Source organism: Paucibacter sp. M5-1 (assembly GCF_027498415.2).
GTDB lineage: Bacteria > Pseudomonadota > Gammaproteobacteria > Burkholderiales > Burkholderiaceae_C > Roseateles_E.
On the sequence record NZ_JAPZLM020000001.1, the window covers coordinates 5,705,237 to 5,760,347 of the forward strand.

Here is a 55,111-nt window from a genome sequence, read left to right on the forward strand (position 1 = left end):
TATCTGGTGGCCGTGGGGGGCGATATCGGCAGCCTGCTGCGCAGCGAGGGGCGGCTGCTGGGCTTTCTGTGGATCGCCGGCTCGGGTCTGCTGATCGGGCCGCTGCTGGCCATGGGGGCGCTGTACCGGCAACGCGATGCCGAGGCGCGCAGCCAGGCGCTGCGCTTCGAGCTGGAGCGCAGCGAACTGGAGCGGCGCGCGCTGGACGCCCGGCTGCGCCTGCTGCAGGCTCAGGTGGAGCCGCACTTTCTGTTCAACACGCTGGCCAATGTGCGCGCCCTGGTCGAGACCGGCTCGGCCCAGGCCGCGCCGGTGCTGGGCAGCCTGATCGCCTATCTGCGCGCCGCGATGCCGCGCCTGCATGACGAGGCGGCCAGTCTGGGCGATGAGCTGGCCCTGGTGCGGGCCTATCTGGAGCTGATGCATCTGCGCATGCCCGATCGGCTCAACTACCGTATCCAGGTGCCGGCCGAGCTGCTGGGCCTGCGCTTTCCGCCGATGGCCTTGCTGACCCTGGTGGAGAACGCGGTGCGGCACGGCATCGATCCGAGCGAGGAGGGCGGCAGCATCGAGGTCTCGGGCCACCGGCTGGATCCCGACGGGCCGGTGTGCCTGTGGGTCAGCGATTCCGGCGTCGGCCTGCTTCAGCCGATGGGGGCGGGCACCGGCCTGCGCAATCTGCGCGAGCGCCTGCAGGTGGTGTACGGGGCCTCGGCCCGCCTGGATCTGACCGAGAATCTGCCCCGGGGCCTGCGGGCCGAGATCCAGTTCAAGCCATGACCCTGAGTGCACCGACCGCCCTGATTGCCGACGATGAACCGCTGCTGCGCGACAGCCTGGCGCGCGGCCTGGCCCAGGCCTGGCCCGAGTTGCAGGTGCTCGGGCAGGCGCGCAACGGGCGCGAGGCGGTGGCGCTGTTCGAGCGCCTGCAGCCCGATATCGTGTTTCTCGATGTCCATATGCCGGGCTTGAACGGGGTCGAAGCGGCTCGGGCGATGGCGCGGCGGGCCCATCTGGTCTTTGTCACCGCCTATGAGCAGTACGCGGTCCAGGCCTTCGAGCAGGGCGCGCTGGACTATCTGGTCAAGCCGGTCGAATCAGCCCGCCTGGCCGATACGGTGGGTCGGCTGCAGGAGCGGCTGCGCGGCGCGGCGCCGGCCGCCGGCGTCGATGCGGCGCTGGAGGCCGCCATTGCGCAGCTGACCGAGCGGCTGCGAACGCCGGCGGCGGCGGCACCGGCGCCGGCCTATCTGCAGTGGCTGCGGGCCTCGGTGGGCGCCAGCCTGAAACTGATCCCGGTCGAGCACATCATCTTCATGCGCTCCGATGAGAAGTACACCTTGGTGGTCTGGAACGAGGGCGAGGCCTTGATACGCACGCCGATCCGCGAGCTGATCGAGCAACTGGACCCGCAGGTTTTTGTGCAGGTGCACCGCTCGGTGGTGGTGAGCCTGCGTGCGATCAGCCATGTGACGCGCGGCCCGAATGAAACCGCCGATCTGCATCTGCGCGGCCGCGCCGAAGTGCTGCCGGTCAGCCGCAGCTATCTGCACCTGTTCCGGCAGATGTAAGACCTGCTCAGCGCTTGACGGGTGGCTGGACCTGCGACTGGCCCTGCACGACAACCGGTTCGAGCTGCCAGACCGCGACGCCGAGGCTGGCGGCCTGGAACAGGGCCAGCACCGTCAGCAGCAGCACGGCCAGCATCAGCACCGTGTGCAAGGCGCTGTCGGAGAAACGGTGCAAGAAGCGCATCGAGCCATGCTGGCGGAGGGACTGAAGGCTGCCGAGCCAGTGCTTGCTGTCCATGATGGTCTCCTGCTGGGGCGTGATCGATCCGCCCTCGTTCCAAGTCTAGTGGGCCGGGGCCGTCGCTTCCAGCGCGCCGCCGGCAAGCAGCGACGCCCGGTTCTCGGGCAGCACATAGACGATGCCGCGCTGCCGGCCCAGCACCGGGCCGACCACGGTCTCGTAGAAGTCCACCGCGACCACCACGCAGCCCAGCGAGATCCGGTTGTCCTCGGGCGTGTCCGAGCGCAGCCGCTGCGGGCGACGCTCGCTGGCCGCAGCCGGGCGCAGGCGATGGATGGCCAGACCGGCCGCGTAGTCAAACCAGACCACCGCTTCGCCCTGCAGATTGCGGCCGGGCTCGGACGCAAAACGGCCCGCCGGCGTGGTGCGCTCGAAGGGGAGGATTTCGGACGGCGCGCGCTGGCCCACGCCGGGCACCGCATGGTCACCCGGCGCCGAACCCAGCAGCGCCGCTGCGGCGCCCAGCAATCGGCCGCTGCCGGCGAAGACATACAGCCGGGCGTCTCGCTTGTCGACGATCGCGAAAGGGCGGCCCTGGTGGTCGTGCTGGCTCAGCACCCAGTCGGCCTGGCTGCGGGCCGCCGGCGAGGCGGGCTCGCCGGAAAAGTCAGCGCCGGCATGGCAGGCGCCAGCGAGCACAGCGATGCAAAAAACGCCCATCCAGGCTCTGAACCCCATTTCCGCCCCCGTCGTCTGCTGCGTTGCCGCAAACCGGGCTCGGCCCGGTATCGATAGCGGCAATGGTATGCAGGCGGCGGGCTGATCAAGACGGGATCAAGCAGGCCAAGGCCGCTTATCTCCGGCTCAGCTGGGCCGTCGTGACAGGGGCGCGCTGGCTGGGAAGCTGGTCGAACACGGCGTCCAGCGCCTTGAGCTCGGGCAGCACATAGACAACGCCGCGCTGGCTGCGGAAGGTCTTGCGCAGCACGGCCTCGTAAAAGCGCTGCGGCACATTGATGCAGCCGTAGGAGATGCGGTTGTCGGCCGGGCTCGGCGAGGCCAGCCGCTCCAGCCGGCGCTCGCTGGGCTCGAGCGCGCGCACCCGGTGCATGGACACCGCCGCGTCATAGTCCACCCAGATCACATCCTCGCCCATCGTATTGCGACCCGGTTCGGCGATGAAGCGCCCGGCCGGGGTGGTGCGTTCCTCGGGCCGGACCTCGGCAATCGGGCGCTTGCCGATGCCGGCCACGCTGTCGTCACCGACCGCCGCGCCGAGCAGCACCGGACTGGCGCCGAGCAGACGGCCCTGGGCGTCGAACACGAAGACGCGGGCCTCCAGCTTGTCCAGGATGACGAAGGGCATCGTGCCGTGGTCACCCGAGGCGACGGCCCAGTTGGCGACTCGGCGGGCGGGCTCGGAGGCCGGCTGAGCCCTGAAGTCGGCCTGGCGTGGCGCGCCGGTGGCAGCCTGCGTCGGCCGGGCGAGCGGCGTGCCGACAAAGGCATTGCTCTTGCGCAGCCCCGAGCCGTCCGGTGGCAGTATCAAGGCCAGGACGGCGGTGCCCAGCAGCAGGCCCTGTCGCAGGCTACCCAGCAATTCGGCACGCGGCGGCAACTCGAAGCGAGGGGGAGGGCGGTAAGGTTTGTACACGGTGCGCAGAGGGGCAGAGCGTGGGTCGCGAAGAAAACAAGGTCCCGAAGCGCAGCGGAATCGGATCCGGGAGGCTTGGGGACCTTGTTCAACCGACGCTGCTTAGAGCGGCCGGCCGAAACTCATGAAGACAGGGCTCAGTTGCGGTCGGCGCGCGGGGCACGCTCGGTCAGCGTCGCGTTGTCATTGCTGTTGCTGTTGCTGTTGCTGTTGCTGTTGCTGTCCGCCGGGCTGGTGCTCATCGGCGCCGGCGTGCTGTTGTCGACCGGCGGGGTTTGCATCGACGGTTGCTGGGTGCCCGCAGCCGGCTGCGTCATGCCGGTTCCTTGCGTTGGCTGATCGGCCGGCAGCGTCGACGGGGTCTGGCTGTTGGTGGTGGACGGGGTCTGTTCGGAGGTCTGCGCATAGGCCAGGCCGATGGCACCGACCAGGGCCGCTGCAGCAGAAATCGTCGTCAGGGTTTTCGAGACTTTCATGTCATTACTCCTTGATTGAGGTTCTGAGGGCTTCGTCAACAGAAGGCCGTGGGGCCTGACTCAAATCTAGGCTTCTGACCGGGGCAGAAGAATCGGAAGGTGGCGCTTGTGCCTGTAGGACTGTGGCTGTCAGCAATTGCTACCGCTGTAGGCGGCTGAAACGAAGAAGGGGCCGTGAGGCCCCTTGCTGGTGGTGTCGGCGGTCCTCAGATCGCCTGGGTGCGCTGCTGCAGCCAGGCCAGCGCCTGCGCACCGAGTAGCGGGCTCAGGCGCTGGCGGACTTCGGCGTGATAGCGGTTGAGCCAGTCGATCTCATCGCTGCGCATCAGGCTCAGGTCGATGCAGCGCGTGTCGATCGGGCACAGCGTCAGTGTCTCGAAGCGCAACATCTCGCCGAACTGGCCCTGCTCGGGCGTGTCGTGAGGGACGTTCAGGATCAGGTTCTCGATGCGCACGCCCCATTGGCCGGGACGGTACACGCCGGGCTCGTTGGAGGTGATCATGCCGGGTTCCATCGCCATGTTCGCATCGGGCACGGCCTTGGAGATGCTTTGCGGGCCTTCATGGACGTTCATGAAGTAGCCGACGCCATGGCCGGTGCCATGGCCGAAGTCCAGGCCCTGCTCCCACATCGGCACGCGGGCCAGCGCATCCAGCATCGGGCTCAGCGTGCCGCGCGGGAACACCGCGCGGCTGAGGTTGATCATGCCCTTGAGCACTAGCGTGTAGTCGCGCTTCTGCGCGGCGTTGACCTGGCCGATCGGCCAGACCCGGGTGATGTCGGTCGTGCCGCCCAGGTACTGGGCGCCGGAGTCGATCAGCAGCAGGCCGTCGCCCCGGATCTCGGCATGGGATTCGGGCGTGGCACGGTAGTGCGGCATCGCGCCATTGCTGTTGAAGCCGGCGATGGTCGGGAAGCTCAGGCCCACGAAGCCGGGACGCTTGACCCGCTCGGCCGTCAGCTTCTCGTCGATGGTGATCTCGGTGATGCGCTCGCCGCGCGCCTGCGCCGCCTCGAACCAGGCGTAGAACTCGCACATCGCGGCGCCGTCCTGTGCCATGGCCTCGCGCACGAAGCCGGCCTCGGCGGCGGTCTTGCGGCTCTTGGCCAGGGTGCTGGGGTTGATGGCCTCGACCACGCGCACCTGGTCCGGGGCCGCCTCGCGCAGGCCCAGCGTCACTCGCTTGGGGTCCAGCAGCAGCACGGCCTCGGCGGGCAGGGCGGCCAGGGCCTGCGGCGCCTGGGCATAGTCGGCCACGCGCACGCCATCGGCCGCCAGCCGGGCCTGCAGCTCGGCCGGCAGCTTGCCGGCGCCAACGAACAGCGTGGCGCTGTGGGCATCGAGCAGCAGATGGGCCAGGAAGACCGGGTTGTAGTCGACATCGGCGCCGCGCAGGTTCAGCAGCCAGGCGACATCGTCGACCGTGGAGATGAAGTGGTGGCTGGCGCCCTTGGCCAGCATCCCGGCGCGCACCTGGGCCAGCTTGTCGGCACGGCTGACGGCCGCGTGCGGCGGCAGGTGTTCATAGATGGCCGCAGCGGGCAGGCCGGCGCGACCCTCCCAGGCGGCCTCGACCACATCGACGTCGGTGCGCAGCTTGATGCCGGCGCGCAGCATCGCGGCGCGCAGCTGCTGGGCCAGCGCCAGGCCCAGCACCTGGCCGTCCACCGCCAGGGCCTGGCCGGCTTGCAGCTGCTCGGCAATCCACTCGATGTAATGGGTGGCCGCACCGGTCGGTATCTTGACCAGTTCGACCCCGGTGCCGGCCAGCTCGCGCTCGGCCTGCGACCAGTAGCGGCTGTCGGCGAACACCGCGGCGCGCTCCAGCGTCACGACCAGGGTGCCCATCGAGCCGCTGAAGCCCGACAGCCATTGCCGGCCCTGCCAGCGTTCGGGCAGGTACTCGGACAGATGGGGATCGGCCGAGGGCACGAGGGCGGCATGGGTGCCGCTGGCACGCAGGGCGTCGCGCACGCGCTCGATGCGCAGGGTGATGGGGGAGCTGCGGGTGTCCATGATGTCTCCGGCATGGCGCCTCGTGAGCGCCGTTGTGGGCTGAGCCGCGATTCTAGAGCTCGGTGCGCAGGGTCCAGAGTTCGGGGAACAGCACCACGTCCAGCATCTTGCGCAGATAGCTGACGCCACCGGTGCCGCCGGTGCCGCGCTTGAAGCCGATCACCCGCTCCACCGTCGTCACATGGCGGAAGCGCCAGAGCCGGAAGGCGTCCTCCAGATCGACCAGCTCCTCGCCCATCTGGTACAGATCCCAGTAAGCCTTGGGGTCGCGGTAGACCTGCAGCCAGGCGGCCTGCACGCCTTCGTCGGCCGCATAGGGCAGGGTCCAGTCGCGCGCGGTGTGGCTGGCGGGCAGGGCGATGCCGCGCCGGGCCATCAGGCGCAGGACCTCGTCGTACAGCGAAGGGGTCTCGTAGGCCTGCTGCACCGCGGCCAGCAGATCGGGCCGGTGCGCATGGGGCTTGAGCATGGCCGCGTTCTTGTTGCCCAGCATGAACTCGATCTGGCGGTATTGCGCGCTCTGGAAGCCGCTGCTATTGGACAGATAGGGCCGGATCGCGCTGTACTCGGGCGGCGTCATCGTGCCCAAGACATCCCAGGCATGGACCAGCTGTTCCATGATGCGCGAGACCCGGGCCAGCATCTTGAAGGCCTCGGGCAGCTGGTCGGCCGCGACATGGCGCACCGCGCCATGCAGCTCGTGCAGCATCAGCTTCATCCACAGCTCCGAGGTCTGGTGCTGGACGATGAAGAGCATCTCGTTGTGGTCGGGCGAGAGCGGGTGCTGGGCGCTCAGCACCTGGTCCAGGTGCAGATAGTCGCCGTAGCTCATGTCCTTGGAGAAGTCGAGCTGGGCGCCGTGAAAAGAGGCCCCCACGTCGCTACGCTCCTGCCCCCCGAGGGGGCAGCCGCTGCCTTGGGGCGGCCCGGCGTCAGCGGCGTCCTTGACGACGTTTTCGGTGTGATGCAGAGGGCAACTCATGTGACCGCCGATTTCTCATTGAAACGTGCTTCTTGCCATTCGCCGCTGGCCAGCACCTGGCGCAGATGCTCGATGGCGTCCCAGACCTCGGCGAAGCCGATGTACAGCGGCGTGAAGCCGAAGCGCAGGATGTGCGGCACCTGGTCCAGCCGGGCCGGATCGCCGGCGCGGAAATCGCCGATCACGCCGCGCGCGATCAGGGCCTGGACCACGGCATAGCCGGCCTGCTCCAGCGGTGTGTGCAGGGCCAGGCAGACCTGGCTGCCGCGCCGCGCGGCCTCGCGCGGCGACACCACATAAACGCCCAGTTCGCTGCAACGCTCCTCGGCCAATGCCGCGAAGGCCTCGGTCAGCGCCAGCGACTTCTCGCGCAGCGCCGCCATGCCGCCCAGCGGCTCGGCCGCCAGCACGGTGTCGACGCCGCATTCCAGCGCCGAGCTCGCGATCACCGAGGGCGTGCCGCAGACATAGCGGCGCACGCCGGGCGCGGGCTGGTAGCCAGGGGTGAACTGGAAGGGCGCGGCATGGCCCATCCAGCCGGACAAGGGCTGCCAGAAGCGGTCGGTGTGGCGCGGATGCACCCAGACAAAAGCCGGGGCGCCGGGGCCGCCGTTCAGGTATTTGTAGCCGCAGCCAATGGCGAAGTCGGCCTTGGCACCGTTCAGATCCACCGGCACCGCGCCGGCCGAATGGGCCAGGTCCCAGACGGTCAGCGCGCCGGCGGCCTGCGCGGCGGCGGTCAGCGCTGCCATGTCGTGCCGGTAGCCGGTGCGGTAGTTGACCTCGGTGAGCATCAGCACGGCGAGATCGGCGTTCAAGGTACTCGGAATCTCGTCCACGCTGTCCACCAGCTTCAGTGTCATGCCGTGCTGGGCGCACAGGCTTTCGGCGATATAGAGATCGGTCGGGAAGTTGCTGCGCTCGGAGACGATCAGCTTGCGCTGCGGGGCATCGGCCTGCGCGATGCGGATCGCGGCGGCCAGCACCTTGTAGAGGTTCAGCGAGGTCGAGTCCGCAACGATCAGCTCGCCCGGCGCCGCGCCCACCAGGCGGGCGATCTTGTCGCCGACCCGCTCGGGCAGGTGCATCCAGTCGGCCGTGTTCCAGCTCTTGATCAGGTCCTGGCCCCATTCGCGGGCGATCACGTCCTGCACGCGGGCGGCGGTGGCTTTGGGCAGCACGCCCAGCGAATTGCCGTCCAGATAGATCACGCCCGCAGGCAGATCGAACTGCGCCTTCAAGCCGCGCAGCGGATCGCTGGCATCGCGGGCCAGCGCTTCATCTCTTGTCTTCATCGTTTTCACTCCATCAAAGCGCGCGCAAGACGGCGCGCACGGGGGATGCACAGGCGCCAGCCAGCTTCAGCGGCAGCGCGATCAATTCATAGTCGCCCTCGGCGACCTCGTCGAGCACCAGGTTCTCCAGCACGCGCAGGTCCAGGCGCAAGAGCTGCTGGTGGCTGTCCAGGCTCTTGCTGCTGGCCGGATCGACCGAGGGCGTGTCCAGGCCGATCAGGCGCACGCCCTGGGCGGCCAGCCATTCGACGGTCTCGGGCGCATAGGCGGTGAAGTCCGGGTTCCAGACGGTGTCGGCCCTCTCGCAGCAGCGCACCAGCACGCGCTGTGGCAGGTCCGCCGTCGCGTGTTGCAGATGGGCGATGCGTATCAGCGGCCCGCAGCCGATCGCATGGATCACGCGGCAGGGGCCTAGATAGGCGTCCAGATCGACCTCGGCCGCGCTGGCCACACCGTCGGCATAGTGCAGCGGCGCATCGGCATGCGCGCCGACATGGGGCGACATCGTGATCGCGCTCAGATTGACCGGACATTGGGGCGACAGCCGCGCGGTCCAGCGCAGCGCATAGGGCTCGTCGCCCGGGAACAGGGGCGAATCGCTCGCCACGACGGGGGAGATATCCCAGAGGCGTCGTTTCATGGAGGACTCCTTTTCAACAGCGGCGGCACCTTAACAAGGCACAGCGGGCCGTGGTGTCGGTTAATTCCAACAGGACTTGAAAGCGGCGTTCGGTGCATGTTTCACCGCCTGGCATCGCGGGTAAGTCCCGAGTTTGGCACAGGCTGAAAGTAATTGACACCTAAACTATCGATGCCTAAAGTTGGCTCAACTCTGGAGATCCAGGAATGCGCATCACCTGCATAGGCGGCGGTCCCGCCGGTCTGTATTTCGCGCTGCTGATGAAGCAGCAGGACCCGGCCAACGAGGTCACCGTGCTGGAGCGCAACCGCGCCGGCGACACCTTCGGCTGGGGTGTCGTTTTCTCCGACCAGACCCTGGCGGCGCTGCGCGAGGCCGACCCCAAGACGGCCGGGCAGATCCTCGACGCCTTCAACCACTGGGACGATATCGCCGTCCACATCAAGGGCAGCACCCAGATCTCCGGCGGCCATGGCTTCTGCGGTATCGGCCGTATGAAATTGCTGAACATCCTGCAGGAGCGTTGCACCGAGCTGGGCGTGGAGATCCGTTACCAGAGCGATGTGCAGGACGATGCCGACATCGACGCCGACCTGATCATCGCGGCCGACGGTCTGAACAGCCGGCTGCGCACAAAATACGCCGCCACCTACCAGCCCGATATCGATCTGCGCCAGTGCCGCTTTGTCTGGCTGGGCACGACCAAGCTGTTCGACGCCTTCACCTTCGACTTCCAGCAGACCGAATGGGGCTGGTTTCAGGCCCATGCCTACCGCTTCGACGAGACGCACTCGACCTTCATCGTCGAGGCGCCCGAGTCGGTCTGGCAGGCCGCCGGCCTGGAAGCGATGAGCAAGGAGGAGGGCATTGCCTTCTGTGAAAAACTGTTCGCCAAGGTGCTGGACGGCCACAAGCTGATCTCCAACGCCTCGCATCTGCGCGGCTCGGCGCAGTGGATACGCTTCCCACGCGTGGTCTGCAAGCGCTGGGTGCATCACAACGGCCGCGCGCCGGTGGTTTTGATGGGTGATGCAGCCCACACCGCGCACTTCTCGATCGGCTCCGGCACCAAGCTGGCGCTGGAGGATGCGATCGGCCTGGCACGGGATATCGGCGCCCATGGCGGCGACCTGACAGCGGCGCTGCAGCACTATGAGGCGACCCGCAGCATCGAGGTCTTGCGCATCCAGAACGCCGCGCGCAACTCGACCGAGTGGTTCGAGAACGTGGCCCGCCACGCGAATCTGGAGCCCGAACAATTCGCCTACTCGCTGCTGACCCGCTCGCAGCGCATCTCGCACGAGAACCTGCGGCTGCGCGATGCCGGCTATGTGGAGCGCTTCGAGCACTGGCTGGGCCAGCGCAGCGGCATCAGCAAGGCCGTGCCGCCGATGTTCACGCCCTTCACGCTGAAGGGCCTGAGCTTGAAGAACCGTGTCGTCGTCTCGCCGATGGCGCAGTACTCCTGCGTCGACGGAATGCCCGGCGACTACCATCTGACGCATCTGGGCGCCCGCGCCATGGGTGGTGCCGGCCTGGTGTTCGCCGAAATGACCTGCCCCTCGGCCGATGGGCGCATCACGCCGGGCTGCCCGGGCCTCTACACCGACGAGCAGGGCGCCGCGTGGCAGCGCATCGTCGATTTCGTCCATGCCCACAGCACGGCCAAGATCGCGATCCAGATCGGCCATGCCGGCGCCAAGGGCTCGACCCGGGTCGCTTGGGAGGGCATCGACCAGCCGCTGCAGAGCGGCAACTGGCCGCTGATCTCGGCCTCGCCGCAGCAGTATCTGGACGGGGTCAGCCAGGTCTCGCGGGCGATGATGCGGGACGATATGGACCGTGTGCGGGACGACTTTGTCGCGGCTACGAAGCGCGCGCTGGCGGCCGGCTTTGACTGGCTGGAGCTGCATTGCGCCCACGGCTATCTGCTGTCCAGCTTCATCTCGCCGCTGACCAACCAGCGTAGCGACGAGTACGGCGGTGCGTTGGAGAACCGGCTGCGCTATCCGCTCGAAGTGTTTGCCGCGATGCGCGCGATCTGGCCGCAAGACAGGCCGATGTCGGTACGGATCTCGGCGCATGACTGGGTCGAGGGCGGCATCACGCCCGAAGACGCGGTGCAGATCGCTGCGGCCTTCAAGGCGGCCGGCGCCGACCTGATTGACGTCTCTTCGGGCCAGGTCAGCAAAAAGGAAAAGCCAACCTATGGCCGCATGTGGCAGACGCCGTTCTCCGAGAGCATCCGCAACCGCGTCGGCATCGCGACGATCGCGGTCGGCGCGATCTCCGAGGCCGATCATGTCAACAGCATCATCGCGGCCGGCCGTGCCGATCTGTGCGCGATCGCCCGCCCGCATCTGGCCAACCCGGCCTGGACGCTGACCGAGGCCGCGCGCATCGGCTACCTGGGCGGGCAGGGCGTGGACTGGCCGCCGCAATACCAGGCCGGCAAGGTGCAGCTGGAGCGCGAGTTCGAGCGGCAGCGGGCCCAGGCCGGCGCGGGCATGTCGGCGCTGGAGCAGGCCAACAAGGCCTTGGGGGTTTGACGTGACTGAACTTCAAGGACTGCATGCGGTGGTGACCGGCGGCGGCAGCGGGATCGGCGCGGCGGTGGCGGCTCGCCTGCTGGCGGGCGGCGCGCGCGTGACGCTGATGGGCCGCAGCATCGAGAAGCTGCAGGCGCAGCAGGCGCGGCTCGGCGGCGATGTTGCGGTGCAGACCGTCGACATCGGCGATGAGGCCAGCGTGAAAGCGGCCTTTGCCGCGGTAGGGCCGGTCGACATCCTGGTCAACAACGCCGGCCAGGTCGAAACCGCGCCGCTGCATCGCACCAGCCTGGCGTTGTGGCAGCAGTTGCTCAATGTCAATCTGACCGGCACTTTTCTGTGCTCGCGCGAGGTGATGGCGGGCATGAGCGAGCGCGGCTTCGGCCGCATCATCAATGTGGCCAGCACCGCCGCGCTGAAGGGTTATGCCTATGTGGCGGCCTATTGCGCGGCCAAGCATGGCGTGCTCGGGCTGACACGGGCGATGGCGTTGGAGCTGGCTCGCAAGGGCGTGACGGTCAACGCGGTCTGCCCAGGCTATACCGAAACCGACATCGTTGCGCAGGCGGTGGCGACCATCAGCGAGAAGACGGGTCGCAGCGCCGAGGCGGCGCGCGCCGAGTTGGCCGCCGCCAACCCGCAGGGCCGGCTGGTGCAGCCCGAGGAAGTGGCCGCCAGCGTGCTGTGGCTGGCGCGGCGCGACAGTGCTGCGATCACCGGGCAGGCGATCGCGGTCTGCGGCGGGGAGGTGATGTGATGCTGGATGAGAGTCCCGACATCGAGTCCCGCGTCAATGACCAGGACCACCAGGCGCTGAAGCTGTGGCTGCGCCTGCTGGCCTGCACGACGCGCATCGAGGACCAGATCCGCCAGCGCCTGCGCCATGATTTCGCGACCACCTTGCCGCGCTTCGATCTGCTGGCCCAGCTGGAGCGGCATCCGCAAGGCCTGGCGATGCGCGAGCTGTCGCAGCGCCTGATGGTCACCGGCGGCAATGTCACCGGCATCACCGATCAATTGGAGGCCGAAGGGCTGGTGCAGCGCGAGCCGCACGCGACCGACCGCCGCAGCTTCACCGTCAAGCTGACGCCGGCCGGCAAGCGCCAGTTCAAGCGCATGGCCGCGACGCACGAGGGCTGGATTGTCGAGCTGCTCAGCGGCTGGAGCGCCGAGGAGAAGGCCCAGGTCTATGCACTGCTGGCGGGGCTGAAGACCCATCTGGCCGAGACAACGAGGAAGTAGAAAGAAAGAAGTCATATGGACCAACATCTGATCGCCGGCAATCGCCGCAGCCTGGCGGGTTTGGCGCCGCAGCACTTCGGCTGGCGCCAGGAGGGCGCGGTCGGCGTGATCACGCTGAACCGGCCCGAGCGCAAGAACCCGCTGACCTTCGAGTCCTATGCCGAGCTGCGCGATTTGTTCCGCACGCTGAGCTATGTGGACGAGGTCGGCGTCATCGTCGTGCAGGGCGCCGGTGGCAATTTCTGCTCCGGCGGCGATGTGCACGAGATCATCGGCCCGCTCACAAAGATGAGCATGCCGGATCTGCTGGCCTTCACCCGCATGACCGGCGATCTGGTCAAGGCGATGCGGGCTTGCCCGCAGCCGGTGATCTCGGCCATCGACGGGGTCTGCGCCGGCGCCGGCGCCATCATCGCGATGGCCTCGGACCTGCGCGTCGGCACCGCGCGCAGCAAGACCGCCTTTCTGTTCACCCGCGTCGGCCTGGCCGGCTGCGATATGGGCGCCTGCTCCATCCTGCCGCGCATCGTCGGCCAGGGCCGCGCCTCGGACCTGCTGTATTCGGGCCGCAGCCTCGGCGGCGAGGAGGGCCTGAGCTGGGGCTTCATGAACCGGCTGGCCGAGCCCGAGGCGCTGGAAGCCACTGCGCTGGCCTGGGCCGCGCAGATCGCCGAAGGGCCGGGCTTCGGCCATGCGATGACCAAGAAGATGCTGCACCAGGAATGGGCCATGGGCGTCGACGAGGCGATCGAGTCGGAAGCGCAGGCCCAGGCGATCTGCATGATGACCCAGGACTTCCATCGCGCGTATCACGCCTTTGTCGCCAAGCAGCGACCCGTCTTCGAGGGCAACTGAGATGCATCTGAAACACCTGGCCTGGCCCTTCTTTGACGACAAGCACCGTGTGCTGGCACGCGAGCTGGATGCCTGGTGCGCCACGCACCTGGATCATGCACACGGTGAAGACGATGTCGACGCCCAGTGCAAGCAACTGGTCAAGGCCCTGGGCGCGGCCGGCTGGCTGAACCACGCGGTGGCTGGCGAGGGCGAGGCCATCGACACCCGGGCGATCTGTCTGCTGCGCGAGACCTTGGCGCGGTATAACGGCCTGGCCGATTTCGCCTTCGCGATGCAGGGCCTGGGCTCGGGCGCGATCTCGCTGATGGGCACGCCGGCGCAGCGCGAACGCTACTTGCCGCGCGTGGCGCGCGGCGAGGCGCTGGCGGCGTTTGCGCTGTCCGAGCCCGAGGCCGGCTCCGATGTCGCGGCGATGCAGTGCAGCGCCACCGAGGACGGCGACGGCTATCTGTTGAACGGCGAGAAGACCTGGATCTCCAACGGGGGCATCGCGGATTTCTATGTGCTGTTCGCGCGCACTGGGGAAGCTCCGGGATCGCGTGGCATCAGCGCCTTCATCGTCGATGCGGGACTGCCGGGCTTCGAGATCGCCGAGCGCATCGACGTGATCGCCCCGCACCCGCTGGCGCGGCTGAAGTTCACGAACTGCCGCGTGGCCAAGAGCCAGATGATCGGCGCGCCGGGCGAGGGCTTCAAGGTGGCGATGCGCACCCTGGATGTGTTCCGCACCTCGGTCGCCGCTGCCGCACTGGGCTTTGCACGGCGCGCGCTGCAGGAAGGTTTGCGCCAGGCGCACGAGCGGCCGATGTTTGGCGCGACTCTTGCTGATCTGCCCTTGACGCAGGCCAAGCTGGCCGAGATGGCCTGCACGGTGGACAGCGCGGCCCTCCTGGTCTACCGCGCCGCCTGGCAGCGCGATCAAGGCCACAACATCACCCGCGAAGCGGCCATGGCCAAGCTGATGGCCACCGAGGGCGCGCAGCAGGTGATCGACGCCGCCGTGCAGCTGCACGGTGGGCGCGGCGTGCGGCGCGGCGAGATCGTCGAGTCGCTGTACCGCGAGATCCGCGCGCTGCGGATCTACGAGGGGGCCAGCGAAGTCCAGCAGTTGATCATCGGTCGAGACCTACTGAAGAACGGTTGAAGAGAAGACGACATGAGCTACACCGCCCACCTGGATACCTTTGCACGCGACAACCTCCCGCCCAAGGACCAGTGGCCGGAGCTGGTCTTCGATCTGCCCGAGCTGCAGTTCCCCGAGCGGCTGAACTGCGCGCAGGAGTTGCTGGACCGCTGGGTCGAGCAGGGGCAGGGCGAGCGTTTGTGCATGCAGGGCGTCGTCGTGCACTGGACCTATGCGCAATTGCAGGCCCAGGCCAACCGCATCGCCCGCGTGCTGGTCGAGGACCTGGGCGTGGTGCCCGGCAACCGGGTGCTGCTGCGCGGCGCGAACACGCCGCAGATGGCGGCCTGCTGGTTCGCGATCATGAAGGTCGGCGCCATCGCGGTGGCGACGATGCCGCTGCTGCGCGCCAAGGAGCTGTGCCAGGTGGTGCAGAAAGCCCAGGTCAGCCATGCGCTGTGCGATGCACGCCTGGCCGAGGAGCTGAGGCTGGCGCAGGCGCAATGCCCGACGCTGAAATCGGTCGCTTATTACTTCAGCGAGGCCCCGGACGGCCTCGAGGCCCGCGCCGCCGGCAAGCCCGCCGCGTTCGCCAATATCGAGACCGCTTCTGATGATTGCTGCATCATCGCCTTCACCTCGGGCACGACCGGCGAGCCCAAGGGCACGATGCATTTCCACCGCGACGTGATGGCGATCTGCCGCTGCTGGCCGCCCCATGTGTTGCGGCCCGAGGCGTCGGACATCTTCATCGGCAGCCCGCCGCTGGCCTTCACCTTCGGCCTGGGTGGCCTGGTGCTGTTCCCGATGAGCGTGGGCGCCTCGACCGTGCTGCTGGAAAAAGCCGGGCCCGACGCCTTGCTGCCGGCCATCGCCCAGTACCGCGCCACCGTCTGCTTCACCGCGCCGACCTCGTACCGGGTGATGGCGTCCCAAGCCGGCGCGCACGACATCGCCAGCCTGCGCAAATGCGTCAGCGCCGGCGAGGCGCTGCCGGCCGCCACCCGCCAGCTGTGGAAGGAGGCCACCGGCATCGAGATGATCGACGGCATCGGCGCCACCGAGCTGCTGCACATCTTCATCTCGCACACCGAGGCGCAGGCCAAGCCCGGCGCCACCGGCACGCCGGTGCCCGGCTACCGCGCCTGCGTGATGGACGACGAGGGCCAGGTCTTGCCCCCGGGGCAGATCGGCAAGCTGGCCGTCCAGGGGCCGACCGGCTGCCGCTACCTGGCCGACGCCCGCCAGGGCAAGTATGTGAAAAATGGCTGGAACCTGACCGGCGACGCCTATCTGATCGACGCTGAGGGCTTCTTCGTCTACCAGTCCCGCACCGACGACATGATCGTCTCGGGCGGCTACAACATCGCCGGCCCCGAGGTCGAGAGCGCCTTGCTGGCCCATCCCAAGGTGGCCGAGTGCGGCGTGGTCGGCGTGGCCGACGCGGAGCGCGGCCAGATCGTCAAGGCCTTTGTCGTGCTGCGTCCCGGTGTGCAGGAGCAGCTCGGGCAAGACCCGACCCTGGTGCGCGAGCTGCAGGACTATGTGAAGGCGAACATCGCCCCCTACAAATACCCCCGTGCGATAGAGTTCCGCGCCAGCCTGCCACGCACCGAGACCGGCAAGCTGCAACGATTCCGTCTGCGCCAAGAAGGCTGAACCATCCACCCCACCCCTACGGAGATTGGTATGAAGAAGAAAAACCTTGCTGTTCTGTATGCCGCGATGATGTTGGGACTCAGTGCCGCCGGCGGCAGCGCCTGGGCGGCGGACAAGGTCAAGATCGGTCTCTTGTCCACGCTGTCCGGCCCCGGTGCCGGCCTGGGTGTGGACATCCGCGACGGCTTCAATCTGGCCGTCAAGCATGCGGGTGGCAAGTTCGGCGGTCTGCCGGTCGAGGTGATCACGGCCGACGACCAGCAGAACCCCGATGTCGCCAAGCAGACCTCGGAGCGCCTGCTCAAGCGCGACAAGGTCGACTTCATGACCGGCATCGTGTTCTCCAACATCATGCTGGCGGTCGGCCCCAGCGTCTTCGACAGCAAGACGCCTTACATCAGCGCCAATGCCGGCCCCTCGCAGTACGCCGGCGAGCAGTGCAACCCCTACTTCTTCAACGTCGCCTGGCAGAACGACAATCTGCACGAGGCGGTCGGCAAGACCGTGATGGACAAGGGCTTCAAGAAGGTCGTCGTGCTGGCGCCCAACTACCCGGCCGGCAAGGACGCGATCACCGGCTTCAAGCGTTTCTACAAGGGAGCGGTGGCCGACGAGATCTACACCAAGCTCGGCCAGCTGGACTATTCGGCCGAACTGGCCCAGGCCCGCGCCGCCAAGCCCGATGCGATGTATATCTTCCTGCCGGGCGGCATGGGCATCAACTTCATCAAGCAGTTCGTCGGCGCCGGCCTGTCCAAGGATGTGACCCTGTTCGGTCCCGGCTTCTCGGCCGACGAGGATGTGATCAAGGCGGTCGGCGAGCCGATGCTTGGCATGTTCAACAGCTCGCACTGGGCCCATGACATGGACAACCCGGCCAACAAGAAGTTCGTCGCCGACTTCCTGAAGGACTACGGCCGCCTGCCTTCGCTGTATGCCAGCCAGGGCTATGACGCGGCGCTGTCGATCGCCGCCGCGGTGCGCGACGTCAAGGGCAAGGTCGAGGACAAGGACGCGGTGCTGAAGGCGCTGAAGGCCGCGAAGTTCGACTCGGTGCGCGGGCCTTTCAAGTACAACAACAACCAGTACCCGGTGCAGGACTACTACCTGCGCGTGATCACCAAGGACACTCAGGGCCGTGTGACCAACAAGACACTCGGCAAGATCTTCTCGAATCACGCGGACGCCTATGCGGCCTCGTGCAAGATGAAGCTCTGATGGACTGGATCCTCGTTGTCGAGCAGGCCTTGAACGGCCTGCAGTTCGGGCTGATGCTGTTCCTGCTGGCCGCCGGGCTGACCCTGGTATTCGGCATCATGGACATGATCAACCTGGCCCATGGTTCGCTGTATATGGTGGGCGCCTATCTGATGGCGGCCGTCACCGAGGCCAGCGGATCGTTCGGCCTCGGCATAGGCGCGGCGCTGCTCGGCACGGCCGCCTTCGGCATGCTGCTGGAAGTGAGCCTGCTGCGCCGGCTCTATGCCCGCGATCATCTGAGCCAGGTGCTGGCGACCTTCGCGCTGATCCTGATCTGCAACGAGGGCGTGCGCATGATCTGGGGTGCGCAGCCGGTGCTCTTGAACACGCCGGCCGCGCTGTCGGGCCCGGTCGAGTTGCTGCCCGGCCTGATGTATCCGGCCTACCGGCTGCTGATCATCGGTGTCGGGCTGGCAGTGGCGGGGCTGCTCTACCTGCTGGTCACGCGCACCCGCATCGGCATGTGGGTGCGGGCCGGGGCCTCGAACCGCGCGATGGCCACCGCGATGGGGGTCAATATCCGCTGGTTGTTCACGGCGGTGTTCGGCTTCGGCGCGGCACTGTGCGCGCTGGCCGGCTCGCTCTTGGGGCCCATCCTGGCGGTGCAGGTGGGCATGGGCGAGAGCATCCTGATCCTGGCCTTTGTCGTCATCGTGATCGGCGGCATCGGCTCGATCCGTGGCGCCCTGGTCGGTGCGCTGCTGGTGGGCCTGGTCGATACCTGCAGCCGCACCTTGCTGCCGGCCCTGCTGCGCCAGCTGGCCTCGGCCGAGGTGGCCGCCAACCTGGGCCCGGCGCTGGCGTCGATCCTGATCTATGTCTTGATGGCGGCGGTGCTGTTCTGGAAGCCGCAGGGCCTGTTTCCGGCGAGAGGCTAATGATGGCGAGACAGAGTCAACTTCATCATCGCGGCCTGGGTCTGTGGACCTGGCCCTTGCTGGCCCTGCTGGCGGCGCTGCCGCCGCTGCTGACGGCATTCGGCCTGGAGTTCTATATCGGTGTGGCCAGCCGGCTGCTGATCTTCGCGATCGCCGCGTCCAGCCTGAACCTGATCCTCGGCTTTGGCGGCATGGTCAGTTTCGGCCATGCGGCTTTTGTCGGCCTGGGGGCCTACACGGTGGGCATTCTGATGGACGCCGGCGTGGCTTCGGCCTGGATCGCCTGGCCGGCGGCGATGCTGGTGTCGGGCCTGGCCGCCGCGCTGATCGGCGCGATCAGCCTGCGCACCCGGGGCGTCTACTTCATCATGATCACCCTGGCCTTTGCCCAGATGTTCTATTACCTGGTGATCTCGCTGAAGGCCTATGGCGGCGAAGACGGCCTGCCGCTGCCGTCGCGCTCGGCCCTGGGCGTCGATCTGAAGGACGACGCGATCTTCTTCTGGGTCGTGCTGACGCTGTTTGTTGCGGTGATGGGCCTGCTGCAGCGCCTGGTCAACTCGCCCTTCGGCTGGCTGCTGCAGGGCATCAAGGAAAACGAGACCCGCATGGGCGCGGTCGGCGCCCGTGTGTTTGCGGTGCAGTGGCAGGCCTTCGTGCTGGCCGGCGCGATCGCCGGGTTGGCCGGCGCGCTGCTGGCCAATCTGAACGGCCTGGTGACGCCGCACACCATGCACTGGTCGCAATCGGGCCAGCTGATGATCATGGTCATCCTTGGCGGTGCCGGTTCGCTATGGGGCGGGGCGCTGGGCGCGGCGGCCTTCCTGCTGCTGGAGGAGGTGCTCGCCGGCTACACCCTGCATTGGCAGATGGCGCTGGGCGTGGTGCTGCTGGGCGTGGTGCTGTTCGCGCCCCAGGGCCTGGTCGGGATGTTCAAGCGTAGAAGGAAGGCCGTCCATGGCTGAGCCGCTGCTGAAAGTCGAATCCCTGGTCAAGCGCTTCGGCGCGCTGGCCGCCACCGACCATGCCTCCTTCGAGGTGCACGCCGGGGAAGTCCATGCGCTGATCGGCCCGAACGGCGCCGGCAAGACCACCTTGATCCACCAGATCTCCGGGGCGATGGCCTCGGATGCCGGCCGGATCCACTTCGCCGGGCAAGACCTGACGCCCGTCGGCATGGCCGCCCGGGTGCGCGCCGGCCTGGTGCGCTCCTACCAGATCACCAGCATCTTCAAGCGCTTCTCGGTGCTGGACAACCTGGCGCTGGCGGTGCAGGCGCGCCGGCCGGGTCAGCCGAGCTGGTGGCGCGCGGCCGTCAAGGACGAAGCCGCCTATGCCGAGGCTTCTGCGCTGCTGGAGCGCATCGCCCTGGGCCGGCATGCAGACCGACCTGCTGGCAGCCTGGGCCATGGCGAGCAGCGCCAGCTGGAGGTGGGCCTGGCCCTGGCCGCGCGGCCGCGCCTGCTGCTGCTGGACGAGCCGATGGCGGGCATGGGGCCGGACGAATCGGAGCGCATGGTCGAGCTGCTGCAATCCTTGCGCGCGCAAGACCTGACCCTGCTTCTGGTGGAACATGATATGGACGCGGTGTTCCGGCTGGCCGACCGCATCTCCACTTTGGTTTTTGGCAAGGTCATCGCCAGCGGCACGCCGGCCGAGATCCGCGAGCATCCCGAGGTCAAGAAGGCCTATCTGGGTGATGAGATGGAGGCGGCGCTGTGAGCGAAGCCATTCTCGAGATCAGCGGGCTGGAAGCCTGCTACGGCAGCAGCCAGGTGCTGTTCGGCCTGGACCTGCAGATCAGGGCCGGCGAGGTCGTGACCCTGCTGGGCCGCAATGGCATGGGCAAGAGCACGACGCTGCGCTGCCTGACCGGCTGGATGGCCCCGAGCCAGGGCCGCATCCGCTTTGCCGGCCAGGATGTCACCGGCTGGAGCGCCGACCGCATCGCGCGCCTGGGCCTGGCCATCGTGCCAGAGGGCCGGCAGATCTTTCCCAACCTGTCGGTGCGCGAGCATCTGCAGGCCTTTGCCGGCAACCGCAGCGGCGCGAGCCAGCCCTGGGATGTCGAGCGGGTGTTCGAGCTGTTCCCGCGGCTGCGCGAGCGGGCCTCGAATATGGGCAACCAGCTCTCCGGCGGCGAGCAGCAGATGCTGGCCATCGGCCGGGCGCTGGTGACGAATCCCAAGCTGATGATTCTGGACGAGGCCACCGAGGGCCTGGCCCCGCTGATACGCGAGGAGATCTGGCGCTGCCTGGATCGGCTGCGCGAGGCCGGGCAGACGATTCTGGTGGTGGACAAGTATGTGCGGCGCCTGATCCGCCTGGCCGACCGGCACAGCATCCTGGAGCGCGGCAAGGTGGTCTGGGCCGGCGACTCGGCCGCGCTGGATGCCGACCACGGCCTGTGGCAGCGTTATCTGGGGGTCTGAGCGAATGACAAACGCCTGTGTGTTCGAGCGGCAGGAACTGGTGCGCTTCGGCCATTGCGACCCGGCGGGCATCGTGTTCTATCCGCGCTACTTCGAGATGCTCAATGCGCTGGTCGAGGACTGGTTCACCCAGGGTCTGGGCGTCGACTATGCGCAGTTGCTGGGGCCGCGCCGCGTCGGTATGCCGACCGTGCATCTGAGCAGCGATTTCAAACGCATCAGCCGCATGGGCGATGTGCTGACGCAGCGCATCGCGATTCAGAAGCTGGGCCGCAGCTCGCTGAGCCTGGCCATTTCCTTCGACGGGCCCGACGGACAGCGTGTGGCCTTCGAGCAGGTGCTGGTCTGCACCTCGCTGGACACGCATCAGTCCACCCCTTTTCCCGATGATTTGCGCGCCGCGCTGGAGCGAGCCGCAGGAGACAAGAAACCATGACGAAGCAAATCCTTCAACCCGCCGGCTGGGCCGCGCCGCGCGGTTATGCCAATGGTGTGGCGGCCACGGGCCGGCAGATTTTCGTCGCCGGCCAGATCGGCTGGAACGGCCAGTGCCAGTTCGAGAGCGACGACTTCATCGCCCAGGTGCGCCAGACCCTGCTGAACATCAAGGCCGTGCTGGCCGAGGCCGGCGCCGGCCCCGAGCACATCACCCGGATGACCTGGTATCTGCTGGACAAGCGCGAGTACCTGGCGCGCGGCCGCGAGGTGGGCCAGGCCTACCGTGAGGTGCTGGGCCAGGAATACGCGATCGCGATGAGCGCGGTGCAGGTGGCAGGCCTGATGGAAGATCGTGCGAAGGTTGAAATCGAGGTGACAGCGGTGTTACCGGCCCAGGGCTAGGATGGCCCCGAGTTTTTGTAGTAATTAAAGGAGACTGATCATGGCCAAGGCCCAATTCCACTGGGACGACCCGCTCTTGCTGGAGCAGCAACTGACCGACGATGAGCGCGCGGTGCGCGACGCCGCCCGCGCCTACTGCCAGGACAGTCTGGCGCCGCGCGTGCTGGAGGCCTTCCGCCACGAGAAGACCGATGCCGGCATCTTCCGCGAGATGGGCGAGCTGGGCCTGTTGGGCCCGACCATTCCCGAGCAGTACGGCGGCGCCGGCCTGAACTATGTCTGCTATGGCCTGGTGGCCCGCGAGGTCGAGCGCGTGGACTCCGGCTACCGTTCGATGATGAGCGTGCAGAGCTCGCTGGTGATGGTGCCGATCAACGAGTTCGGCTCCGAGGCCACCAAGCAGAAATACCTGCCCAAGCTGGCCAGCGGCGAGTGGATCGGCTGCTTCGGCCTGACCGAACCCAACCATGGCTCGGACCCCGGCTCGATGATCACGCGGGCCAAGAAGGTCGACGGCGGCTACTCGATCAGCGGCGCCAAGATGTGGATCACCAACAGCCCGATCGCCGATGTCTTCGTCGTCTGGGCCAAGGATGATGGTGGCCAGATCCGGGGCTTTGTGCTGGAGAAGGGCTGGAAGGGCCTGAGCGCACCGGCCATCCACGGCAAGGTGGGCCTGCGCGCCTCGATCACCGGCGAGATCGTGATGGACGAGGTGTTCTGCCCCGAGGAGAACGCCTTCCCCGAGGTGCGCGGCCTGAAGGGCCCGTTCACCTGCCTGAACAGCGCGCGCTACGGCATCGCCTGGGGCGCCCTCGGCGCCGCCGAGGACTGCTGGATGAAGGCCCGCCAGTACACGCTGGACCGCAAGCAATTCGGCAAGCCGCTGGCCGCGAACCAGCTGGTGCAGAAGAAGCTGGCCGATATGCAGACCGAGATCACGCTGGGCCTGCAGGGCTGCCTCCGCCTGGGCCGCATGAAGGACGAGGGCACGGCTGCGGTGGAGATCACCTCGATCATGAAGCGCAACAGCTGCGGCAAGGCCCTGGACATCGCCCGCGTCGCCCGCGACATGCTGGGCGGCAACGGCATCTCCGACGAGTTCGGCATCGCCCGCCATCTGGTCAATCTAGAGGTGGTCAACACCTACGAGGGCACGCATGACATCCATGCGCTGATACTCGGTCGGGCGATGACGGGGATTGCGGCGTTCTGAGGCTGCCCCGTCACAGCGCCACGCGCTCCCCTTCGTTGAGAATCAACAAGGGGATGTCCTGGCCCTGGGCGGGATACTCCTTGAGCAGGCGCTGCAAAGGCGCATGGCTGCTGATGTCGCCCATGCCCCAGCTGTGCTTGCCATAGCCCCACGGGATCAGCAGCTTGCAGCCCAGGTCCTTGGCGGCGGCGAGCGCATCCTCGGGCGTGGTGTGCACATGGCGGTACCACGCGCCTTCCGTCGCGTGATGGTAGGAGGCGATCGGTAGCAGACAGATGTCGATCGCGCCGACGCGCGCCCGGATGTCCGCGAAGTGCCTGGAATAGCCGGTGTCGCCAGCAAAGAACAAGGTCTTGCCGCCGTGCTTGAGCAGCCAGCCACTCCACAAGGCCTTCTCGTGGTCGTCGTAGATGAAGGGCACCCAGTAACGCGAGTTGAAGTGATGCGCCGGCATGCCCTGGATCTCCGTGTCGCCGATCTTCACCGATGAAAACCAGTAGACCTCCTTGATCAGATAGCCCTGGTCCGGGAAGTACTCGGCCATGCCCGGCGGCACCAGGAACTCTGCATTCGCGCCCACCTTCTCCAGATCGCGCTTGTTGAAATGGTCGTAGTGCAGATGCGAGTACAGCACGGCATCCGCGCGTGCGAATTCGGCGACACCCAGGGTCGGTGGGGCGACGCGACTGCTGCCGCCGAACAGGCTGTAGGCCCAGTTCACCGGCCAATCAAACTGCTCGCTGACCGGATCGATCAGCAACTGTTTGCCGTCGGGTGTGGTGATGCTGAAGCTGGCATGTCCATGCCACTGCAGGCTGAAGCCGGTCTTGTCCTTGAGCCCCGGGCGCGTGCCCACATAGCGGCAGGCGGACGCCGGCGAGGGGGTTTCGCATTGCAGTTCCTCACGCACCGGGTAGCAGTCTTCGCTGCAGGTATGGGGGTACTGCTGTTTGCCGCGATACAGATTGCTATAGCGTCCCTCGACCAGGCTCGGCAGCAGGCCACCTTCGGAAACCACGCTGACACGGTTGGGGACCGCACAGGCGGTGAGACCGGCGCCCAGCATCAGAGCCAGGAGGACGCGGCGAGAGGTTTCACCAGACAGGGAGCGAAACACAGCGGACATGCGGTCAAGTCCCGATTGGAAAACAATGGGGCGTGATTCTAGGGTCGGCAGGGTCAGGTCTTGAGCGGGCCGGCCGTTGACCCGTGGCGCTCGCAGCGCTGGGCTCAGTTCATCGCTGCGGCCGCGCCGCTGCTCTCCGCCGCGTTCAGGTCCGCCCGCCGCGCACCGGTGAATCGCTTGGCCCAGTAGGCCTCGCGCATGTCCTCCACCCGCACCTTCTGGCCGGAGCGCGGTGCGTGGATGAATTTGCCCTCGCCGACATAGATGCCGACATGGGAAAAGGTGCGGCGCATGGTGTTGAAGAACACCAGATCGCCGGGCTTGAGCTCGGTCTTCTTGACCGGGGCCAGGCTGGAGAGCTTGGCCTGCTCGTCGGCGCGGCGCGGCAGCACCAGGCCCACGCTCATCTCGAAGATGTGGCGGGTGAAACCGCTGCAATCGAAACCGCTTTCGGCCGAGTTGCCGCCGCGCTTGTAGGGCACGCCAAGAAAATTCATCGAGGCCAGCACCAGGTCCGAGGCCTTGTCGCGCACCTGGTCCAGCAGGCCGCCGCTCTCGACCGAGACCTGGCCCAGCAGGCCGCGCTCCTGCAGGAAGCGGCTGACGGCATCGCCCGCGCCCGTCGCTGCCGGCTGCGAGGCGGCCGGGGCCGGCGGCAAGGCCTGGCCCTGGGCCGCAGCGACGGCCAGCAGCAGACCGCAGGCCGTCAAGAGGCGCTGCCATCGGGTGCTGTGAGGGGGGCGTCGGCTGGCGTCGAACATGGGTGTCGGCGCGCAGCTTATGGGGGGGCTGTGAAAGGTGTCAAGCGAGAAGGGCGGCGCTCACGGGTAAGCCCGGGGGCGCCTCAGGGCAAAGTTGGTACTAACCCGGATTGGACCACAGCTCTGCTGGCAATCCCCCTGTGCAAGGGCTTGCGCTGGCGCAAGCATTGGTAACTTCTGCTTTATTTGTGAGCAAAGTCTCGCACCAGGGTCAGTCTGCCGTCAGTCCGGTTGTCTGCAATGCCTGGGCACAAGACACAGGAGACATCGATGCCCGCGCCCAGCTATGCCGAATTCCATGCCCGTTCCCTGCATGATCGCGAGGGCTTCTGGGCCGAGCAGGCCGCGCTGATCGAGTGGCATAAGCCTTTTGATCAGGTGTGCGATCTGCGCCAACCGCCGTTCGCGCGCTGGTTCGTCGGTGGGCGCACCAATCTATGCCACAACGCGGTGGACCGTCATGCGCGCTCGCGTCCCGAGGCCAACGCGCTGATCTGGGTCTCGACCGAGGTGGACGAGGAGCGGGTCTACAGCTTCGCGGCGCTGCAGCGCGAGGTCGAGCGCATGGCGGCGATGCTGCTGGCCCAGGGTGTGAGCCAGGGCGACCGGGTGCTGATCTATATGCCGATGATTCCTGAGGCGGCGTTCGCGATGCTGGCCTGCGCCCGCATCGGCGCGATCCACTCGGTGGTGTTCGGCGGCTTTGCCAGCGTCTCGCTGGCCAGCCGCATCGATGATGCGGCGCCCAAGCTGATCGTCAGCGCCGATGCCGGCAGCCGTGCCGGCAAGCTGCTGCCCTACAAGCCGCTGCTGGACGAGGCGATCCGGCTGGCGGCGCACAAGCCCGCGCATGTGCTGCTGGTCGACCGGGGTCTGGCGGCGATGGAGCGGGTGCCGGGCCGCGACCTGGACTATGCGGCGCTGCGCCAGCAGCATCTCGAGGCCCGGGTGCCCTGCGCCTGGCTCGATGCCGAGCACCCGAGCTACACGCTCTACACCAGCGGCACGACCGGCAAGCCCAAAGGCGTGCAGCGCGATACCGGCGGCTACGCGGTGGCGCTGGCGGCCAGCATGAAGCACATCTTCTGCGGCCAGCCGGGCGAGACCTACTTCTCGACCAGCGATATCGGCTGGGTGGTGGGCCACAGCTACATCATCTACGGGCCGCTGCTGGCCGGCATGGCGACCATCATGTACGAGGGGCTGCCGATCCGGCCGGATGCGGGCATCTGGTGGAGCCTGGTCGAGAAATACAAGGTCTCGGTGATGTTCAGCGCGCCGACCGCGGTGCGGGTGCTGAAGAAGCAGGACCCGGCCTATCTGTCCCGTCACGACCTGAGCTCGCTGCGCGCGCTGTTCCTGGCCGGCGAGCCGTTGGACGAGCCGACCGGGCGCTGGATTGCCGAGTCGCTGGGCCGGCCGGTGATCGACAACTACTGGCAGACCGAGACCGGCTGGCCGATCCTGAGCGTCGCGCACGGCATCGAGGCCACGCCGACCCGCTTTGGCTCGCCGGGGCTGGCGATGTATGGCTACGACGTGCAGTTGCTGGACGAGCACAGCGGCGAGCCGCTGACCGCGCCGAACCAGAAGGGCGTGCTGGCCCTGGGCTATCCGCTGCCGCCGGGCTGCCTGCAGACCATCTGGGGCGACGATGCGCGCTACCAGAAGACCTACTGGTCCAGCATCCCCGGCCAGCAGGTCTACTCGACCTTCGACTGGGCGCTGCGCGACGCCGACGGCTACTACTTCATCCTCGGGCGCACCGACGACGTGATCAACGTGGCCGGCCACCGCCTGGGCACGCGCGAGATCGAGGAGAGCATTGCCAGCCATGCCAATGTGGCCGAGGTCGCGGTCGTCGGCGTGGCCGATGCGCTCAAGGGCCAGGTCGCGATGGCTTTTGTGGTGTTGAAGGATGCGACGGTCGATGCGCTGCGCGAGGAGGGCGAGATCATGCGGCGGGTGGACGAGCAGCTCGGCGCGGTGGCGCGGCCGGCGCGGGTGCGCTTTGTCACGGCCCTGCCCAAGACGCGCTCGGGCAAGCTGCTGCGCCGCGCCATCCAGGCGGTCTGCGAGGGGCGCGATCCGGGCGATCTGACGACGATCGAGGACCCCGCCGCGCTACAACAGATCCGCGAGCTGGCCTGAATCGGTCACTGGTCCCTCCGACATCGTGCTTCATCGCATCGCCGCCCCATCGGGCGGCCGAGGCGGCACAATCCGCGCGCGCCGCCATCGCGGCACAGCCTATGGAGATGAACGCATGAAGCTTCACAAGACCTGCTTGCTGGCCGCCGGCCTGCTGGCCCTGAGCGCCTCGGCGCAGACCGGGCAGACCACAGGCCTGCCCGGCCCGGCCTTCCCGCAGTACAAGACCGCCGCCCAGATCAAGACGGCCTGCGACAAGGGCCTGAGCGCGGCCCGCCAGCGCCTGTCCGGCCTGGAGCGCCGCAAGGTCGATGGCGGCTGGCTGGCCGCCTACGATGACTTCTATGCCTTCATCGAGGACACCCAGTACCCGATCGAATTCGTGCTCAACGTCCATCCCGACAAGCCGGTGCGCGAGGCGGCGCAGGCCTGCTCGCTGCGCTGGGCCGATTTCACCTCCAGCTACGGCCAGAACGAGAAGATCTACCGGGCCTTGAAGTCCGCGCCCACCGCCGATGCGATCGACCGCGAGCTGGTGCGGGTGGGTCTGGGCGGCTTCGAGGACGGCGGCGTGGCCCTGCCGCCCGCGCAGCGCAAGCGCGCCAAGCAGATCCTCGACAAGCTCAGCGAGCTGAATCAGAACTTCGAGAAGAACATCCGCGATGCCGGCGTCAAGGTGGCATTCACCGAGGCCGAGCTGAAGGGCGTGCCCGAGGGCGTGTGGAAGAGCGCGCCGCGCGATGCCGAGGGCCGCATCGTGCTGGGTGTCGACTACCCGAGCTACGGCCCGGTGCTGCAGAGCGCCGACAACGCAGCGGCGCGTGAGCGCATGTGGCGGGCCAAGACCAATGAGGGTGGGGCGGCCAATCTGAAGCTGCTGGCCGAGATCATCCAGGCGCGGCACGAGTACGCCAAGCTGTTCGGCTTCACCAACTATGTGGACTTCAATCTGCGCCGCAAGATGGCCAAGGACGCGGCCACCGCCTGGAAGTTCCTCGACGAGGTCAAGAGCACGGTCACCGAGGGCGAGCGCGCCGACCTGCTGGAGCTGCGCGCCGCCAAGGCCGAGCAGCTGGGCAGCGCGCCCGAGGCGACCACGGTGCAGCGCTGGGACGCCAGCTACTACAGCGAGCGCATCCGCCAGCAGCGCTACAGCGTCGACCAGGAAGCCTTCCGCCAGTACTTCCCGCCGCAGGAGAGCCTGCTGTTCACGATGCGCATCGTCGAGAAGATGATGGGCGTGCGCTACACGCCGGTGAAGGCTCAGCTCTGGCACCCCGAGGTGCAGGCCTTTGCGGTCAGCGATGCGGCCACCGGCAAGGCGCTGGCGACCATGTATGTGGACCTCTACCCGCGCGAGGGCAAGTACAACCATGCGGCGGTCTGGCCGCTGCGCTCCAGCGCGACCCGCCTGGGCCGCACGCCGACCGCCGCGCTGGTGGTCAATTTCGACCGTAAGGGGCTGACCCTGGACGAGGTCGAGACCCTGCTGCACGAGCTGGGCCATGCGGTGCACAACAACCTGTCGCAGACCCGCTATGCCAGCCAGGGCGGCACCTCGGTGATGCATGACTTCGTCGAGGCGCCCTCGCAGATGCTGGAGGACTGGGTCTATGACAAGCAGGTGCTCAAGCTGATGGCCGAGGTCTGCGCCAGCTGCAAGCCGGTGCCGGACGCGCTGGTTGACAAGGCCCAGGCCGCCAAGGACTTCGCCAAGGGCTCGCAGTACGGCCGCCAGCATCTGTATGCCGGCTACGACCTGGCCCTGCACGGCCCGGACGTGCCCGAGCCGATGGCGCTGTGGGCCAAGATGGAAGGCGCAACGCCGCTGGGCCATGTGGCGGGCACGATGTTCCCGGCCGGCTTCGGCCATGTGGCCGGCGGCTACGGCGCCGGCTACTACGGCTATCTGTGGAGCCTGGTGCTGGCGATGGATCTGCGCACCGAGTTCAAGGCCGACAAGCTCAGCCCCGAGACCGGCCGGCGCTACCGCGACATCGTGCTGGGCAATGGCGGCCAGAAGCCCGCGCCGGAGCTGGTCCATGAGTTCCTGAAGCGCGAGCCCAACGCCAAGGCCTTCTTCGACTATCTGCGCAAGTAAGCCGACCCGGTAACTGGCCGGTAATTCACCTCGCCCTACAAAGCAAGCGATGGCTCTCGTGGGAGAGCTCGCTTGGGGAGATGGTGATGAGACTGCTTGTAAACAGGGCCCTCGGTCTGGGCCTCGCTCTGGGTTTGTGGGGCTGCGGCGGCGGCGACGGTATGGATGAACCCGTTGCCGCCGCGCCGACACCGACGCCCGCTCCGGCGCCGACGCCGACGCCGACGCCGACGCCAACGCCAACGCCAACGCCGACGCCGACGCCAACGCCAACGCCAACCGCCACCCCCGCGATCAGTGCCGGCCTGGGCTATGGCCTGGTGCTGCGTGCCGATGGCTCGGTGCTGCTGCTGGGGCGCAGCACGCTGCTGGACCGCACGCCCGGCACGGCCTTGGCGGGCAGCACGGCCCGGGTGATCAGCGGCATTGCAGCCAGCTCCATTGCCGCGGGCCGGCTGAGCTCGCTGGCGCTGGGCCGAGATGGCCTGCTGTATGGCTGGGGCGTCAGCAGCGGCGGCACGCTGGGCGGCGATGCAATCAATGCCAATGTGGATGCGCCGCGCGTGATGGCCGGTGTCGACGGCGTGGTGGCGGGCCTGCCTGTCAGCAACTACTCGCTGGCCCTGCGCAATGACGGCACGGTCTGGCATTGGCCGGGCGTGCTGCGTTATGCACCGGAATCGGTCGCGCCGCGCCAGATCGCCGGCTTCAGCGGCGTGCGCAAGCTGGTTGCCGGCATGACCGGCGGCGTCGACAGCAAGCAGGCGCCGCTGGCGATCAAGTCCGACGGCACGGTCTGGCGGCTGTCCTGGAGCACCGCGACGGTGATGGGGACGGGCGGCCCTGAGCAGGTCCACAGCGGCAGTGCGGAGCAACTGGCCGGCCTCGCCGATGTGGTCGATGTGTCATGCACCCAGCACTGCCTGGCGCTGCTGGGCAACGGCCGGGTGATGGCCTGGGGGCGCAATGTCGAAGGGCAGCTGGGCAAGGGCAGCAGCGGCGACCTCGTGCCGGTGACAGTGCCGGCCCTGGTGCCAGGTCTTGAAGGCCTGCGCGCGATCGGTGCCAGCCGCAATGCCTCGGTGGCCGTTGGCAGCGACGGACGCATCTGGGCCTGGGGCGGCAATGCCTACAGCGGCCTGGGCAGTGGCGGGCCGGTCACCGCGCCGACCCTGCTCGCCGGTCTCGCGGCGGCGGTCGATGTCTCCTGCGACGACGGCCTGTGCCTGCTGCGCCTGGGCGACGGCACGGTCTGGGGCTGGGGCGGCAATGGCAACGGCGAGCTGGGCGACGGCAGCACGCTGGAGCGCCTCACGCCGGTGCAGGCCTCGGGCTTGTCCTTGAACTGAGGCCTGGGTTGTAATGCCGGCTGTCTTGGCGGCCAGGGGGAGCAGCATGGGGACGGCGTGGCAGTTGCAGTTGCTGGGGGTACCGCATCTGCGCAGGATTGGCGCGGCCGACTCGCTGCCCGAGCCGCTGGCCCGCAAGGACGCCGCCTGGCTGGCCTATGCGGCGCTGAACAAGCCGGCGATCAGCGCCACGCTGGCCCTGATGCTGTGGCCCGAGGTCACGGCGCCGGCGGCGCTGAACAATCTGCGCCAACGCATTTACCGGCTGCGCCGCGCCACGGGGGCGCGCTTGGTCGAGATGGGCGAGCGCATCGAGCTGGCACCCGACCTGGGCGTCGATGCGGCGCCGCTGGAGACGCTGCTGGGCGACGACCCGGAGGCCCGCATCGAGCCGCTGCTGGCGGGTTTCGAGTACGACGCCGAGAGCGAGTTCGCCGCCTGGCTGACGGCCGAGCGCCAGACCCGTGCCCAGGCGCTGCGGGAGCTGCTGGCCCGGCTGGCGGCCGAGGCGGAGCAGCAAGGCCAGCTGGTGCTGGCGCTGCGCTACGCCCGCCGCCTGCTGAGCGAGGACATGCTCAGCGAGTATGCGCACCGCCGCCTGATGCGCCTGCACTATCTGCGCGGCGATACCGCCGCTGCCGTGGCTGCCTTCGAGACCTGCGAGGCGGCGCTGAAAGAAGGTCTGGGCCTGCGGCCCGGCGCCGAGACCCTGGCTTTGCTGGAGCTGGTTGAGCGCGGGCAAGCCCTGACCCCGCTGACCCCGCTCGTGCCGACCCTGCCGGCGGTGAGCCTGATGCGCCCGCCGCGCCTGGTCGGGCGCGACGAGCTGCTGGGCCAGCTGGCGCGGGCGGAGTCCGCAGTGACGGTGCTGGTGGGTGAGGCCGGCATGGGCAAGACCCGGGTGCTGCAGGAGCTCGAGCGCGGCTGTGGTGCTGCGGTCTTGCATGTGCAGGCGCGGCCAGGCGATGCCGGCGTTCCCTACGGCAGCCTGTTGCGCCTGGTGCGCGCGCTGATGGAGCGGGTCGAGCTGGCCGATGGCACGGCCCTGGCCCCGCTGCTGGACGAGGCGTGTGCGCCCAGGCTCCGGACCACCGTGCAGCAGCTGCAGCGGGCGTTGGAGGATCTGCTGGCCCGGGCCCGGCTCGCCGGGCTCGCGCGCTTGCTGGTCGACGATCTGCATTTTGCCGACCGGGCCAGCGTCGAGATGCTGCTGGAACTGGTGCGCTCCGATGCGCTGCAGGGCCTGCGCTGGGTGCTGGCTCACCGGCCGGCCGCTGCCGCCGATGCCGACCTCGCCTTGCTGCAGGACCTGGCCGAGTCGCCGCAGGCCCGCTGGTTCCAGGTCTTGCCTCTCAGCGAGCCGCAGCTGCAGGAGCTGGTGGACAGCCTGGGCCTGAGCGGTCTGGATCCCGCGCCTTGGGCCGCCGCGCTGGCACGCCACACCGGCGGCAATCCGCTGTTCGTCATCGAAACCCTGCGGGCCTCGATGCAGGGGCGGCCGCAGGCCCGGGTGTTGCCACAGCCGGTCGGGCTGATGCATCTGCTGGAGCAGCGTCTGCGCCGGCTTTCGGACGCCGCGCTGGCCCTGGCGCGGGTGGCCGCGATTGCGGTGCCCGACTTCAGCGTGGCGCTGGCCGAGCAGGTGCTGAGCGCGCCGGCACTGGCGCTGGCCAATGCCTGGGACGAGCTGGAGGCCGCCCAGGTCTTGCGCGGCACCGACTTCGCGCATGATCTGGTGCATGACGCGGTGCTGCGCATCACGCCCGCCGTGCTGACGGCTCATCTCCACGGGCAGGTCGCGGCCCTGCTGCTGCAGCAAGGCGTGGAGCCGGCACGGGTGGCCGCGCACTGGCAGGCGGCTGGTCAGCCGCGCCCGGCGGCCCAGGCCTTCGCGGCGGCTGCCCAGCGCGCTCAGGCCGCCGGGCGAGCGCGCGAACAGGCCCAGCTGCTGCTGGCCCAGGCCGATGCGCTGGAGTTGGCCGGCGAGGCGGCGCCCGCCCGGCTCGCCCGGCTGGCGGCCGTTCGGCCGCTGCTGCTGGGCGAGGGTGCCGCTGCGGCCCTGGCACTGAGCGAACGGCTGCTGCCGGCGCCCACCGATCGGGCGGCACCGGCGGCCCAGGCCTGGGCTTTGCATGCGCTGACTTGTCTGTGGTCGGGTCGCTTGGTGGATAGCGAGGAGGCCGGTCGCCATGCGCTGGCGCTGGCCGAACCGCAGGAGGAGCTGGTGCGCATGGAGGCGGCGCGCTGCGTCGCCCAGGCCTGCGGGCAACTGGGGCGGCCCGAGGAGGGGCTGGCGCTGCTGGCGCCCTGGGAGGAGCGTGTCGCCAGCGTCGATGATGTGGAGCAGCGGCTGGACTTCTGCGGCACCTATGTAAATCTGAAGATGTATACCGACCGGCCGGTCGAAGCGATGGACTGGACCCAGCGGCATCTGCGCTGGGCCGAGCAGGCCGGCCATTTGAGCGAGCAGGTCAGCGCGCACATGAATCTGGTCGGCCATCGCTTGCGCCAGGGCGATCTGGAGGCCGGCGTCGCGCATGCGCAGGCCGCCGCCGTGTTGGCCGCCGATGCCGGGCAGCTGCAGGAACTGGCGGCGTGGAATAACGCGGTGCTGGGCTATATGTTGTGCGGACTGGGGCGCTATGCCGATGGCCTGGCTCGGCTGGAGAGCGAGCTGGCGCGCGCGCCGGCCGGCATCGGCGCGCTGCGGGCCAATCTGGAGCAATGGCTGGCCCAGTCTTGGCTGAATCTGGGTCAGCCGGCGCGGGCCCTGCATGTGCTGGGCGGCGATGAGGCGGTGCCGCCCGGCAACTGGCGTGCCAAGCGGCTGATCATGCGGGCGCGCCTGACGCAGGCGCTGGCCGGCGACGCCAGCCCCATGCTCGACGAGGCGCTGGCGGCCTCGCTCAAGCCCATGCATCGCTATGACTGGCTGCAGATCCGCCTGCTGCAGGCGCAGCAGGCCGAGCCCGACCTGGCCCTGCGCTGCTGCGAGGAGTTGCAGCCGCTGATGGCGCAGCGCCAGCTGCAGGGGCTGGCGGCCGAGCTCGAGCGTGTTCGCCTGCAGGCTCTGTTGCTGCAGCCGACGCTGGACGCGGTGCCGGCCTGTGCCGGCCGGCTGGAGGCCATGGCGCTGCGCTGGCGGCATCCGATGTTCAGCCCGGCCCAGCAGTTGGCGCAGGCCGCACAAGGCTTTGCGCGGCTCGACCTGGCGGCCGATGCCCGGCGCTGCCGGCTTGCGGCCCTGCACTGGGTGCATCTGCAGGTGTTCCCGCAGGTGCCGGCGGCGTTCCAGGACAGTTTTCTGCATCGCAGCGCCGTCACGGCCGGCCTGTCGGCCACCGAGTTGCCGGCGCGCTGAACGCGCCTGCCCGATACTGGCCCGATGCCCGAGCTTGACCGCCCCATTCTCGATGCGCCGACGCGCCGCTTCCTGCCCTGGCTGGTGGCTCTGGCCTTCTTCATGCAGACGCTGGACACGACCATCCTGAACACGGCGCTGCCGGGCATGGCGGCCGATCTGGGCGAGAACCCGCTGCGCATGCAGTCGGCCGTGGTGGCCTATATGCTGACCGTGGCGCTGCTGATCCCGGCCTCGGGCTGGCTGGCGGACCGCTTCGGTACGCGCCGGCTCTTCATCTGGGCCATCGTGCTGTTCAGCCTGGGCTCGCTGGCCTGCGCGCTGAGCCCCTCGCTGCGGGTGCTGGTGGCGGCGCGGGTGCTGCAAGGGGTCGGCGGGGCGCTCTTGGTGCCGGTCGGGCGACTGGCGGTGCTGCGCGCGTTTCCGAAGGAGGAGTTCCTGCCGGTGATGACCTTCATCGCCTTGCCGGGCCTGATCGGGCCGCTGATCGGGCCGGCGCTGGGTGGCCTGCTGGTGCAGTACGCCAGCTGGCACTGGATCTTTCTGATCAATCTGCCGGTCGGGGCCCTGGGTGTCGCGGCCAGCCTGCGCTATATGCCCCAGCTCAGGAGCGCCACGCCGGGCCGCTTCGACTGGGGCGGCTTTGTGCTGTTCAGCCTCGGGCTGATGCTGCTGTCGGTCGGGCTGCAGGGTTTTGGCGAGCATGTGATCAGCGTCGCGGTCAGCATCGTGCTGGTGGTGGCCGGCATGGCCTGCATGATGGCCTACTGGCTGCATGCGGCGCGCGCGCCGGCGCCGCTGTTCAATATGCGGCTGTTCGCGATCCCGACCTACCGCATCGGGCTGATCGGCAATGTGTTCGCCCGCCTTGGCAGCGGCGCCACGCCCTTTCTGACGCCGATGTTTTTGCAGCTGGGCCTGGGCTTTTCGCCCAGCGTGGCCGGGCTGTCGATGATTCCGACGGTGCTGGGCGCGATGCTGACCAAGACCGTCGCGATCAAGCTGATACGCCGCGCCGGCTACCGCCGCGTGCTGGTCGTCAACACGGTGCTGCTGGGCCTGATGATCGCGAGCTTTGCCCTGGTCGACCGCGACACCTCGCACCTCTGGTTGGCCCTGCATCTGGGCTTGTTCGGCATGGTCAACAGCATGCAGTTCACCGCGATGAACACCTTGACCCTGGGCGACCTCGACGCGCAGACCGCCAGCAGCGGCAACAGCCTGCTGTCGGTGGTGATGCAGCTGTCGATGAGTCTGGGCGTGGCCACCTCCAGCGCCTTCCTGCTGCTCTATTCCGGGGCCGAGCGCAGTGCGGATCTGCTGCCGGCCTTCCAGGCCACCTATCTGTCGATCGGCGTGATGGCGGCGCTGGCGGCCTTCATCTTTGCCCAGCTGCGCCGCCACGAGGGTGTGACCGATGCCGGCGACACGATGGGGCAGGAATAGTCACGCGCTTCATCCACAATTGCTGCGCGGCGGATCGCGTCGCGCTGCGGGAGCAATCATGGGCTTGATGGATTCTTTGCTGGGCGCGGCCCAGCAGGCCTTGAACGGTCAGCAAGGGCAGGGCGGCGTCGACTGGGTCAGCCTGATCGGCACGCTGCTGGCCAATCAGGGCTCGGGCCAGGGCGGGCTGGCCGGCATCTTGCAGCAGCTGCAGGCCGCCGGCCTGGGCGAGGAGGTGCAGAGCTGGGTCTCGACCGGCGCCAATCTGCCGGTCTCGGGCGATCAGCTGGGCTCGGCCCTGGGCGGCGATCTGCTGGGCCAGCTGGCCGGCCAGGCCGGCGTCTCGACCAGCGAGGCCGGTGCGCAGCTGAGCCAGTGGCTGCCGCAAATCGTCGACCAGCTGACGCCCAACGGCCAGCTGCCCAGCGGCGGCGTGGATCTGGGCGGGCTGCTGGGGCAGTTGCTGCGCCGCTGAGCGTTCAGCGGCTGCGCCGCCAGTCGGTCTCGATGAAGCGCAGCACGCTGTCCTCGTGGTGGGGGCCTATCACCGCATGGGCCTCCTGCTTGACCTCGGCGATCGCGTTCTCGACCGCGATGCCGCGATGCGCGGCACGCAGCATGGTGATGTCGTTGACCTGGTCGCCGAACACGACGATCTCGCGCTCGTGCAGGCTGTAGCGCTGGGCCAGGGTCTTGATCGCCTGGTCCTTGGTCGCGCGCCGGTCATGCAGGGTCAGCCAGGGCCAGCCGGGGCGGTAGAGGTCATCGGCCAGATGAATGTCGATCGCGTCACCAGCCAGGGCCTGGATCTCGGCCATCAGCGCCCGCATCGGCGCCTCGCGCTCGATCAGAATCATCGTCACTACCGGGTCGACCAGCTCGGCACCGATATTGTCGGTGTGGCGCAGCCGCGGGTCGCCGTTGTGCTGGCGCTGCTCGACGAAGTCCAGCTGGGCTTCGTTGTGCACCGACTGCCAGAACAGCCGGTCGCCGCGCGGCCCGTAGGTGGCCGCAAAAGGCATGAAGCCGCGCCTGCGCATCAGCGCGAAGATGGCCTGGGCCAGGGCCGGGTCCATCGCATGGACCAGCTCATGCTGGCCGCTGCTCATCTCGCTGATATAGGCGCCGTTGGCCGAGATCACCGGCAGGCGCAGCGGCAGATCACCGAGGATGCGGGCGATCGACGAGACATGGCGGGCGCTGGCCACCGTGAAAGACAGGCCCTCGTCCAGCAGCCGGACCAGGCCGGCGCGGGTGAACGCGGACAGCTCGGCCTGCGGGTTCAGCAGCGTGCCGTCCAGATCCGAAACATAAAGCGTCACAGGACCTCGGAAGCGAAATCGGCCAGACGCGAGCGTTCGCCACGCGCCAGCGTGATGTGGCCGCTGTGGCCCCAGCCCTTGAAGCGGTCGACGGCAAAGGTCAGGCCCGAGCTGCCCTCGGTCAGATAAGGCGTGTCGATCTGGGCCAGATTGCCCAGGCAGACGATCTTGGTGCCGGGGCCGGCACGGGTGATCAGGGTCTTCATCTGCTTGGGGGTCAGGTTTTGCGCCTCGTCGATGATGACGAACTTGTTCAGGAAGGTGCGGCCGCGCATGAAGTTCAGGCTCTTGATCTTGATCTTGCTGCGCACCAGGTCATTGGTGGCGGCGCGGCCCCACTCGCCGGAGCTGCTGTCGCCGCGCGCCAGCACTTCCAGGTTGTCGTCCAGCGCACCCATCCACGGGCCCATCTTCTCTTCCTCGTTGCCGGGCAGGAAGCCGATGTCCTCGCCGACCGGCACGGTCACGCGGGTCACGATGATCTCGGAGTAGCGGCGCTCGTCCAGCACCTGCTGCAGTCCGGCGGCCAGTGTCATCAGGGTCTTGCCGGTGCCGGCGGTGCCGGTCAGCGTGATGAAGTCGCAGTCCGGGTCCATCAAGAGGTTCAGCGCGAAGTTCTGCTCGCGGTTGCGCGCGGTCACGCCCCAGACCGAGTTCTTCTGATGGCCGTAGTCCTTCAAGGTGCGCAGCACGGCGCTCTTGCCGGTGATCTCGGTGACCTTGGCATAGAGCGGCGCGGCGCCGGGGGCTTCCAGATAGATGAACTCGTTGATCAAGAGCGAGGGCACCAGCGGACCGCTGATGCGATAGTAGGTGATGCCGCCTTGCTGCCAGCTCTCCATGGTCTTGCCATGGCGGTCCCAGAAGTCGGCCGGCAGCGCCTGCACGCCGGTGTAGAGCAGGTCCGAGTCTTCCAACGTTTTGTCGTTGCGATAGTCCTCGGCGGGCAGGCCCAGTGCACGGGCCTTGATGCGCATATTGATGTCCTTGGACACCAGTACCACCTCGCGGCCGGGCTGCTGGCGCTGCAGCGCTTGCACCACGCCGAGGATCTGGTTGTCCGCCTTGCCCTGCGGCAGGCCCTGGGGCAGCGGCGTGTCGATCAACCCAGTCTGGAAGAACAGCTTGCCACCGGCCTCGCGGTGGCCAGTGTGGTCCAACGGCAATCCCAGGGCCATTTCTTCCAGCGTGCTGCTTTGCAGGCTGGCGGCCAGCGCATCGAGGTCGCGGCTGACCTGGCGCACATTGCGGGCCACCTCGGTCATGCCCTTCTTGTGGCCGTCCAACTCTTCGAGCGTGATCATCGGCAGATAGATGTCGTGCTCCTCGAAGCGGAACAGGCACATCGGGTCGTGCATCAGCACATTGGTGTCCAGCACGAAGAGCTTGGCCGGGCCGGCGATACGCGGCTTGGCGGCGGCCTTGGGCTTGGCGGCTTTTTGCGGGACCGGCGCCGGGCTGGGCGTGACCAGGGCCAGGCTGGGCTGCGGGCTCGGCGCGACGGCCGGCGCCTGCTTCCTGGCCGCAGACCTGGTCGGCGCTCTGCTCGGCGCCTTGGTCGGGGATGCCATGACGCTGGGCGCGGCCACCGTCTCTATCGCCGCGGCGCGGCTGGGAATCGTTTGGGGTGTTTTGCTGACCGCCAGCGTGGAGGCAAAGGCGGAGGGCTCGAGGAGGCTGGCGCGTTTGGTCGGAGGCTTGGGCAGTGGCATGAGGTGTGGAGCAGGCCGCGTTTACGGTCTGGAGGTCAAAGGCAAAAGATAGATGTCCGGGCCGAAAAAGCAAAAAGCCGCACAGGCTGCTGTGCGGCTTTCGGGGTGCTTGGCTTCACGGCTCTCGGGCATGGAGACCATTATGCACAAAGCCCTGCATCGCCCGATGTCGGTGCTGCAGCGCGGCAAAGATGCAACAAAGCCGGCCCGGAAGACTTTTCCGGCCGGCTTCGCGTGGATACTGCAGAGCTCGCCGAAAGGTTCAGGCGGCTTCCTTCTTGAAGGACTTGACGGCCTTCAGCACCTCGTCGACATGGCCGGCGACCTTGATGCCGCGCCACTCGGCACGCAACACGCCGGCGGCGTCGATCAGGAAGGTGGAGCGCTCAATGCCCTTGACCTTCTTGCCGTACATGATCTTGTTCTTGACCACGCCGAACATATGGCAGAGCTTCTCTTCGGTGTCGGCGATCAGCTCGAAGGGCAGTTCCAGGTTCTGCTTGAACTTGTCGTGCGACACCATATTGTCGCGCGACACGCCCAGCACCACGGCGCCGGCCTTGACGAAGTCCTTGTGGCGGTCACGGAACTGCATCGCTTCGGTGGTGCAACCCGGCGTGTTGTCCTTCGGGTAGAAGTACAGCACCACGGCTTGACCGAGAAAGGCTTGCGGTGTGAACTTCACGCCGCCGGTGGCAAGAGCTTCAATGTCCGGGAGAGGTTTGTTGAGCGCTGGCGTCATGTGGCGTTCTGTAAAGATGTGTGCCCGGGTGGGCATAGCCGCCAATTATACGTTGAACCGCAAGCCCTCTTGTCGCCACTGAGGGGGATTGCCAGCATAGCGGGTTTGGCCGCCTCTCAGGGGCGTTCTATCAACAAGGCGGCCAGGACCGTGCGACTTTCACTGGCCAGCACGTTGTAAGTGCGGCACGCCGCGGCCAGATCCATGGTTTCGACGCCGATGCGCGCGGCAATCAGGCTGCGGTAGAGCGACGGGCGGGCAAAACGTATCCGAGCACCGCTGCCGAAGATCACCAGCTCGGGCTTGAGCGCCAGGATCTGTTCGAAATGCGCTTCGCTCAGATCCTCGAAGCGCGCCAGGCCCCAGGCCTGCACCTCGCCGCGCCAGGGCACCAGCAGGCTCTCGCCATGCTGCTGGCCATTGACCCAGACGTTCTGGCCGTCGTGGCGGGAGATGCTGTTGCCGCCTTGCGGCTCGTCAAGTTGGAACTTCATGCTGTTGTGCGGGCGCTGTCGGCCGGGGCGGGTGCAAACCCTGTGTTTAAATTCTACGTTTGCAGCCCCAAGCCCCCAGGAGTCCCGTCTTGAAGCCCATCGCCAAGTCCAGCAAGCTGGCCAATGTCTGCTACGACATCCGCGGACCCGTGCTCGACAAGGCGCGCCAGATGGAGGAAGAGGGGCAGAAGATCATCAAGCTGAACATCGGCAATATCGCCGCCTTCGGCCTGGAACCGCCGGACGAAATCGTCCAGGACATGATACGCAACCTGCCCGCTGCGGCCGGCTACACCGACTCCAAGGGCTTGTTCGCGCCGCGCAAGTCGGTGGTGCATTACTGCCAGGAAAAGCAGATCCATGGCGTCACGGTCGATGATGTGTACCTGGGCAACGGCGCCTCCGAGCTGATTGTGATGGCGCTGAACGCCTTGCTGGACAACGGCGACGAGGTGCTGCTGCCGGCGCCCGACTATCCGCTCTACACCGCTGCGGTGGCGCTGTCGGGTGGCAATCCTGTGCACTACATCTGCGACGAGAGCAGCGACTGGTTCCCCGACATCGCCGACATCAAGGCCAAGATCACGCCCAACACCAAGGCCATCGTCGTCATCAATCCGAACAACCCGACCGGCGCGCTCTACCCTGAGAGTCTGCTGCGGGAGATTGTCGAAGTGGCCCGTCAGCACCAGTTGATCATCATGGCCGACGAGATCTACGACAAGACGCTGTACGACGGCGCCGTCCACACCAGCATCGCCTCGCTGGCCGACGATGTGCTGTGCCTGACCTTCAACGGCCTGTCGAAGAACTACCGCGCCTGCGGCTACCGGGCCGGCTGGATGGTGGTCTCGGGCGAGAAGCGCCATGCCAAGGACTACATCACCGGTCTGAACATGCTGGCCTCGATGCGCTTGTGCGCCAACACCCCGGGCCAGCTGGCGATCCAGACGGCCTTGGGCGGCTATCAGAGCATCAAGGACCTGGTCGCACCGAGCGGCCGGCTGTGTCGCCAGCGCGATCTCGCCTATGAGCTGCTGAGCCAGATTCCTGGTGTCAGCGTCGTCAAGCCGAAAGCTGCGCTTTATATGTTCCCCCGCCTGGACCCCAAGATCTATCCGATCGAGGACGACCAGCAGTTCGCCTACGAGCTGCTGGCCGAGGAAAAGGTGCTGATCGTGCAAGGGACGGGCTTCAACTGGACAGCCCCCGATCACTTCCGCCTCGTGTTCCTGCCCAATTCCGACGACCTGAAGGAAGCGGTGGGCCGCATCGAGCGTTTCCTGGCGCATTACCGCAAGCGTGCCGGGCGTTGAACGAACCTAATCCAGAATTGAGATACCAGATGAAAGCGATCAAAGTCGGCCTCTTGGGCATTGGCACCGTGGGCAGCGGCACCTTCAACGTGTTGCGCCGCAACCAGGAAGAGATTCGCGGCCGCGCCGGCCGTGGCATCGAGATTGCGATGGTGGCCGACCTGGATGTGGCACGCGCCAAGAGCATTGTCGGCGACAGCGTCGAAGTGGTCGATGATGCGCGCAAGGTCATCGCCAACCCCGAGATCGACATCGTCATCGAGCTGATCGGCGGCTACGGCGTGGCCAAGGCCCTGGTGCTGGAGGCGATTGCCGCCGGCAAGCATGTGGTCACCGCCAACAAGGCGCTGCTGGCCGTGCATGGCACCGAGATCTTTGCTGCCGCACACGCCAAGGGCGTGATCGTCGCCTTCGAGGCGGCCGTGGCCGGCGGCATCCCCATCATCAAGGCGCTGCGCGAAGGCCTGACCGCCAACCGCATCGAGTGGATCGCCGGCATCATCAACGGCACGACCAACTTCATTCTGTCGGAGATGCGCTCCAAGGGCCTGGACTTCGGCGTGGTGCTGAAGGAAGCGCAGCGCCTGGGCTATGCCGAGGCCGACCCGACCTTCGACATCGAGGGTGTCGACGCCGCGCACAAGGCCACCATCATGAGCGCGATCGCCTTCGGCATCCCGGTGCAGTTCGACAAGGCGCACGTCGAGGGCATCACCAAGCTGCAGACCGCCGACATCAAGTACGCCGAGCAACTGGGCTATCGCATCAAGCTCTTGGGCATCACCCGTCGTCGTGACAACGGGATCGAACTGCGCGTGCATCCGACGCTGATCCCGACGAATCGCCTGATCGCCAATGTCGAGGGTGCAATGAATGCGGTGGTGGTGCAGGGCGATGCCGTCGGCACCACGCTGTACTACGGCAAGGGCGCGGGTTCCGAGCCCACCGCCTCGGCCGTGATCGCCGATCTGGTCGACATCACCCGCCTGCACACCGCCGACCCCGAGCACCGCGTGCCGCATCTGGCCTTCCGCCCCGATGCGATGAACGACACGCCCATCCTGGCCATGGACGAGGTGCAGACCGCCTTCTATCTGCGCCTGTGCGTGGCCGACCAGGCCGGTGTGCTGTCCAGCATCACCACCATCCTGGCCGAGAACGACATCTCGATCGACGCCGTGCTGCAGCGGGAATCGGCCGAGGGCGAGAAGCAGACCGACCTGATCATCCTGACCCACGACACCGCCGAAGGTCGCATGAACAAGGCTCTGGCCCAGATGCAGGCGCTGGACACCGTGCTGGCGCCCATCGTGCGCATCCGCAAAGAGGAACTCGCCTGATGAAGTACATCAGCACCCGTGGCGACAAGACCGAACGCGCTTTCTGCGAGATCCTGCTCGAAGGCCTGGCGCCCGATGGCGGGCTCTATCTGCCCGTGCAATATCCGAAGGTCGATGACGCGACGCTGACCAAATGGCGCGGCCTGGCCTATGCCGATCTGGCCTTCGAGATCCTGTCGCTGTACATCGACGACATCCCGGCCGAGGACCTGCGCGCGATCACGCGCCGCACCTATACCGAGGCCGTGTTCGGCACACCGCAGATCACGCCGCTCAAAGCCCTGGAGCCGGGTCTGGCGCTGCAGGCCCTGTCCAACGGCCCGACCTTGGCCTTCAAGGACATGGCCATGCAGCTGCTGGGCCAGCTCTTCGAATACGAGCTGGGCCGGCGCGGCGAGACCCTGAACATCCTGGGCGCCACCTCGGGCGACACCGGCAGCGCGGCCGAGTATGCGATGCGCGGCAAGGCCGGCGTCAATGTCTTCATGCTCTCGCCGCACGGCCGCATGAGCCCCTTCCAGCAGGCCCAGATGTTCAGCCTGCAGGACGCCAATATCCACAATATCGCCGTCGAAGGCGTGTTCGATGACTGCCAGGACATCGTCAAGGCGGTGTCCAACGACCTGGACTTCAAGCGTCGCCACAAGATCGGCACGGTCAACTCGATCAACTGGGCGCGCCTGCTGGCCCAGGTCGTCTACTACTTCGCCGGCTATCTCCAGGCCACGACGAGCAACGAGCAGAAGCTCAGCTTTACCGTGCCCTCGGGCAATTTCGGCAATGTCTGCGCCGGCCATGTGGCGCGCATGATGGGCCTGCCGATCGCGCAGTTGGTGGTGGCGACCAACGAGAACGATGTGCTGGACGAGTTCTTCCGCACCGGCGTCTACCGCCCGCGCGGCACGGCCGACACGCACGAGACCTCCAGCCCGTCTATGGACATCTCCAAGGCCAGCAACTTCGAGCGTTTTGTGTTCGATCTGCTGGGCCGCGATGGCGCGCGGGTCAAGGCCTTGTTCGGTGCCGGTGGTTTTGAGCTCAACGCCCAGGAGAAGGCCCATATCGCCGACTTCGGTTTCGTCTCCGGCTCCAGTCGACACGCCGACCGTCTGGCGACGATTCGCCTGTGCCACCAGCGCTACGGCCAGCTGATCGACACCCATACGGCCGACGGCCTGAAGGTGGCGCTCGAACATCGCCAGCCCGGCATCACGATGCTGGTGCTGGAGACCGCGCTGCCGGCCAAGTTCGCTGCCACCATCCGCGAGGCGCTGGACATCGAGCCGCCACGTCCGGCCGGTCTCGAGAACATCGAGGCCCTGCCCAAGCGCGTCACGGTGATGCCGGTCGATACCGGAGCCGTCAAAGCTTTCATCCAAGCCCATGTCTGAAGCCATGCGTCCCGCGCTGCAAAGCCTGGCCGAGGCACTGCAGCGCCTGCTGGGCGCGGTCGAGCCGCTGGCTGCGGTCGACACGCTGCCGACCGCCGAGGCGCTGGGCCGCGTGCTGGCCGCCGATGTGGTCTCGGCCCTGGACGTGCCGCCGGCCGACAACACCAGCATGGACGGCTATGCGCTGCGCGCCGCCGATGTGGCAAGACCTGGCACGGTGCTGCCGGTTGCGCAGCGGGTGCCGGCCGGCGTGGTGGGCGCGGTCCATCAGCCCGGTACGGCCGCGCGCATCTTCACCGGTGCGCAGATCCCGCTGGGCGCCGATGCGGTGGTGATGCAGGAGCAGTGCGAGGCCGTGGCCGGTGAAGGTCTGGCTGCGGTGCGTGTCAACGCTGAAGTCAAGGCCGGCCAATGGATACGCCGCCGTGGCGAGGATGTGCAGCAGGGCAGCACGGTGCTGGCCGCCGGCCACCGGCTCGACGCAGCGGCGCTGGGCCTGGCGGCCTCGGTGGGCGCGGCCGTGCTGACGGTGGCGCGCCGACCGCGCGTTGCGCTGTTCTCGACCGGCGACGAACTGGTGATGCCCGGTGAGCCGCTGAAGCCCGGCGCGATCTACAACAGCAACCGCTTCACGCTGCGCGGCCTGCTGCAAGGCCTGGGCTGCGAGGTCATCGATCTGGGCATCGTGCCGGACAATCTGGACGCGACGCGCGCCGCGCTGCGCGAGGCTGCGGGCCGAGCCGATCTGATCATCACCTCGGGCGGCGTCTCGGTCGGCGAGGAAGACCATCTGCGCCCGGCCGTGCAGGCCGAAGGCTCACTGGACCTGTGGCAGATCGCGATCAAGCCCGGCAAGCCCTTGGCCTTTGGCCGTGTCCAGGACGCCTGGTTCCTCGGCCTGCCCGGCAATCCGGTGTCCAGCTTCGTGACCTTTTTGCTGCTGGTGCGGCCGGTGATCCTGCGCCTGCAGGGTGCTGCCGTGCTGGCGCCGCAGCGCTACCAGCTGCGTGCCGATTTCGACTGGCCCCGGCCCGACCGGCGCCAGGAGTTTCTGCGCGTGCGCCTGAACGCGGCCGGTGGGCTGGAGTTGTTTCCCAACCAGAGCTCGGGCGTGCTGACCTCGGCCGTCTGGGGCGACGGGCTGCTGGACAACCCGTCCGGCCAGGCGATCACGGCCGGCGATATGGTGGCCTTCATCCCGTTCTCGGAATTGTTGTCATGAGCATCACGGTGCGCTACTTCGCCTCGCTGCGCGAGGCTCTGGGCCCGGTCGAAACCGTAGCCTGGACGCAAGACCTGACCCTGGGTCGTTTGCGCGACCAGCTGCTGGCGCGCGGCGAGGCGCATGCGGCGGCGCTGGCGCGCGGCAAGTCGCTGCGCTGCGCGCTGAACCAGCAGCTGGCCCAGGAAGGTGCGCTGATCCCCGACGGCGCCGAGGTGGCCTTCTTCCCGCCCGTGACGGGCGGCTAGGCGGCGGAACCGTGCAAGGTTTGCACCTGACGGCCGACCTGCGCGGCTGCGCCGCCGGCCAGCCGCTGATGCAGGACTGCGAGGCCTTGCGCGCGCTGTGCATCGCGGCCGTGGCCGCTGCCGGCCTGGGCGCGGTGGCCGAGCTCTTCCATCGCTTCAGCCCCGCGCCGGGGCAGGAACAAAGCGGTATCACCGGCGTCGTGCTGCTGGCCGAGTCGCATCTGGCCATCCACACCTGGCCCGAGCTGGGCGGGGTCACGCTGGATGTCTATGTCTGCAATCTGGGGCAAGACAACAGCGCCAAGGCCGAGGCGCTGATGGCGGCGCTGGTCGGTGCCTTTGCGCCGCGCGAGGTGCTGCGCCAGTCGCTAGCGCGCGGGTGAGGCGGGCGGCGCCAGCGGCTGCTGCACCAGCCATTGGCCCTTGGGGGCCAGCAGGCGGCTCATGTCGACCGAGGGCAGGCTTTGCTTGTCCAGCATCAGGATGGTGGGACTGACCCGCTTGGGCACGCGCTGGCCCTGCAGCGCGCGCACCGCCAGATCCAGGCTGAGGCGGGCCAGCAGCACCGGCTGGTCGGTCGGCGCGGCCAGCACTTCGCCGCTGGCGATGCGGTCCACCACCTCGGCGCTGGCGTAGTAGGCCAGCAGCTTGGGCCGGGGCGGCGGACGCTGCGCCACCAGCCGGGCGGCGAACTCGATGGCCACCGCATTGCCGACGATGTAGTCGGGCATGCCGGCGCGCTCCAGATGCTCGCGCACCAGCGTGCTCTGGGTCTTGGTGTCGGTCGGGCCGCGACCGCCCAGACGCAGCTCCACCGGCTTGCCGCTGAGCGCGTCCATCAGGCCGCGCTCGCCGTCCTGCACCCAGGCCGCGTCGGCCGGCCCGGGAAACCAGGCCAGCTTGATGCCGCTGCGCCCGCCGGCGTCGCGCAAGACATGGGCGATGGTCTGGGCCGCCATGTCGGCAAAGCTGACCAGGGCCCGGCTCGTCACCTCGGCACTGAGCCCGTTGATCAGATCGATGACCGGGCGCTTATCGGCCAGGGCCTGGGCGATCTCCTCGCTGAGCCCGTCGGTGCTGATGGCGGCGACGATATAGGCCTGGGCGCCCAGTGCGCGGCAGTCGGCCCACTGTTTTTTCTGCAGCGGCAGATCGGCATAGCTGTTGGCCTGGTAGATGCCCAGCTGCACGCCCAGGGTCTTGGCCTGCTCGGCCAGGCCCCAGGACACGCCCCACCAGTAGCGGTCCTTGCCGTGCGGCAGCAGCGCACAGATGCGCCAGGGCTGGCTGGCGCGTTCCATCATGCCGTAGCTGATGCGCCGGCCGTCGGCCACGACCTCGTAGTTCTGCGCGGCCGCCGGCAGCGCCAGGCTCAGCGTCCAGAACAAGGTGGCAAGCCAGCGCGTCATCTCACAAGCTTGCCACAAGCCGACGGGCCACGGCCACGCCCTGCGTGTACGCCTCCTCGAACACCGAATAGCCGGCCAGATCGCTGTGGGCGAAATGCAGCCGGCCGGTCTGCGGCCCGCGCAGTGCGGCCAGCGCCGGGTCGCCGCGCACACCGGGCAGCGGGATGCTCATCGCATGGCCCCAGCGCGCCATATCGACGCGTAGCAGCTGCTCGCCCAGGTCGGGATGGGTGGCGTGCAGCTCGGCGACGGCGCGCCGGGCCCAGCCCTGCCAGCCGTCCTGCAAGAGCGCGCCGCGCTCGCTGCGCGGCAGGGCCCAGTAGGCGCTCAAGACGGTGGGGCCGGGGTGGGGTCGGGTCTGCTGGTGCATCGCATCGACATAGCCCAGCGCCTGGCTGTCATAGACCACGCTGTCCCATGCCGGGCCTACGCCCAGCCGGTCCAGCAGCGGGCCTTTGAGCTGCAGATTGGCCACCAGCCAGGGGGCGTGCTGCAGCCGGGCGGCGGCGGCCTGCAGTGCGGGCGGGGCGCTGCTCAGCAGGCGGTGAGCGATGAAGAGCGGGACGGCCAGCACCACATGATCGGCCTGCCAGCGCTCTGGTGCATCGGCCGTCTCGTTCCAGGCCAGCAGCTCGACGCCGTGCCGCCCCGGGCTGATGCGCAGCACCGTGCGGCCGGTCTGCAGACGCTGCGGCCCCAGCGCGCCGGCCATGCGCTCGGTCAGCCAGGCATTGCCCTCGGGCCAGGTCAGCACCGCCTCGCGCTCGCCGGTCCCGTCTTCGCCATGCACCGTGCCGGGTGCATGAAAACCATGGCGGCTGGCGAAGTAGTGCAGGCCGGCCCAGGCCGAGACCTCGGCGCTGGGTGCGCCATAGTCGTCGCGGCAGCAATAGTCCAGATACCAGCGCAGGCGCGCGGCGTTCAGGCCCTGGGCGGCCAGCCAGGCCGCGAAGGTCTGGCCGTCCAGCGCTGCATGGCCTGCCGTCCAGCGCGCGCGGCTGCTGGGCATCGCAAAGCCCAGCTCGCGCCGCGCGGCGTCGACCAGGCGGCCGAAACGCCGGTACTGGTCCAAGGTGGCCGCATCGCCGGCCGGGGGCAGCAGGCCCTCCTGCCACTGGCCCTCGAAGAACAGGCGCTCCTGCGGGCTGTGGCAGAGATGGCGCTCGTCATAGACGGTGCGGCCCAGCTCGTGCCGGGCCAGGCCCAGCTCGTGCAGCAGTTCGGCCACCTCGGGGGCCTCGGGCCCCGGCAGCGGCAGGTAATGGGCGCCCAGCGGGCAGGCCATGCCGGCCATGCGGTGGCCGCGGCTGTTGCCGCCGGCGCTGTCCTCCAGCTCCAGCAGGGTCACCTCATCGACACCGCTGTTGACCAGGGCGCGGGCGCAGGCAAGACCCGACACGCCGGCACCGACCACCAGCACCGAGGTCTTGCGCAGTGCACCCTGGCCAGGGCTGGGCAAGGCCTCGCGCAGACGGTGTCCGCGTGCCGGCGTGGTGCCGACCCAGCCGCCTTGCAGCGGCGCCGTGTCGGCCCGGCAGCCGGCCAGCCAGGCCGTGCCTGCGAACCCGGCGGCCAGCATCAGTTCACGGCGCTGCATCGTCAATGCACCCGTCCCCATTCCTGCTCGAACTCATGCACCAGGATCTGGTTGGACAGGCGGTTGACCTCGGTCGGCACCCGCGCCATATCGGGCGGGAACTGGGTCAGCGCCGGCAGCCCCTCGACGCTGAGAAAGCGCAGGCCCTCGGGCAGCGCGCGCGGCGGGGCCCAGGGCCTTCGCCCGGCCAGGATGAAACCCCATTCGCCGAAGCTGGGCACATGGGCGTGATAGGGCGTGGTGACGAGGCCTGCGGACTCCATCGTGCTCACCACGGTCCAGAAGCTGCGCCGCGCGACCAGCGGCGAGGTGGATTGCACCACCGCATAGCCCGAGGCCGCCAGGTGCTGGTCCACCAGCTGGTAGAAGCTGCTGGTGTAGAGCTTGCCCAGCGCGAAATTGCTGGGGTCGGGGAAGTCGATGATGATGACGTCGAAGCTTTCGCGCGACTGCTCCAGCCAGCCGAAGGCATCGGTGTTGACGATGTTCAGCTTGGGGCTTTGCAGCGCATCGCCATTGAGCCGGCGCAGCAGCGGCAGGGTCGAGAACAGCCGCGTCATGTGCGGGTCGAGCTCGACCAGGGTGACCGCCTCGACCGAGGGGTAGCGCAGCACCTCGCGCACCGCCATGCCGTCGCCGCCGCCCAGCACCAGCACCTTCTTGGGCGCACCGTGGCCGGCCATCGCCGGGTGCACCAGGGCCTCGTGGTAGCGGTACTCGTCGCGCGAGTGGAACTGCAGATTGCCGTTCAGGAACAGCCGGGTGCCGGCATTGCCCTGGGTCACGACGATGCGTTGGTAGTCGCTGCTCTCCTTGAGCACGATGTGCTCGCCGTAGAAGCGGTCCTCGGCCCAGGTCGTCAGGCGCTCGGCGCCCAGCAGGGCGGCCACCAGCAGCAGCACCGCCAGCGCGCAGGCCAGCGCATGGGCCTTGAACGCGCGCAGCTGGGCGCGGAACAGCCACAGCGCCCACACGGCCACGGCCACATTGAGCAGGCCGAAGGCGATGCCGGTGCGTATCAGCCCGAGCTGGGGCACCAGCACCAGCGGGAAGGCCAGGGCCACCAGCAGCGCGCCCAGATAGTCGAAGGTCAGCACCTGGGAGACCAGATCGCGCAGCGCATAGCGCTGGCTGAACTGGTCCTTCAGGATGCGCATCACCAGCGGGATCTCCAGCCCCACCAGGGCCCCGACCAGCAGCACCAGCGCATAGAGCAGGGTGCGGAAGGCGGCCAGCTCGGCCGGCGGCAGCAGGCTGTGGACGATGAAGAGCCCGGCCGGCATCAGCCCGCCTATCACGCCCACCAGCAGCTCGATCTTCAGGAACTGCGCGACCAGCTGGCGCTCGACATAGCGGCTCAGCCAGGAGCCCACACCCATCGCGAACAGATAGGTGCCGATGATGGTGGAGAACTGCAGCACCGAGTCGCCCAGCAGATAGCTGGCCAGGGCGCCGGCCGCCAGCTCATAGACCAGGCCGCAGGCGGCGACGACGAAGACACTGGCCAGCAGCAGCAGCTCGGCGACCGAGATGCGGCTCGTGGCGGCGTTGCCGGCTTGCGCCGGTTCGGTAAGAGGCATGGAGGGCGCAGCGGAGAAGTGCTGCCGATTGCAGCGGCGCTCAGTCTATGCGGGTTCGGGGCTCGGGCTCGGTCGGGCCCAGCTTGCGCTGCAGCTCCAGATACAGTGGCAGGCGCGGGCCACCCAGCTGCACCGCCCGTGCCGCCGCCTGGCGGGCCTGCTCATGCTGACCCTGCTCCAGCAGCACCTGGGCCAGATTGTTCCAGGCATCGGCCAGTTCGGGCCGGACCTGCACCGCGTGGCGATAGGCCGAGGCCGCGCCGGCCAGATCGCCGCCGGCATAGGAGCTGTTGCCGGCGCCCAGCAGCAGGGCCGGCTGCGCGGGCCAGCGCTGCAGCGCGCCGGCATAGGCCTGGGCGGCGGCACGGGGATCGACGCGCTCCAGCGCCGCGATCGCGCCGGCCGTGGTCTCGGCCTGGGCGGTGGCCGGCAGCCGGGCCGGCGGAAGGGCCAGCATGGCCCAGTGGCCGCCGCGGGCCCAGGTGCGCTCGAAGGTCGCGATCGACATCTGCAGGTTTTGCGTGCGGCCCGAGTGCAGGGTCAGCAGGCCGCGCTCGCGGTCGAAGCCGATCAGCACCGCGTAATGCCAGACCGGATAGACGGGCAGCGAGAGGTTCTGGAACACCAGCACCGGATGGCCGGCAGCCACCTCCTGCAGCAGCGCCTCCAGGCTCGGCGCCAGCCGGACGCTGAGCAGGCCGTGGCGCCGGCTGGCGGCCAGCAGCTCCTGCTGCAGCGAGCCTTGGCGGCCGGGCAGATAGACCTGGGGCCGCAGCTGCTCGGGCGTGGCCGGCACGCCGGCGGCCTGCAGCAGCATGGCCAGCGCGGCCGGGCCGCATTCATAGTCCTCCTGCGCGAAGAAGGGCTGCTCGCTCAGCAGGGCCTGGGGCGGCAGACTGGCGGGCCACTGCTGGCTCAGGCGCTGAGCCTGGGGCGGTGTCGCGCAGCCGCCCAACATCATCAACAACAGGGCCGCCAGAAAACAAAACCCCGCAAGAGCGGGGCTGGATGGGCGTGGGCCGAGGCCCGGCGTCATCGGACCGAGCGGGTGAAGGGGAAGACCTTGGTCAGGCCCAGGATGTCGGTCACCAGCAGGATCACGAAGACCGTGAACAGCAGGCCCAGCACCTCGCCGCCGGCCGGGGCGCTGTCGATGCGGCCGGCCAGTTCAGCAACTTCCGTATCCGACAGCGCGGCGACGCGGGCCTGGGCGGCCTCGGCATCGACGCCCTGGCCCATCAGCGCCTGGCGCACATCGTCGCGGGCCAGGAAGTCGCCGACGCGGGCGCGCGCGGCTTCGGCCGGCAGCGTGGTGCCGGCGGCGGTCGCTTCGGCTGGCAGCAAGGCCTCGGTCGGCACGATGACGGCCTGCGCGGACAAGCTCATCAGCGAGCAGGAAACGATCAGCGTGGAAGCGATCAGGCGGCGCGTCAATGTCTTCATGGTGTTGGACCTCAGGTGAGCGCGCAGTGTAGGCGTGGCGCAGCCCCGATTCTGCGCCGGTTTACAGCTTGTGACCTTGATCAGTGCCGGCTTGTGCCGGCCTTTCGTGTGGCGATCTGCACCGCCAGGCACAGGGCCGTGGCCAGCGCGAAGGCCAGCGGCATGGCCAGGCGATCGAGCAGCAGGGCCAGGGCCACGCAAAAGGCCGCCAAGGAATACAGCCCGGTCACCATCGCGCGCAGCAGCGTGGCCGCATAGGCCCCGCCCTGCGCGCGGTGCGAAAACACCGCCAGCGTGCTGCCCAGCATCGGGAACACCGCCAGCATGCCGCTCCAGTGGCTGCCCAGCGCGCCGGCCGCCCCGCTGACGCCCAGGGTCAGCGCCGCACCCGCCGCCATGCGCAGGCCCATTTCGCCGGGCCGCAGGCGGATGGGCGCATCCAGCGGCCGGGGCGGCGGGAACAGGCGCGGCGCCAGCAGCAGCGTGGCCAGCGCAATGCCCAGACCCAGCAGCGGATGGGGCGGCAGCAGGCTCAGCGGCGCGGCCACGATCAACCAGGCCAGCAGGGCCTGGCCCAGCGCGCCGGGCCAGGCCCGGCCGTCGGCGGCATTGGCGGCACGGGCATAGGCGATGCTGAACGAGACCGAGGCGAGCAGGGCCGCTGCGGCCGTGGCCGCCGACGCGGCGGCAAAGGCCGGACCCTGCTCCAGCGCGATGAAAGCCAGGATGGGCCCGGCCACCACCGGCAGCCCGGCCAGCCAGCCGGCCACCTTGGGACCCCAGCGCTGGCTGGCCAGCGAGACGAGCAGCAGAAAGGTCGGGACGAGGAGGAGCTTGAGGGCGAGCACGGAATCAGTCGGGCCGGCGATAGCTGCCCCCACCATGCGGGGCTGCGATGAACTCCGGCGGCAGTTGCCGGCGGAAGGGCCAGCTCATCGCGGTGCTGATGCCGGGCTGTTCGATGCGTGACTTGATCATGAAGGTCGAGTATCACCTGAGCACCGCCTCTCGGGCCGCCGTACCCGGCCGCTTGCCCCGCGAGGCGGCCAGTGCCCTACCGCACTTTCTGCACCGCAGTCTCGGCCGGTGACAGCGTCCTGCCGTCGCTTGCTTTAGGCGCCATCAGCGGGATTGGCTTGCCGGTGCGCTTGTCGATCAGTAGCGAATGAGCTTCGCCAGGTTCGAACAGATGGTGTTCGCCCCACTGCCGCAGCGCCACCAGGATGGGGAACAGGCGATCCCCTTTGGCCGTCAGTACGTACTCCTGATAGGCGGTGCCATCCGACGCCGCCTGCGTCTGCAGAATGCCTGCCTCGACCAGCTTGTGCAGGCGGTCCGAGAGGATGTTGCGGGCCACGCCCAAGCTGCGTTGGAAGTCGCTGAAGCGGCTCATTCCGTCGAAGGCATTGCGCACGATCAGCAGCGACCAGCGGTCTCCGATCAGATCGACGGAGCGCGCAACCGGACAAGGCTCGGCGTTCATAGGTTCAAGGCGGGGCAAGGCATCTCCTGGCGGCATGGCAGGGCATCTGTTTTGGTTGCATTTTAAAACCACATTACGTAGGATTAAATAAGTTTTGTTTTGCAACTAGATTGAGTGAGCATCGTGTCATGAAGGTTTCTTCGCTAGCGCCGGCACTGCCGCGCAGCCTGGTGTGCTTGTTTGCCGTGGCGAGCGGGATGAGCGTGGCGAATGTGTATTACGCGCAGCCCTTGCTGGATGCGTTGGCGAGGGACTTCGGCATGGCTCATGCGGCGGTCGGCGGCGTGATCACGGCCACGCAGCTTGGCTGTGCGATCGCCCTGTTGTTGCTGGTGCCGCTGGGCGACCGGGTGGATCGCCGGCGCCTGCTGGCTTGGCAACTGCTGGCGCTGGTGGCCGCGCTGACGGTGGTCGGCATGGCGCAGTCTTCGGTGGAGCTGCTCGTGGGCATGCTCGCCGTGGGCATGCTGGGTACGGCGATGACACAGGGGCTGATCGCTTACGCGGCCAGCGCTGCGGCACCGCATGAACAAGGGCAGGTCGTGGGCGTGGCGCAGGGGGGCGTGTTCATCGGCCTGTTGCTGGCACGGGTGTTCTCGGGAGCCGTCAGCGATGTGGCGGGTTGGCGCGGCGTCTATTTCAGCGCCGCCGCGCTGATGCTGGCCATCGCGCTGCCACTGTGGTGGCGGCTGCCCACCTTGCTTGCAGCGCCAAATGCGGTCCGCTACCCGCGTCTGATCGCGTCGATGTGGACGCTGCTGCGACAGGAGCGGGTGCTGCAGGTGCGCGGTTTGCTCGCGCTGCTGATGTTCGCTGCGTTCAACATCTTCTGGAGCGCTCTGGCCCTCTCACTGAGTGCACCGCCCCATGGCTTTTCGCACACCGCCATCGGTGCCTTCGGGCTTGTCGGCGTCGTGGGTGCGCTGGCCGCCGGGCGGGCCGGGCAGTGGGCAGATCGTGGACACGCCCAGCGCACCAGCGCGGCAGCGCTCGTGCTGCTGCTGCTGGCCTGGTGGCCGCTGTCGATGATGGAATGGTCGTTGAGTGCTTTGGTGATCGGCATCTTGCTGCTTGACCTGGGCGGTCAGGCCTTGCATGTCACCAATCAGAGCCTGATCTTGCGCATCCGCCCGCAGGCTCATAGCCGGCTGGTCGGCCTCTACATGCTGTTCTATGCGGTCGGCAGCGGGCTCGGGTCGATCAGTAGTACCGCGACCTTTGCATATGCGGGTTGGTCCGGTGTCTGTCTGCTGGGCGCGGCGGTAAGCCTGCTGGCGCTGCTGTGCTGGTGGGCGACGCGGGGCCCCTCACACCAACTCGCTCGGAACGACGGCGCAGGACCTGCCGGCGGACCATGCCGAAACTCGGCGGGCGTGCAGTGAGGGCCTCGTCGATGCGTCGAACGTGAGTCAGCCGGTTCTCGTTCTCCCGCTAGCCGGACCCCGGTCATCCGGCCGGCAGGCGAGCGCGAAATCGACGTGATAGTGCTCGTCATGGCGCACCCAGGGCTTGCCCTTCATGAAGGGCAGATGCTGGCGCAGAGAGGGGCCGCGCGGCGTCGCGAACAGGGCCGGCAGGTAGGCGGTGTCGAAGATCACCCGGGCGATGCCCACGCCCTGCGCCCGGGCGGCATGGTGCAGCGCGTACAGATGCTCGGCCAGGGCCGGGAAGTCGATGCGGTGCTCGCCATGCCGGGCCTCGGCGTCGAACTCCAGGTCGTAGCCGAAGCGTGTCAGCGGGCTGGTGGGCAGGGGCCCCGAGCGACCCTGGGCGTCGCGCACCGGCACGAAGAAGTCGACCGACAGGCCGTTCTGGTGGGTGCGGTGCGGCTTGAACGAGCCACCGGCGGCCCAGCCGGTCTCGCCGTAGACGTAGTGGACACCGGGTGTGCGGGCCTGCAACGTCGCATAGGACGCGACGATCACGTCGGCCACCTTCGCATGCACATAGGTCCGGCCCGCTGCGACCGCCAGCTTGCTATAGGCCGAGAAATTGGCGCCATCGGTGGGCAGCTTGACACCGCCTTCGAGACGGCCCTTGGCGACCGTGCCATAGCAGCGGCTTACGTCGGCGTGGGCGGGCTGGATGCTGATCAGTGCGCCGATCAGCGCATAGGCGGCGAGCGAGAAGAAACCTGGGCTCAGGAACAAGTGCGCGCCCTACACATGCTGATCCACCAGCACCGGATTGCCGTCCGGGTCGATCACGACAAAGCTGGCCGGGCCGCTGCCGGCCTCGTCGGCCTCGCTCTGCAGCACCAGGCCCTGGGCCTTCAGCTGGCGCTGCAGCTCGCGCACATCAGTGAAGCTCGGGAGCGGGTCGGCGTGCTGGGTCCAGCCGGGATTGAAGGTCAGCATATTGCGCTCGGACATGCCCTGGAACAGGCCGATCACATGCTCGCCGTTCTTCAGGATCAGCCAGTTCTGGGCCGCATCGCCGGCCCAGGTCTTGAAGCCCAGCTTCTCGTAGAAGGCGCGCGAGGCCTCGATGTTCTTGACCGCGAGGCTGATGGAGAAGGCACCGAGTTCCATGTTTTGTGCTCCTGGGCGTCCGACAGTGAGGCATCTTGCCACGCCGCCGGTCGGCCATATGCCCCGATTGACGAACGAGCCGCTCTCGCTATGCTCGCCCCACCGCATATTC

General features: G+C 68.1%; 53 protein-coding genes (1 of these 53 only partly in view). 29 read left to right on the forward strand and 24 right to left on the reverse strand.

Features of this window, described 5'->3' with window-relative positions; translation table 11 throughout:
* Positions 1-780: the 3' portion of a sensor histidine kinase gene (locus tag O5M90_RS26980; RefSeq protein ID WP_269840878.1), read on the forward strand. Its footprint begins 327 nt before the window's first position; the window shows 780 of its 1,107 coding nt (coding positions 328-1,107); the start codon falls outside the window, past its left edge; the stop codon is at positions 778-780.
* On the forward strand, positions 777-1,571 hold the full coding sequence (locus O5M90_RS26985) for a LytR/AlgR family response regulator transcription factor (protein WP_262967970.1): 795 nt from the start codon (positions 777-779) through the stop codon (positions 1,569-1,571). The genes O5M90_RS26980 and O5M90_RS26985 overlap by 4 nt, the downstream gene beginning before the upstream one ends.
* 7 nt (positions 1,572-1,578) lie before the next feature.
* Here O5M90_RS26985 and O5M90_RS26990 read toward each other — a convergent pair whose 3' ends face one another.
* From O5M90_RS26990 to kynB, 8 genes are all read right to left on the reverse strand, one after another.
* Positions 1,579-1,809: a hypothetical protein gene (locus O5M90_RS26990; protein WP_137942268.1), complete on the reverse strand. Its 231-nt coding sequence runs from the start codon at positions 1,807-1,809 to the stop codon at positions 1,579-1,581.
* 45 nt (positions 1,810-1,854) lie between these two features.
* Positions 1,855-2,472, reverse strand: coding sequence for a L,D-transpeptidase (locus O5M90_RS26995; protein WP_440402479.1), 618 nt, complete (start codon positions 2,470-2,472; stop codon positions 1,855-1,857).
* Between the two features lie 133 nt (positions 2,473-2,605).
* A complete protein-coding gene (locus tag O5M90_RS27000; protein ID WP_269840876.1) occupies positions 2,606-3,406 on the reverse strand; it encodes a hypothetical protein in 801 nt (266 codons plus the stop codon).
* A 137-nt stretch (positions 3,407-3,543) separates the two neighbouring features.
* Positions 3,544-3,882 carry a hypothetical protein gene (locus tag O5M90_RS27005; RefSeq protein WP_269840875.1) on the reverse strand — a complete coding sequence of 113 codons (339 nt, stop codon included), beginning with the start codon at positions 3,880-3,882 and terminating at the stop codon, positions 3,544-3,546.
* 206 nt (positions 3,883-4,088) lie between these two features.
* Complete coding sequence (locus O5M90_RS27010) at positions 4,089-5,900, reverse strand: aminopeptidase P family protein (RefSeq protein ID WP_269840874.1); 1,812 nt, start codon at positions 5,898-5,900, stop codon at positions 4,089-4,091.
* 52 nt (positions 5,901-5,952) lie between these two features.
* Positions 5,953-6,777 (reverse strand): tryptophan 2,3-dioxygenase, encoded by an 825-nt coding sequence (gene kynA, locus O5M90_RS27015; protein ID WP_269840873.1) that lies wholly within the window; start codon positions 6,775-6,777, stop codon positions 5,953-5,955.
* A 101-nt stretch (positions 6,778-6,878) separates the two neighbouring features.
* The gene (gene kynU, locus O5M90_RS27020) at positions 6,879-8,177 is read right to left on the reverse strand and encodes a kynureninase (RefSeq protein WP_269840872.1); all 1,299 of its coding nucleotides are present in this window, start codon (positions 8,175-8,177) and stop codon (positions 6,879-6,881) included.
* A gap of 13 nt (positions 8,178-8,190) precedes the next feature.
* Complete coding sequence (kynB, locus tag O5M90_RS27025) at positions 8,191-8,817, reverse strand: arylformamidase (RefSeq protein WP_269840871.1); 627 nt, start codon at positions 8,815-8,817, stop codon at positions 8,191-8,193.
* A gap of 206 nt (positions 8,818-9,023) precedes the next feature.
* Between kynB and O5M90_RS27030 the strand changes: the two genes are divergently transcribed.
* The 14 genes from O5M90_RS27030 to O5M90_RS27095 all read left to right on the forward strand — a co-directional run bounded on the left by O5M90_RS27030 (position 9,024) and on the right by O5M90_RS27095 (position 22,874).
* Positions 9,024-11,366 carry a bifunctional salicylyl-CoA 5-hydroxylase/oxidoreductase gene (locus O5M90_RS27030; protein WP_269840870.1) on the forward strand — a complete coding sequence of 781 codons (2,343 nt, stop codon included), beginning with the start codon at positions 9,024-9,026 and terminating at the stop codon, positions 11,364-11,366.
* 1 nt (position 11,367) lies between these two features.
* A complete protein-coding gene (locus O5M90_RS27035) occupies positions 11,368-12,123 on the forward strand; it encodes an SDR family NAD(P)-dependent oxidoreductase (protein ID WP_269840869.1) in 756 nt (251 codons plus the stop codon).
* Complete coding sequence (locus O5M90_RS27040) at positions 12,123-12,608, forward strand: MarR family winged helix-turn-helix transcriptional regulator (protein ID WP_269840868.1); 486 nt, start codon at positions 12,123-12,125, stop codon at positions 12,606-12,608. The genes O5M90_RS27035 and O5M90_RS27040 overlap by 1 nt, the downstream gene beginning before the upstream one ends.
* A gap of 15 nt (positions 12,609-12,623) precedes the next feature.
* On the forward strand, positions 12,624-13,463 hold the full coding sequence (locus O5M90_RS27045; RefSeq protein ID WP_269840867.1) for an enoyl-CoA hydratase family protein: 840 nt from the start codon (positions 12,624-12,626) through the stop codon (positions 13,461-13,463).
* Position 13,464: 1 nt separating this feature from the next.
* Positions 13,465-14,610, forward strand: coding sequence for an acyl-CoA dehydrogenase family protein (locus tag O5M90_RS27050; protein WP_269840866.1), 1,146 nt, complete (start codon positions 13,465-13,467; stop codon positions 14,608-14,610).
* Between the two features lie 12 nt (positions 14,611-14,622).
* Entirely contained in the window at positions 14,623-16,248 is a 1,626-nt protein-coding gene (locus tag O5M90_RS27055) for an AMP-binding protein (RefSeq protein WP_269840865.1), read from the forward strand.
* Between the two features lie 66 nt (positions 16,249-16,314).
* On the forward strand, positions 16,315-17,466 hold the full coding sequence (locus O5M90_RS27060; protein WP_269841096.1) for an ABC transporter substrate-binding protein: 1,152 nt from the start codon (positions 16,315-16,317) through the stop codon (positions 17,464-17,466).
* On the forward strand, positions 17,466-18,386 hold the full coding sequence (locus O5M90_RS27065) for a branched-chain amino acid ABC transporter permease (protein WP_137942282.1): 921 nt from the start codon (positions 17,466-17,468) through the stop codon (positions 18,384-18,386). Before O5M90_RS27060 ends, O5M90_RS27065 begins: the two co-directional genes overlap by 1 nt.
* A gap of 2 nt (positions 18,387-18,388) precedes the next feature.
* Positions 18,389-19,351 (forward strand): branched-chain amino acid ABC transporter permease, encoded by a 963-nt coding sequence (locus tag O5M90_RS27070; RefSeq protein ID WP_269840864.1) that lies wholly within the window; start codon positions 18,389-18,391, stop codon positions 19,349-19,351.
* Positions 19,344-20,108 (forward strand): ABC transporter ATP-binding protein, encoded by a 765-nt coding sequence (locus tag O5M90_RS27075; protein WP_269840863.1) that lies wholly within the window; start codon positions 19,344-19,346, stop codon positions 20,106-20,108. Before O5M90_RS27070 ends, O5M90_RS27075 begins: the two co-directional genes overlap by 8 nt.
* A complete protein-coding gene (locus O5M90_RS27080) occupies positions 20,105-20,818 on the forward strand; it encodes an ABC transporter ATP-binding protein (protein WP_440402480.1) in 714 nt (237 codons plus the stop codon). Before O5M90_RS27075 ends, O5M90_RS27080 begins: the two co-directional genes overlap by 4 nt.
* A 4-nt stretch (positions 20,819-20,822) precedes the next feature.
* The gene (locus O5M90_RS27085; RefSeq protein ID WP_269840862.1) at positions 20,823-21,254 is read left to right on the forward strand and encodes an acyl-CoA thioesterase; all 432 of its coding nucleotides are present in this window, start codon (positions 20,823-20,825) and stop codon (positions 21,252-21,254) included.
* Positions 21,251-21,658: a RidA family protein gene (locus O5M90_RS27090; protein ID WP_269840861.1), complete on the forward strand. Its 408-nt coding sequence runs from the start codon at positions 21,251-21,253 to the stop codon at positions 21,656-21,658. The genes O5M90_RS27085 and O5M90_RS27090 overlap by 4 nt, the downstream gene beginning before the upstream one ends.
* 40 nt (positions 21,659-21,698) lie before the next feature.
* Positions 21,699-22,874 (forward strand): acyl-CoA dehydrogenase, encoded by a 1,176-nt coding sequence (locus tag O5M90_RS27095; RefSeq protein ID WP_269840860.1) that lies wholly within the window; start codon positions 21,699-21,701, stop codon positions 22,872-22,874.
* A 10-nt stretch (positions 22,875-22,884) separates the two neighbouring features.
* On the opposite strand, the gene O5M90_RS27100 is transcribed toward O5M90_RS27095, so the two are convergent.
* Together O5M90_RS27100 and O5M90_RS27105 are read right to left on the reverse strand one after the other, a co-directional pair.
* Complete coding sequence (locus tag O5M90_RS27100) at positions 22,885-23,940, reverse strand: MBL fold metallo-hydrolase (protein ID WP_440402481.1); 1,056 nt, start codon at positions 23,938-23,940, stop codon at positions 22,885-22,887.
* A 164-nt stretch (positions 23,941-24,104) separates the two neighbouring features.
* A complete protein-coding gene (locus tag O5M90_RS27105) occupies positions 24,105-24,761 on the reverse strand; it encodes a C40 family peptidase (RefSeq protein ID WP_269840858.1) in 657 nt (218 codons plus the stop codon).
* A gap of 240 nt (positions 24,762-25,001) precedes the next feature.
* Between O5M90_RS27105 and O5M90_RS27110 the strand changes: the two genes are divergently transcribed.
* From O5M90_RS27110 to O5M90_RS27135, 6 genes are all read left to right on the forward strand, one after another.
* Positions 25,002-26,912, forward strand: a complete 1,911-nt coding sequence (locus tag O5M90_RS27110) for a propionate--CoA ligase (protein ID WP_269840857.1) — start codon at positions 25,002-25,004, stop codon at positions 26,910-26,912.
* A gap of 115 nt (positions 26,913-27,027) precedes the next feature.
* Complete coding sequence (locus tag O5M90_RS27115; protein WP_269840856.1) at positions 27,028-29,013, forward strand: M3 family metallopeptidase; 1,986 nt, start codon at positions 27,028-27,030, stop codon at positions 29,011-29,013.
* Between the two features lie 161 nt (positions 29,014-29,174).
* Positions 29,175-30,362 carry an RCC1 domain-containing protein gene (locus tag O5M90_RS27120; protein WP_440402482.1) on the forward strand — a complete coding sequence of 396 codons (1,188 nt, stop codon included), beginning with the start codon at positions 29,175-29,177 and terminating at the stop codon, positions 30,360-30,362.
* Between the two features lie 46 nt (positions 30,363-30,408).
* On the forward strand, positions 30,409-33,723 hold the full coding sequence (locus O5M90_RS27125; protein ID WP_440402483.1) for an AAA family ATPase: 3,315 nt from the start codon (positions 30,409-30,411) through the stop codon (positions 33,721-33,723).
* Positions 33,724-33,747: 24 nt separating this feature from the next.
* Entirely contained in the window at positions 33,748-35,169 is a 1,422-nt protein-coding gene (gene mdtD, locus O5M90_RS27130; RefSeq protein ID WP_137942295.1) for a multidrug transporter subunit MdtD, read from the forward strand.
* Positions 35,141-35,644 carry a YidB family protein gene (locus O5M90_RS27135; protein WP_332909503.1) on the forward strand — a complete coding sequence of 168 codons (504 nt, stop codon included), beginning with the start codon at positions 35,141-35,143 and terminating at the stop codon, positions 35,642-35,644. Before mdtD ends, O5M90_RS27135 begins: the two co-directional genes overlap by 29 nt.
* Positions 35,645-35,648: 4 nt before the next feature.
* Here O5M90_RS27135 and O5M90_RS27140 read toward each other — a convergent pair whose 3' ends face one another.
* From O5M90_RS27140 to O5M90_RS27155, 4 genes are all read right to left on the reverse strand, one after another.
* On the reverse strand, positions 35,649-36,491 hold the full coding sequence (locus O5M90_RS27140; protein WP_269840851.1) for an HAD family hydrolase: 843 nt from the start codon (positions 36,489-36,491) through the stop codon (positions 35,649-35,651).
* Positions 36,488-38,203 carry a PhoH family protein gene (locus O5M90_RS27145; RefSeq protein ID WP_269840850.1) on the reverse strand — a complete coding sequence of 572 codons (1,716 nt, stop codon included), beginning with the start codon at positions 38,201-38,203 and terminating at the stop codon, positions 36,488-36,490. Before O5M90_RS27145 ends, O5M90_RS27140 begins: the two co-directional genes overlap by 4 nt.
* A gap of 262 nt (positions 38,204-38,465) precedes the next feature.
* Entirely contained in the window at positions 38,466-38,945 is a 480-nt protein-coding gene (locus tag O5M90_RS27150; RefSeq protein WP_137942299.1) for a peroxiredoxin, read from the reverse strand.
* Positions 38,946-39,061: 116 nt separating this feature from the next.
* Positions 39,062-39,439 (reverse strand): Mth938-like domain-containing protein, encoded by a 378-nt coding sequence (locus tag O5M90_RS27155; RefSeq protein ID WP_262967999.1) that lies wholly within the window; start codon positions 39,437-39,439, stop codon positions 39,062-39,064.
* Between the two features lie 89 nt (positions 39,440-39,528).
* Here O5M90_RS27155 and O5M90_RS27160 point away from each other — a divergent pair, with 89 nt between their 5' ends.
* From O5M90_RS27160 to speD, 6 genes are read left to right on the forward strand one after another with little or no spacing between them, the layout of a single operon-like run.
* Positions 39,529-40,755: a pyridoxal phosphate-dependent aminotransferase gene (locus O5M90_RS27160; RefSeq protein ID WP_137942301.1), complete on the forward strand. Its 1,227-nt coding sequence runs from the start codon at positions 39,529-39,531 to the stop codon at positions 40,753-40,755.
* A 29-nt stretch (positions 40,756-40,784) separates the two neighbouring features.
* Positions 40,785-42,095 carry a homoserine dehydrogenase gene (locus O5M90_RS27165; protein ID WP_269840849.1) on the forward strand — a complete coding sequence of 437 codons (1,311 nt, stop codon included), beginning with the start codon at positions 40,785-40,787 and terminating at the stop codon, positions 42,093-42,095.
* Entirely contained in the window at positions 42,095-43,486 is a 1,392-nt protein-coding gene (gene thrC, locus O5M90_RS27170) for a threonine synthase (protein WP_269840848.1), read from the forward strand. Before O5M90_RS27165 ends, thrC begins: the two co-directional genes overlap by 1 nt.
* The gene (locus tag O5M90_RS27175) at positions 43,479-44,708 is read left to right on the forward strand and encodes a molybdopterin molybdotransferase MoeA (RefSeq protein ID WP_269840847.1); all 1,230 of its coding nucleotides are present in this window, start codon (positions 43,479-43,481) and stop codon (positions 44,706-44,708) included. Before thrC ends, O5M90_RS27175 begins: the two co-directional genes overlap by 8 nt.
* Entirely contained in the window at positions 44,705-44,956 is a 252-nt protein-coding gene (locus O5M90_RS27180) for a MoaD/ThiS family protein (protein ID WP_269840846.1), read from the forward strand. The genes O5M90_RS27175 and O5M90_RS27180 overlap by 4 nt, the downstream gene beginning before the upstream one ends.
* Positions 44,957-44,967: 11 nt before the next feature.
* A complete protein-coding gene (gene speD / locus O5M90_RS27185; protein WP_269840845.1) occupies positions 44,968-45,339 on the forward strand; it encodes an adenosylmethionine decarboxylase in 372 nt (123 codons plus the stop codon).
* On the opposite strand, the gene torT is transcribed toward speD, so the two are convergent.
* The 8 genes from torT to O5M90_RS27225 form a co-directional block, all read right to left on the reverse strand.
* Positions 45,325-46,365 (reverse strand): TMAO reductase system periplasmic protein TorT, encoded by a 1,041-nt coding sequence (gene torT, locus O5M90_RS27190; RefSeq protein WP_269840844.1) that lies wholly within the window; start codon positions 46,363-46,365, stop codon positions 45,325-45,327. The genes speD and torT overlap by 15 nt on opposite strands.
* 1 nt (position 46,366) lies before the next feature.
* Positions 46,367-47,962 (reverse strand): flavin monoamine oxidase family protein, encoded by a 1,596-nt coding sequence (locus O5M90_RS27195; RefSeq protein ID WP_269840843.1) that lies wholly within the window; start codon positions 47,960-47,962, stop codon positions 46,367-46,369.
* A gap of 2 nt (positions 47,963-47,964) precedes the next feature.
* A complete protein-coding gene (locus O5M90_RS27200) occupies positions 47,965-49,542 on the reverse strand; it encodes a polyamine aminopropyltransferase (protein WP_269840842.1) in 1,578 nt (525 codons plus the stop codon).
* A gap of 40 nt (positions 49,543-49,582) precedes the next feature.
* Positions 49,583-50,503: a PA2778 family cysteine peptidase gene (locus tag O5M90_RS27205; RefSeq protein WP_269841095.1), complete on the reverse strand. Its 921-nt coding sequence runs from the start codon at positions 50,501-50,503 to the stop codon at positions 49,583-49,585.
* A 71-nt stretch (positions 50,504-50,574) separates the two neighbouring features.
* A complete protein-coding gene (locus O5M90_RS27210; protein WP_269840841.1) occupies positions 50,575-50,985 on the reverse strand; it encodes a PA2779 family protein in 411 nt (136 codons plus the stop codon).
* An 80-nt stretch (positions 50,986-51,065) separates the two neighbouring features.
* Positions 51,066-51,833, reverse strand: a complete 768-nt coding sequence (locus tag O5M90_RS27215) for a hypothetical protein (protein ID WP_269840840.1) — start codon at positions 51,831-51,833, stop codon at positions 51,066-51,068.
* A gap of 4 nt (positions 51,834-51,837) precedes the next feature.
* On the reverse strand, positions 51,838-51,963 hold the full coding sequence (locus O5M90_RS27220; protein WP_269840839.1) for a hypothetical protein: 126 nt from the start codon (positions 51,961-51,963) through the stop codon (positions 51,838-51,840).
* Positions 51,964-52,039: 76 nt separating this feature from the next.
* Positions 52,040-52,468: a winged helix-turn-helix transcriptional regulator gene (locus O5M90_RS27225; protein WP_269840838.1), complete on the reverse strand. Its 429-nt coding sequence runs from the start codon at positions 52,466-52,468 to the stop codon at positions 52,040-52,042.
* Between the two features lie 128 nt (positions 52,469-52,596).
* Here O5M90_RS27225 and O5M90_RS27230 point away from each other — a divergent pair, with 128 nt between their 5' ends.
* The gene (locus O5M90_RS27230; RefSeq protein ID WP_269840837.1) at positions 52,597-53,850 is read left to right on the forward strand and encodes an MFS transporter; all 1,254 of its coding nucleotides are present in this window, start codon (positions 52,597-52,599) and stop codon (positions 53,848-53,850) included.
* 27 nt (positions 53,851-53,877) lie between these two features.
* Here O5M90_RS27230 and O5M90_RS27235 read toward each other — a convergent pair whose 3' ends face one another.
* Positions 53,878-54,618 (reverse strand): penicillin-insensitive murein endopeptidase, encoded by a 741-nt coding sequence (locus O5M90_RS27235; RefSeq protein WP_440402484.1) that lies wholly within the window; start codon positions 54,616-54,618, stop codon positions 53,878-53,880.
* A 9-nt stretch (positions 54,619-54,627) separates the two neighbouring features.
* On the reverse strand, positions 54,628-54,999 hold the full coding sequence (locus O5M90_RS27240) for a VOC family protein (protein ID WP_269840835.1): 372 nt from the start codon (positions 54,997-54,999) through the stop codon (positions 54,628-54,630).
* Positions 55,000-55,111: the final 112 nt, after the last annotated feature.

What these genes read in the sequence shown, in the direction of transcription:
- O5M90_RS26985 (WP_262967970.1), top strand. Translation starts at nt 777, where the DNA reads ATGACCCTGAGTGCACCGACCGCCCTGATTGCCGACGATGAACCGCTG.
- O5M90_RS26990 (WP_137942268.1), bottom strand. Translation starts at nt 1,809, where the DNA reads ATGGACAGCAAGCACTGGCTCGGCAGCCTTCAGTCCCTCCGCCAGCAT.
- O5M90_RS26995 (WP_440402479.1), bottom strand. Translation starts at nt 2,472, where the DNA reads ATGGGCGTTTTTTGCATCGCTGTGCTCGCTGGCGCCTGCCATGCCGGC.
- O5M90_RS27005 (WP_269840875.1), bottom strand. Translation starts at nt 3,882, where the DNA reads ATGAAAGTCTCGAAAACCCTGACGACGATTTCTGCTGCAGCGGCCCTG.
- O5M90_RS27010 (WP_269840874.1), bottom strand. Translation starts at nt 5,900, where the DNA reads ATGGACACCCGCAGCTCCCCCATCACCCTGCGCATCGAGCGCGTGCGC.
- kynU (WP_269840872.1), bottom strand. Translation starts at nt 8,177, where the DNA reads ATGAAGACAAGAGATGAAGCGCTGGCCCGCGATGCCAGCGATCCGCTG.
- kynB (WP_269840871.1), bottom strand. Translation starts at nt 8,817, where the DNA reads ATGAAACGACGCCTCTGGGATATCTCCCCCGTCGTGGCGAGCGATTCG.
- O5M90_RS27030 (WP_269840870.1), top strand. Translation starts at nt 9,024, where the DNA reads ATGCGCATCACCTGCATAGGCGGCGGTCCCGCCGGTCTGTATTTCGCG.
- O5M90_RS27040 (WP_269840868.1), top strand. Translation starts at nt 12,123, where the DNA reads ATGCTGGATGAGAGTCCCGACATCGAGTCCCGCGTCAATGACCAGGAC.
- O5M90_RS27045 (WP_269840867.1), top strand. Translation starts at nt 12,624, where the DNA reads ATGGACCAACATCTGATCGCCGGCAATCGCCGCAGCCTGGCGGGTTTG.
- O5M90_RS27050 (WP_269840866.1), top strand. Translation starts at nt 13,465, where the DNA reads ATGCATCTGAAACACCTGGCCTGGCCCTTCTTTGACGACAAGCACCGT.
- O5M90_RS27055 (WP_269840865.1), top strand. Translation starts at nt 14,623, where the DNA reads ATGAGCTACACCGCCCACCTGGATACCTTTGCACGCGACAACCTCCCG.
- O5M90_RS27060 (WP_269841096.1), top strand. Translation starts at nt 16,315, where the DNA reads ATGATGTTGGGACTCAGTGCCGCCGGCGGCAGCGCCTGGGCGGCGGAC.
- O5M90_RS27065 (WP_137942282.1), top strand. Translation starts at nt 17,466, where the DNA reads ATGGACTGGATCCTCGTTGTCGAGCAGGCCTTGAACGGCCTGCAGTTC.
- O5M90_RS27070 (WP_269840864.1), top strand. Translation starts at nt 18,389, where the DNA reads ATGGCGAGACAGAGTCAACTTCATCATCGCGGCCTGGGTCTGTGGACC.
- O5M90_RS27075 (WP_269840863.1), top strand. Translation starts at nt 19,344, where the DNA reads ATGGCTGAGCCGCTGCTGAAAGTCGAATCCCTGGTCAAGCGCTTCGGC.
- O5M90_RS27085 (WP_269840862.1), top strand. Translation starts at nt 20,823, where the DNA reads ATGACAAACGCCTGTGTGTTCGAGCGGCAGGAACTGGTGCGCTTCGGC.
- O5M90_RS27090 (WP_269840861.1), top strand. Translation starts at nt 21,251, where the DNA reads ATGACGAAGCAAATCCTTCAACCCGCCGGCTGGGCCGCGCCGCGCGGT.
- O5M90_RS27095 (WP_269840860.1), top strand. Translation starts at nt 21,699, where the DNA reads ATGGCCAAGGCCCAATTCCACTGGGACGACCCGCTCTTGCTGGAGCAG.
- O5M90_RS27100 (WP_440402481.1), bottom strand. Translation starts at nt 23,940, where the DNA reads ATGCTGGGCGCCGGTCTCACCGCCTGTGCGGTCCCCAACCGTGTCAGC.
- O5M90_RS27105 (WP_269840858.1), bottom strand. Translation starts at nt 24,761, where the DNA reads ATGTTCGACGCCAGCCGACGCCCCCCTCACAGCACCCGATGGCAGCGC.
- O5M90_RS27110 (WP_269840857.1), top strand. Translation starts at nt 25,002, where the DNA reads ATGCCTGGGCACAAGACACAGGAGACATCGATGCCCGCGCCCAGCTAT.
- O5M90_RS27115 (WP_269840856.1), top strand. Translation starts at nt 27,028, where the DNA reads ATGAAGCTTCACAAGACCTGCTTGCTGGCCGCCGGCCTGCTGGCCCTG.
- O5M90_RS27120 (WP_440402482.1), top strand. Translation starts at nt 29,175, where the DNA reads ATGGATGAACCCGTTGCCGCCGCGCCGACACCGACGCCCGCTCCGGCG.
- O5M90_RS27125 (WP_440402483.1), top strand. Translation starts at nt 30,409, where the DNA reads ATGGGGACGGCGTGGCAGTTGCAGTTGCTGGGGGTACCGCATCTGCGC.
- mdtD (WP_137942295.1), top strand. Translation starts at nt 33,748, where the DNA reads ATGCCCGAGCTTGACCGCCCCATTCTCGATGCGCCGACGCGCCGCTTC.
- O5M90_RS27135 (WP_332909503.1), top strand. Translation starts at nt 35,141, where the DNA reads ATGCCGGCGACACGATGGGGCAGGAATAGTCACGCGCTTCATCCACAA.
- O5M90_RS27145 (WP_269840850.1), bottom strand. Translation starts at nt 38,203, where the DNA reads ATGCCACTGCCCAAGCCTCCGACCAAACGCGCCAGCCTCCTCGAGCCC.
- O5M90_RS27150 (WP_137942299.1), bottom strand. Translation starts at nt 38,945, where the DNA reads ATGACGCCAGCGCTCAACAAACCTCTCCCGGACATTGAAGCTCTTGCC.
- O5M90_RS27155 (WP_262967999.1), bottom strand. Translation starts at nt 39,439, where the DNA reads ATGAAGTTCCAACTTGACGAGCCGCAAGGCGGCAACAGCATCTCCCGC.
- O5M90_RS27165 (WP_269840849.1), top strand. Translation starts at nt 40,785, where the DNA reads ATGAAAGCGATCAAAGTCGGCCTCTTGGGCATTGGCACCGTGGGCAGC.
- thrC (WP_269840848.1), top strand. Translation starts at nt 42,095, where the DNA reads ATGAAGTACATCAGCACCCGTGGCGACAAGACCGAACGCGCTTTCTGC.
- O5M90_RS27175 (WP_269840847.1), top strand. Translation starts at nt 43,479, where the DNA reads ATGTCTGAAGCCATGCGTCCCGCGCTGCAAAGCCTGGCCGAGGCACTG.
- O5M90_RS27180 (WP_269840846.1), top strand. Translation starts at nt 44,705, where the DNA reads ATGAGCATCACGGTGCGCTACTTCGCCTCGCTGCGCGAGGCTCTGGGC.
- torT (WP_269840844.1), bottom strand. Translation starts at nt 46,365, where the DNA reads ATGACGCGCTGGCTTGCCACCTTGTTCTGGACGCTGAGCCTGGCGCTG.
- O5M90_RS27195 (WP_269840843.1), bottom strand. Translation starts at nt 47,962, where the DNA reads ATGCAGCGCCGTGAACTGATGCTGGCCGCCGGGTTCGCAGGCACGGCC.
- O5M90_RS27200 (WP_269840842.1), bottom strand. Translation starts at nt 49,542, where the DNA reads ATGCCTCTTACCGAACCGGCGCAAGCCGGCAACGCCGCCACGAGCCGC.
- O5M90_RS27205 (WP_269841095.1), bottom strand. Translation starts at nt 50,503, where the DNA reads ATGATGTTGGGCGGCTGCGCGACACCGCCCCAGGCTCAGCGCCTGAGC.
- O5M90_RS27210 (WP_269840841.1), bottom strand. Translation starts at nt 50,985, where the DNA reads ATGAAGACATTGACGCGCCGCCTGATCGCTTCCACGCTGATCGTTTCC.
- O5M90_RS27220 (WP_269840839.1), bottom strand. Translation starts at nt 51,963, where the DNA reads ATGATCAAGTCACGCATCGAACAGCCCGGCATCAGCACCGCGATGAGC.
- O5M90_RS27225 (WP_269840838.1), bottom strand. Translation starts at nt 52,468, where the DNA reads ATGAACGCCGAGCCTTGTCCGGTTGCGCGCTCCGTCGATCTGATCGGA.
- O5M90_RS27230 (WP_269840837.1), top strand. Translation starts at nt 52,597, where the DNA reads ATGAAGGTTTCTTCGCTAGCGCCGGCACTGCCGCGCAGCCTGGTGTGC.
- O5M90_RS27240 (WP_269840835.1), bottom strand. Translation starts at nt 54,999, where the DNA reads ATGGAACTCGGTGCCTTCTCCATCAGCCTCGCGGTCAAGAACATCGAG.